General features: G+C 64.7%; 58 protein-coding genes and 2 tRNA genes (2 of these 60 cut by a window edge). 38 read left to right on the top strand and 22 right to left on the bottom strand.

The annotated features are described in order from the left end of the window. On the bottom strand, positions 1 to 756 hold the 5' end (the start) of the coding sequence (locus AB7535_RS21060) for a PAS domain S-box protein (RefSeq protein ID WP_085404326.1). Its footprint begins 2,097 nt before the window's first position; 756 of the gene's 2,853 nt are visible here — the first part of the coding sequence; its start codon is at positions 754 to 756; its stop codon lies off the left edge, out of view. 195 nt (positions 757 to 951) lie between these two features. Between AB7535_RS21060 and AB7535_RS21055 the strand changes: the two genes are divergently transcribed. Continuing rightward, positions 952 to 1,338, top strand: coding sequence for a response regulator (locus AB7535_RS21055; protein ID WP_071912455.1), 387 nt, complete (start codon positions 952 to 954; stop codon positions 1,336 to 1,338). A 74-nt stretch (positions 1,339 to 1,412) separates the two neighbouring features. On the opposite strand, the gene AB7535_RS21050 is transcribed toward AB7535_RS21055, so the two are convergent. The 5 genes from AB7535_RS21050 to AB7535_RS21030 form a co-directional block, all read right to left on the bottom strand. Further along, positions 1,413 to 2,531: a branched-chain amino acid ABC transporter substrate-binding protein gene (locus AB7535_RS21050; protein ID WP_028147453.1), complete on the bottom strand. Its 1,119-nt coding sequence runs from the start codon at positions 2,529 to 2,531 to the stop codon at positions 1,413 to 1,415. Positions 2,532 to 2,690: 159 nt separating this feature from the next. Next, the gene (locus tag AB7535_RS21045) at positions 2,691 to 3,431 is read right to left on the bottom strand and encodes an ABC transporter ATP-binding protein (protein WP_014494184.1); all 741 of its coding nucleotides are present in this window, start codon (positions 3,429 to 3,431) and stop codon (positions 2,691 to 2,693) included. Continuing rightward, positions 3,428 to 4,273: an ABC transporter ATP-binding protein gene (locus AB7535_RS21040; protein WP_085404327.1), complete on the bottom strand. Its 846-nt coding sequence runs from the start codon at positions 4,271 to 4,273 to the stop codon at positions 3,428 to 3,430. Before AB7535_RS21040 ends, AB7535_RS21045 begins: the two co-directional genes overlap by 4 nt. Beyond that, positions 4,270 to 5,589 (bottom strand): high-affinity branched-chain amino acid ABC transporter permease LivM, encoded by a 1,320-nt coding sequence (gene livM / locus AB7535_RS21035; RefSeq protein WP_085404375.1) that lies wholly within the window; start codon positions 5,587 to 5,589, stop codon positions 4,270 to 4,272. Before livM ends, AB7535_RS21040 begins: the two co-directional genes overlap by 4 nt. A gap of 10 nt (positions 5,590 to 5,599) precedes the next feature. Beyond that, a complete protein-coding gene (locus AB7535_RS21030) occupies positions 5,600 to 6,517 on the bottom strand; it encodes an ABC transporter permease subunit (protein WP_028147449.1) in 918 nt (305 codons plus the stop codon). Between the two features lie 289 nt (positions 6,518 to 6,806). On the opposite strand from AB7535_RS21030, the gene AB7535_RS21025 reads away from it, so the two are divergent. Together AB7535_RS21025 and AB7535_RS21020 are read left to right on the top strand one after the other, a co-directional pair. After that, positions 6,807 to 6,965: a hypothetical protein gene (locus AB7535_RS21025; RefSeq protein WP_166091448.1), complete on the top strand. Its 159-nt coding sequence runs from the start codon at positions 6,807 to 6,809 to the stop codon at positions 6,963 to 6,965. 182 nt (positions 6,966 to 7,147) lie between these two features. Continuing rightward, complete coding sequence (locus AB7535_RS21020; protein ID WP_085404328.1) at positions 7,148 to 7,684, top strand: hypothetical protein; 537 nt, start codon at positions 7,148 to 7,150, stop codon at positions 7,682 to 7,684. Here AB7535_RS21020 and AB7535_RS21015 read toward each other — a convergent pair. Genes AB7535_RS21015 through AB7535_RS21005 form a run of 3 tightly spaced genes read right to left on the bottom strand, consistent with a single transcriptional unit; the run spans position 7,646 to position 10,213 of the window. Next, the gene (locus AB7535_RS21015) at positions 7,646 to 8,038 is read right to left on the bottom strand and encodes a carboxymuconolactone decarboxylase family protein (RefSeq protein WP_014494190.1); all 393 of its coding nucleotides are present in this window, start codon (positions 8,036 to 8,038) and stop codon (positions 7,646 to 7,648) included. The two genes, AB7535_RS21020 and AB7535_RS21015, sit on opposite strands and share 39 nt — an antisense overlap. A gap of 20 nt (positions 8,039 to 8,058) precedes the next feature. Then, complete coding sequence (gene pcaD, locus AB7535_RS21010; RefSeq protein ID WP_085404329.1) at positions 8,059 to 8,841, bottom strand: 3-oxoadipate enol-lactonase; 783 nt, start codon at positions 8,839 to 8,841, stop codon at positions 8,059 to 8,061. A gap of 16 nt (positions 8,842 to 8,857) precedes the next feature. Next, the gene (locus AB7535_RS21005; protein ID WP_085404330.1) at positions 8,858 to 10,213 is read right to left on the bottom strand and encodes a 3-carboxy-cis,cis-muconate cycloisomerase; all 1,356 of its coding nucleotides are present in this window, start codon (positions 10,211 to 10,213) and stop codon (positions 8,858 to 8,860) included. A gap of 169 nt (positions 10,214 to 10,382) precedes the next feature. On the opposite strand from AB7535_RS21005, the gene AB7535_RS21000 reads away from it, so the two are divergent. The 8 genes from AB7535_RS21000 to AB7535_RS20965 all read left to right on the top strand — a co-directional run bounded on the left by AB7535_RS21000 (position 10,383) and on the right by AB7535_RS20965 (position 17,263). After that, positions 10,383 to 10,829, top strand: a complete 447-nt coding sequence (locus tag AB7535_RS21000) for an SRPBCC family protein (protein WP_063982407.1) — start codon at positions 10,383 to 10,385, stop codon at positions 10,827 to 10,829. A 149-nt stretch (positions 10,830 to 10,978) separates the two neighbouring features. Continuing rightward, positions 10,979 to 11,464, top strand: coding sequence for a (2Fe-2S)-binding protein (locus AB7535_RS20995; RefSeq protein WP_014494194.1), 486 nt, complete (start codon positions 10,979 to 10,981; stop codon positions 11,462 to 11,464). 32 nt (positions 11,465 to 11,496) lie between these two features. Beyond that, positions 11,497 to 12,303 carry an FAD binding domain-containing protein gene (locus AB7535_RS20990; protein WP_014494195.1) on the top strand — a complete coding sequence of 269 codons (807 nt, stop codon included), beginning with the start codon at positions 11,497 to 11,499 and terminating at the stop codon, positions 12,301 to 12,303. A 62-nt stretch (positions 12,304 to 12,365) separates the two neighbouring features. Beyond that, on the top strand, positions 12,366 to 13,274 hold the full coding sequence (locus tag AB7535_RS20985; protein WP_014494196.1) for an AAA family ATPase: 909 nt from the start codon (positions 12,366 to 12,368) through the stop codon (positions 13,272 to 13,274). A gap of 146 nt (positions 13,275 to 13,420) precedes the next feature. Next, positions 13,421 to 14,623, top strand: a complete 1,203-nt coding sequence (locus AB7535_RS20980) for a vWA domain-containing protein (protein WP_071912469.1) — start codon at positions 13,421 to 13,423, stop codon at positions 14,621 to 14,623. A gap of 11 nt (positions 14,624 to 14,634) precedes the next feature. Further along, complete coding sequence (locus AB7535_RS20975) at positions 14,635 to 14,958, top strand: XdhC family protein (protein ID WP_007602422.1); 324 nt, start codon at positions 14,635 to 14,637, stop codon at positions 14,956 to 14,958. A gap of 2 nt (positions 14,959 to 14,960) precedes the next feature. Continuing rightward, on the top strand, positions 14,961 to 15,662 hold the full coding sequence (locus tag AB7535_RS20970; protein WP_085404331.1) for an XdhC family protein: 702 nt from the start codon (positions 14,961 to 14,963) through the stop codon (positions 15,660 to 15,662). Further along, positions 15,659 to 17,263, top strand: coding sequence for an NTP transferase domain-containing protein (locus tag AB7535_RS20965; RefSeq protein WP_085404332.1), 1,605 nt, complete (start codon positions 15,659 to 15,661; stop codon positions 17,261 to 17,263). The genes AB7535_RS20970 and AB7535_RS20965 overlap by 4 nt, the downstream gene beginning before the upstream one ends. Before the next feature lie 31 nt (positions 17,264 to 17,294). Here the strand turns inward: AB7535_RS20965 and AB7535_RS20960 are convergent, their stop codons facing one another. Beyond that, entirely contained in the window at positions 17,295 to 19,844 is a 2,550-nt protein-coding gene (locus tag AB7535_RS20960) for a patatin-like phospholipase family protein (protein WP_161495919.1), read from the bottom strand. A 326-nt stretch (positions 19,845 to 20,170) separates the two neighbouring features. Between AB7535_RS20960 and AB7535_RS20955 the strand changes: the two genes are divergently transcribed. Further along, entirely contained in the window at positions 20,171 to 20,560 is a 390-nt protein-coding gene (locus tag AB7535_RS20955) for a DUF4189 domain-containing protein (RefSeq protein ID WP_028158473.1), read from the top strand. A 130-nt stretch (positions 20,561 to 20,690) separates the two neighbouring features. Here AB7535_RS20955 and AB7535_RS20950 read toward each other — a convergent pair whose 3' ends face one another. From AB7535_RS20950 to AB7535_RS20940, 3 genes are read right to left on the bottom strand one after another with little or no spacing between them, the layout of a single operon-like run. After that, a complete protein-coding gene (locus AB7535_RS20950) occupies positions 20,691 to 21,104 on the bottom strand; it encodes a GFA family protein (RefSeq protein WP_085404334.1) in 414 nt (137 codons plus the stop codon). Between the two features lie 15 nt (positions 21,105 to 21,119). Then, positions 21,120 to 21,593, bottom strand: coding sequence for an SRPBCC family protein (locus AB7535_RS20945; protein ID WP_085404335.1), 474 nt, complete (start codon positions 21,591 to 21,593; stop codon positions 21,120 to 21,122). Then, positions 21,590 to 21,925 carry an ArsR/SmtB family transcription factor gene (locus AB7535_RS20940; protein ID WP_011088398.1) on the bottom strand — a complete coding sequence of 112 codons (336 nt, stop codon included), beginning with the start codon at positions 21,923 to 21,925 and terminating at the stop codon, positions 21,590 to 21,592. Before AB7535_RS20940 ends, AB7535_RS20945 begins: the two co-directional genes overlap by 4 nt. Before the next feature lie 109 nt (positions 21,926 to 22,034). Between AB7535_RS20940 and AB7535_RS20935 the strand changes: the two genes are divergently transcribed. The 10 genes from AB7535_RS20935 to AB7535_RS20890 all read left to right on the top strand — a co-directional run bounded on the left by AB7535_RS20935 (position 22,035) and on the right by AB7535_RS20890 (position 31,375). Then, entirely contained in the window at positions 22,035 to 22,724 is a 690-nt protein-coding gene (locus AB7535_RS20935) for a TetR/AcrR family transcriptional regulator (RefSeq protein ID WP_094184412.1), read from the top strand. Then, positions 22,721 to 23,509: an HlyD family secretion protein gene (locus AB7535_RS20930; RefSeq protein ID WP_085404336.1), complete on the top strand. Its 789-nt coding sequence runs from the start codon at positions 22,721 to 22,723 to the stop codon at positions 23,507 to 23,509. Before AB7535_RS20935 ends, AB7535_RS20930 begins: the two co-directional genes overlap by 4 nt. After that, on the top strand, positions 23,506 to 24,444 hold the full coding sequence (locus AB7535_RS20925) for an ABC transporter ATP-binding protein (protein ID WP_085404337.1): 939 nt from the start codon (positions 23,506 to 23,508) through the stop codon (positions 24,442 to 24,444). The genes AB7535_RS20930 and AB7535_RS20925 overlap by 4 nt, the downstream gene beginning before the upstream one ends. After that, positions 24,441 to 25,604, top strand: a complete 1,164-nt coding sequence (locus AB7535_RS20920) for an ABC transporter permease (protein WP_085404338.1) — start codon at positions 24,441 to 24,443, stop codon at positions 25,602 to 25,604. The genes AB7535_RS20925 and AB7535_RS20920 overlap by 4 nt, the downstream gene beginning before the upstream one ends. Positions 25,605 to 25,633: 29 nt before the next feature. Continuing rightward, positions 25,634 to 26,941 carry an adenylate/guanylate cyclase domain-containing protein gene (locus AB7535_RS20915; RefSeq protein ID WP_085404339.1) on the top strand — a complete coding sequence of 436 codons (1,308 nt, stop codon included), beginning with the start codon at positions 25,634 to 25,636 and terminating at the stop codon, positions 26,939 to 26,941. A gap of 112 nt (positions 26,942 to 27,053) precedes the next feature. Next, positions 27,054 to 27,251, top strand: a complete 198-nt coding sequence (locus AB7535_RS20910) for a hypothetical protein (RefSeq protein ID WP_085404340.1) — start codon at positions 27,054 to 27,056, stop codon at positions 27,249 to 27,251. Between the two features lie 132 nt (positions 27,252 to 27,383). Beyond that, positions 27,384 to 28,115, top strand: coding sequence for a GntR family transcriptional regulator (locus tag AB7535_RS20905; protein ID WP_085404341.1), 732 nt, complete (start codon positions 27,384 to 27,386; stop codon positions 28,113 to 28,115). A gap of 49 nt (positions 28,116 to 28,164) precedes the next feature. Beyond that, complete coding sequence (locus AB7535_RS20900) at positions 28,165 to 29,406, top strand: MFS transporter (protein WP_085404342.1); 1,242 nt, start codon at positions 28,165 to 28,167, stop codon at positions 29,404 to 29,406. 22 nt (positions 29,407 to 29,428) lie between these two features. Continuing rightward, a complete protein-coding gene (locus tag AB7535_RS20895; RefSeq protein ID WP_085404343.1) occupies positions 29,429 to 30,328 on the top strand; it encodes an amidohydrolase family protein in 900 nt (299 codons plus the stop codon). A gap of 132 nt (positions 30,329 to 30,460) precedes the next feature. After that, a complete protein-coding gene (locus AB7535_RS20890; RefSeq protein ID WP_439036808.1) occupies positions 30,461 to 31,375 on the top strand; it encodes a PhzF family phenazine biosynthesis protein in 915 nt (304 codons plus the stop codon). Between the two features lie 25 nt (positions 31,376 to 31,400). Here AB7535_RS20890 and AB7535_RS20885 read toward each other — a convergent pair whose 3' ends face one another. Next, entirely contained in the window at positions 31,401 to 31,862 is a 462-nt protein-coding gene (locus AB7535_RS20885) for a DUF488 domain-containing protein (RefSeq protein WP_085404344.1), read from the bottom strand. A 9-nt stretch (positions 31,863 to 31,871) separates the two neighbouring features. Continuing rightward, positions 31,872 to 32,708 carry a DUF72 domain-containing protein gene (locus tag AB7535_RS20880; protein WP_094184413.1) on the bottom strand — a complete coding sequence of 279 codons (837 nt, stop codon included), beginning with the start codon at positions 32,706 to 32,708 and terminating at the stop codon, positions 31,872 to 31,874. A 100-nt stretch (positions 32,709 to 32,808) separates the two neighbouring features. Here AB7535_RS20880 and AB7535_RS20875 point away from each other — a divergent pair, with 100 nt between their 5' ends. The 4 genes from AB7535_RS20875 (at position 32,809) to AB7535_RS20860 (ending at position 36,455) form a co-directional block, all read left to right on the top strand. After that, positions 32,809 to 33,192, top strand: coding sequence for a hypothetical protein (locus AB7535_RS20875; protein ID WP_085404346.1), 384 nt, complete (start codon positions 32,809 to 32,811; stop codon positions 33,190 to 33,192). Between the two features lie 148 nt (positions 33,193 to 33,340). Continuing rightward, positions 33,341 to 33,541: a hypothetical protein gene (locus tag AB7535_RS20870; protein ID WP_071912499.1), complete on the top strand. Its 201-nt coding sequence runs from the start codon at positions 33,341 to 33,343 to the stop codon at positions 33,539 to 33,541. A 271-nt stretch (positions 33,542 to 33,812) separates the two neighbouring features. After that, the gene (locus tag AB7535_RS20865; protein WP_085404347.1) at positions 33,813 to 34,946 is read left to right on the top strand and encodes a glycosyltransferase family 2 protein; all 1,134 of its coding nucleotides are present in this window, start codon (positions 33,813 to 33,815) and stop codon (positions 34,944 to 34,946) included. Positions 34,947 to 34,952: 6 nt separating this feature from the next. Next, on the top strand, positions 34,953 to 36,455 hold the full coding sequence (locus AB7535_RS20860; protein ID WP_085404348.1) for a glycosyltransferase family 39 protein: 1,503 nt from the start codon (positions 34,953 to 34,955) through the stop codon (positions 36,453 to 36,455). A gap of 13 nt (positions 36,456 to 36,468) precedes the next feature. Here AB7535_RS20860 and AB7535_RS20855 read toward each other — a convergent pair whose 3' ends face one another. After that, entirely contained in the window at positions 36,469 to 38,355 is a 1,887-nt protein-coding gene (locus AB7535_RS20855) for a CHASE2 domain-containing protein (RefSeq protein ID WP_085404349.1), read from the bottom strand. A 61-nt stretch (positions 38,356 to 38,416) separates the two neighbouring features. After that, positions 38,417 to 38,941, bottom strand: a complete 525-nt coding sequence (locus tag AB7535_RS20850; RefSeq protein WP_439036807.1) for a FecR domain-containing protein — start codon at positions 38,939 to 38,941, stop codon at positions 38,417 to 38,419. Positions 38,942 to 39,598: 657 nt separating this feature from the next. On the opposite strand from AB7535_RS20850, the gene AB7535_RS20845 reads away from it, so the two are divergent. Then, a complete protein-coding gene (locus AB7535_RS20845; RefSeq protein ID WP_085404350.1) occupies positions 39,599 to 40,690 on the top strand; it encodes a DUF2778 domain-containing protein in 1,092 nt (363 codons plus the stop codon). Positions 40,691 to 40,770: 80 nt separating this feature from the next. Here the strand turns inward: AB7535_RS20845 and AB7535_RS20840 are convergent, their stop codons facing one another. Both AB7535_RS20840 and AB7535_RS20835 read right to left on the bottom strand, forming a co-directional pair. After that, a complete protein-coding gene (locus tag AB7535_RS20840) occupies positions 40,771 to 41,592 on the bottom strand; it encodes an SDR family NAD(P)-dependent oxidoreductase (protein ID WP_085404351.1) in 822 nt (273 codons plus the stop codon). A gap of 22 nt (positions 41,593 to 41,614) precedes the next feature. Next, positions 41,615 to 42,448, bottom strand: coding sequence for a MurR/RpiR family transcriptional regulator (locus AB7535_RS20835; protein ID WP_085404352.1), 834 nt, complete (start codon positions 42,446 to 42,448; stop codon positions 41,615 to 41,617). 136 nt (positions 42,449 to 42,584) lie between these two features. Between AB7535_RS20835 and AB7535_RS20830 the strand changes: the two genes are divergently transcribed. The 7 genes from AB7535_RS20830 to AB7535_RS20800 all read left to right on the top strand — a co-directional run bounded on the left by AB7535_RS20830 (position 42,585) and on the right by AB7535_RS20800 (position 49,483). After that, on the top strand, positions 42,585 to 43,877 hold the full coding sequence (locus AB7535_RS20830) for an ABC transporter substrate-binding protein (protein ID WP_245344239.1): 1,293 nt from the start codon (positions 42,585 to 42,587) through the stop codon (positions 43,875 to 43,877). A 103-nt stretch (positions 43,878 to 43,980) separates the two neighbouring features. After that, the gene (locus tag AB7535_RS20825; protein ID WP_085404354.1) at positions 43,981 to 44,901 is read left to right on the top strand and encodes a branched-chain amino acid ABC transporter permease; all 921 of its coding nucleotides are present in this window, start codon (positions 43,981 to 43,983) and stop codon (positions 44,899 to 44,901) included. A gap of 3 nt (positions 44,902 to 44,904) precedes the next feature. Then, the gene (locus AB7535_RS20820; protein WP_439036806.1) at positions 44,905 to 45,948 is read left to right on the top strand and encodes a branched-chain amino acid ABC transporter permease; all 1,044 of its coding nucleotides are present in this window, start codon (positions 44,905 to 44,907) and stop codon (positions 45,946 to 45,948) included. After that, positions 45,945 to 46,688: an ABC transporter ATP-binding protein gene (locus tag AB7535_RS20815; protein WP_085404356.1), complete on the top strand. Its 744-nt coding sequence runs from the start codon at positions 45,945 to 45,947 to the stop codon at positions 46,686 to 46,688. The genes AB7535_RS20820 and AB7535_RS20815 overlap by 4 nt, the downstream gene beginning before the upstream one ends. Next, positions 46,685 to 47,386 (top strand): ABC transporter ATP-binding protein, encoded by a 702-nt coding sequence (locus AB7535_RS20810; protein ID WP_085404357.1) that lies wholly within the window; start codon positions 46,685 to 46,687, stop codon positions 47,384 to 47,386. Before AB7535_RS20815 ends, AB7535_RS20810 begins: the two co-directional genes overlap by 4 nt. Further along, positions 47,387 to 48,034 carry an ATP-binding cassette domain-containing protein gene (locus tag AB7535_RS20805; protein WP_085404358.1) on the top strand — a complete coding sequence of 216 codons (648 nt, stop codon included), beginning with the start codon at positions 47,387 to 47,389 and terminating at the stop codon, positions 48,032 to 48,034. It abuts the gene before it with no gap. A 12-nt stretch (positions 48,035 to 48,046) separates the two neighbouring features. Next, positions 48,047 to 49,483, top strand: a complete 1,437-nt coding sequence (locus AB7535_RS20800; protein ID WP_085404359.1) for an NAD-dependent succinate-semialdehyde dehydrogenase — start codon at positions 48,047 to 48,049, stop codon at positions 49,481 to 49,483. A 39-nt stretch (positions 49,484 to 49,522) separates the two neighbouring features. Here the strand turns inward: AB7535_RS20800 and AB7535_RS20795 are convergent, their stop codons facing one another. The 3 genes from AB7535_RS20795 to AB7535_RS20785 all read right to left on the bottom strand — a co-directional run bounded on the left by AB7535_RS20795 (position 49,523) and on the right by AB7535_RS20785 (position 52,242). Then, positions 49,523 to 50,887 carry a caspase family protein gene (locus tag AB7535_RS20795; RefSeq protein WP_085404360.1) on the bottom strand — a complete coding sequence of 455 codons (1,365 nt, stop codon included), beginning with the start codon at positions 50,885 to 50,887 and terminating at the stop codon, positions 49,523 to 49,525. Between the two features lie 110 nt (positions 50,888 to 50,997). After that, positions 50,998 to 51,636 (bottom strand): glutathione binding-like protein, encoded by a 639-nt coding sequence (locus AB7535_RS20790; RefSeq protein ID WP_085404361.1) that lies wholly within the window; start codon positions 51,634 to 51,636, stop codon positions 50,998 to 51,000. 12 nt (positions 51,637 to 51,648) lie between these two features. Continuing rightward, positions 51,649 to 52,242, bottom strand: a complete 594-nt coding sequence (locus tag AB7535_RS20785; protein ID WP_439036805.1) for a cysteine hydrolase family protein — start codon at positions 52,240 to 52,242, stop codon at positions 51,649 to 51,651. Between the two features lie 127 nt (positions 52,243 to 52,369). On the opposite strand from AB7535_RS20785, the gene AB7535_RS20780 reads away from it, so the two are divergent. The 4 genes from AB7535_RS20780 to AB7535_RS20765 all read left to right on the top strand — a co-directional run. Further along, positions 52,370 to 53,203, top strand: a complete 834-nt coding sequence (locus tag AB7535_RS20780) for a LysR family transcriptional regulator (protein WP_085404363.1) — start codon at positions 52,370 to 52,372, stop codon at positions 53,201 to 53,203. A 193-nt stretch (positions 53,204 to 53,396) separates the two neighbouring features. Further along, positions 53,397 to 53,466, top strand: a tRNA-Phe gene (locus AB7535_RS20775). Positions 53,467 to 53,470: 4 nt separating this feature from the next. After that, positions 53,471 to 53,536, top strand: a tRNA-Asn gene (locus AB7535_RS20770). A 335-nt stretch (positions 53,537 to 53,871) separates the two neighbouring features. Continuing rightward, positions 53,872 to 54,345 carry the 5' portion of a slipin family protein gene (locus AB7535_RS20765; protein ID WP_085404364.1) on the top strand. It continues 678 nt past the right edge of the window, so the window shows 474 of its 1,152 coding nt (coding positions 1-474); its start codon is at positions 53,872 to 53,874; the stop codon falls past the right edge of the window.

Below are 54,345 nucleotides of genomic sequence, written 5' to 3'. Positions count from 1 at the left end.
GAGCCAGACGTCGATCACCGTGTGCGGCTTGCGAAACCACAGCGTGACCAGCGCCGCGAAGCTCAGGGACCACACGAACGACACCACGCCGATCATGGTGGGGGTGTAGTGGCCGTCCTTGAGCAGGACCGGCAGCAGGCCGTGCTGCGCAGTCACCAGCCAGGCGAAGACGGTCATCGCGACGACCACGCCGGCGACGGAGAGAGCGATCGCGGGAGCCGCCGAGCTCGCAATCCTGTTGCCGCCGTTGCCGTCCTTGAGCCAGGCATAGGCCAGCACGAACAGCGGGAAACCGGCGTGCCAGATCATGTAGAGCCAGACGGTGGTCTGCGGGCCTGCACCGAACAATCCGGCCGGGGCGAACAGCCCGGGGAAGGTGAGGGCGTGGGTCACCGCGGCGGCCGCCGTGAACAGATAGCCGGTCGACAGCAGCAGCAGCGCGCGGCTGCGCAGGACGGCGAACTGCGACAGCAGCAAGACGGCGGTGATGATGTCGCTGACCGCGAGCGCCGACTGGTAGCTCGCCACGAAGGCCGGCACCTGTGCGAGCGGCAAGCCCGCAAACGGTACCGCCAGCGCGAACAGGATTGCGGAGATGCCGACGATCGCCAACGCAGCCCTGCGATCGCTTCGCGTAGCCGGCAAGGTCGACAGGAATGTGCTTCGGTCGTTAGGCGCTAGCACGTCGATCTCTCGTAAGCCGGCATGATGACCTCCTACGTCAATCTCTTCCGGCCGAGAAGCCGCTACCCGCATGGTAGCCCGCTCCGGGCGCGCATCCTGACAGAAAGCGCATGCGACTCAACCGAAGGTTACAGCTTATTTAACTTGGGGTGGGACTTGGAACAGGTAGCTGGTAAGAGGTGATTTACCGGGACAGACCCATACTGCCTTGCCGGGCAGTTGCGGTGAATTGAACCAAATAATGATACGTATCCGGGAGTTGTTCCCATGCGCCGTGTTCTCGTTGTCGACGACCAGAAGGAGGTCCGCGCCATGGTCGCGATCGTGCTTCGGGTCAACCGCTTTGACGTCGTCGAAGCCGAGAGCGGCGCAGCGGGCCTGAAAGCCTTCAGCGAGGGCGCTTTCGATGCCGCGATCGTCGATATTTTCCTGGCCGACACCAGCGGCGTTGACGTCATGGCGGCCATTCGCGAGCGAGTTCCCGGGTTCCCGATCGTCGCGGTCTCCGGCATGACCGCGCTGGATTTCATGGGCGAGGCGCCTGGTCTGGCCGACGTGGTATGCCTGCAAAAGCCATTTCGGCCGAACGATCTCCTGCAAGCGCTCCACAAGGCCCAGGCTGCGGCGGGCGGCGAACTCTCCGCAGCCGTGTGACCGCACGGCGAAAGAAAACGCCCCGGCGAACCGGGGCGTTGGATTGATCTGATTAAAAGGTCAGGCATCCTGTCTTAGGTGCCGTTGCCCTTGATCTCGGCGTAGCCGCCCTTGGCGTCCCATTTGTAGACGACATAGTCGAGCTGCTTGATGTCGCCCTTGGCGTCGTACTCGATCGGGCCGATCACGGTGTCCCACTTGCCGGCCTTGATCGCCGCCATGACCTTCTTGGCGTCCGTGGTGCCGGCCTTCTTTGCCGCCTGCGACCAGACCTGCATCGCCGCGTAGGTGTAGAGCGTATAGCCCTCGGGGTCGATGTTCTTGGCCTTGAAGGCGTCGACGATCTTCTTCGCGGTCGGCTTGTTGCGCGGATCGGGGCCGAAGGTGAACAGCGTGCCTTCGCCGGCCGGACCGGTGATGGAGGCGTACTCCTTGTCGGCGAGCGCGTCGCCGGCCATCAGGATCGTCTTGAGGCCCTGGTCACGCATCTGGCGCAGGATCAGGCCGCTCTCCTGATGATAGCCGCCGACATAGACGAGGTCGATGTTGTCGCGCTTCAGGCGCGAGACGATCGCGTTGAAGTCCTTGTCGCCCTTGTTGTAGGACTCGTACATCTTCTCGGTGATGCCGGCCTTGTTGAGCGCCTTCTTGGTCTCATCGGCGAGACCCTTGCCGTAGGTGGTCTTGTCGTTGAGGATCGCGATGTTCTTGCCCTTGTAGTTCTTGGCGATGTACTGCGCCGCGACCAGGCCCTGCTGGTCGTCACGGCCGCAGACGCGCGCCACGTTCCAGAGTCCGCTATCGGTGAACTTCGGATTGGTCGAGGCCGGCGTGATCTGGAGCACGTTGCCGTCGGCATAGGCTTCGGAGGCGGGGATCGACGACGACGAGCAATAGTGCCCGGCCACGAACGGAATTTTCGCGCCGGCGATCTTTTCGGCGATCGAGCGCGCCTGCTTCGGGTCGCAGGCGTCGTCCTCGACGTTGAGCGCGAGCTTCTTGCCGTTGACGCCGCCGGCGGCGTTGATGTCAGCCACGGCCATCTCGGCGCCGTTCTTCATCTGGCGGCCGAAGGCGGACTCTCCGCCGGTCATCGGGCCTGCGACTGCGACGGTGACATCCTGCGCGAAAGCCGCGCTCGATAGCGCGATCGACGCGCCGAATGCCAGACCGATGAGCTTCAGTGATTTCATGAGATACCTCGCGGGTGGTCGACTGTGGAAGTTGCCGGGTACGCCCGGTCTAAACCGGCGCCATTCTTGAATGAATCTCGGGAGAAGTCACCGGCAAAATACGGGCATTGGCGGAGATATCTCGCCACATTCGGCCGCACGCGCTCCCCGTCGGCAACCTCAGCCGTGCCGGCCGCCCTCCAGGTAGGCGGCGCGAATCTCGGGGCGCTGCAACAACTCGGCGCCGGTCCCGGCCAGCGTGATCAGGCCGTTGACCATGACGTAACCGCGATGGGCGAGCTTCAGCGCATGGTTGGCGTTCTGCTCGACGATCAGGACCGTCAGGCCGTCCTGGCGGTTCAGGGTGCGGATCGCATCGAAAATCTGGCGCGCGATCAGCGGCGCCAGCCCGAGCGAGGGCTCGTCGAGCAGGAGCAGGCGGGGGCGGCTCATCAGAGCGCGGCCGATTGCCAGCATCTGCTGCTCGCCGCCGGACAGCGTTCCGCCGCGCTGGGCGTAGCGCTCCTTCAGGCGCGGGAACAGCGTGAACACGCGTTGCAGCGTGGCCTCGCGTTCGGCGTCGGTGCATCCGGTGGCATCCGCCCCCATCTGGAGGTTTTCCGCGACGCTCATGCGCGGGAAGATGCGGCGGCCTTCCGGCGATTGCGCGATGCGCAAATGGGCGATCTCATGGGTGGGAACGTCGGTGATGTCACGGCCTTCGTACAGGATCTGGCCGGCGCGGGCGCGCGGCTTGCCGAAGATCGTCATCATCAGCGTCGACTTGCCGGCGCCGTTGGCGCCGATCAGCGCGACGATCTCGCCGGCGCTGATCTCGACATCGACGCCCTTTAGCGCCTCGATCTTGCCGTAGGCGGCGCGCAGGCCCCGGATCGACAGCAGGGGAGCGGACGACGTCACGACCCGCTCTCCATCACGGCCACGGCCTCTTCCTCGTCGGTGCCGAGATAGGCGGCGATCACCTTGGGATCGTCGCGGATCTCGCGCGGGGTGCCTTCCGCGATCTTGACGCCGTGGTCCATCACCACGATGTGGTCGGAGATCTCCATCACGACCGACATGTCGTGCTCGATCAGCAGGATCGAGGTACCGAGCTCGTTGCGGATCGATAGCAGGAGCTCGCTCAAGGCTGCGCTCTCGCGCGCGTTGAGACCCGCGGCGGGTTCGTCCAGGCACAAAAGCGCAGGCTCGGTGCACATCGCGCGCGCAATCTCGAGCCTGCGCTGGTCGCCATAGGCGAAATTGCCGGCGGCATCGTCGGCGCGGTCGAGCAAATTGACCCGCTTCAGCCAGTCGGTGGCGAGGTCGATCGCGCGCTTTTCGGCGTCGCGGTAGCCGGGCGCGCCGATGAGGCCGAGAAAAGTGAAGCCGGAGGCGCGCATCAACGCGTTGTGCTGTGCCACCATCAGGTTTTCCAGCGCGGTCATGCCGGGAAACAGGCGGATGTTCTGGAAGGTGCGCGCCACCTTGGCCTGCTTGGCGATGCGGAAATCGTTGAGCCGCTCCAGCGCAATCAGCTTGCCGTCGTCATGGGTGAGGCGAATGGCGCCGCCGCTCGGCTTGTAGAAGCCGGTGATGCAGTTGAACACGGTGGTCTTGCCGGCGCCGTTCGGTCCGATCAGCGCGGTGATCTTCTTCCGTTCGGCCGCAAACGACAGGTCCTGCACGGCGACGATGCCACCGAAGCGCATGGTCAGCCGATCGACGCCAAGAATCTTGTCGCTAATCTTGTCGGCGCTCATCCGTGCCCTTCCTTGACGAGGTCGGAAGAGATCGCCTGCGCCTTGGTCAGATACACGGTCGGCGCGCGATGGCCGATCAGGCCGCGCGGCCGCCAGATCATGATCAGCACCATGGCCATGCCGAACACCAGCATGCGGTAGGTCTCGAGGCTGCGGAACAGCTCGAAGCCGCCGATCATGGCGAGCGCGGCGAGCGCGACGCCGAGCTGCGAGCCCATGCCGCCGAGCACGACGATGGCGAGCACCAGCGCCGATTCCTGGAAGGTGAAGGATTCCGGACTGATGAAGCCCTGGCGCGTCGCGAAGAACGCACCGGCAAAGCCGCCGAACATAGCGCCGGTCGCGAACGCCGTGAGCTTGGTGGTCGTGGTGTTGATGCCGAGCGCGCGGCAGGCGACCTCGTCCTCGCGCAAGGCCTCCCAGGCGCGGCCGATCGGCAGGCGGCGCAGCCGGATCGTCACCCAGTTGGTGAGCAGCGCAAGCGCCAGGATCAGGTAGAACAGGAAGACGATGCGCTGGGTCGGCGAATATTCGATGCCGAGCCTGGCGGCGAGCCCGTTGTCGCTGTTGTCCAGCGGGATGCCGAAGAACGAGGGGCGGGGAATGCTGGAGACGCCGTTGGGGCCGCCGGTGAGGCTCTGCCAGTTGATGATGACGAGGCGGATGATCTCGCCGAAGGCGAGCGTCACGATGGCGAGATAGTCGCCGCGCAGGCGCAGTACGGGGAAGCCGAGCAGCACGCCCCAGAACGCGGCGAGGATGCCGGCAAGCGGCAGGCAGACCCAGAACGACCAGCCGAAATTGGTGGCGAGCAGCGCGTAGGAATAGGCGCCGACCGCATAGAAGGCGACGTAGCCGAGGTCGAGCAGGCCGGCGAGCCCGACCACGACATTCAGCCCCCAGCCCAGCATCACATAGGTGAGCACGAGGATCGCGAGATCGAGGATATAGCGCTGGTCATAGAAGATCACCGGCACAAGCACCGTGAAGATCAGAAGTGCGGGCGCCAGGTAGCGGCCCAGAAACGACATGCCGCTGCGTACAGCCGGCGGCACCAGCTTGTCGGTGCCGCTGGACCCGATCCACTGTCGCAACAGCCCGAGCACGATCGAGCCGCCGAACACGGCGGCAACGAGGGAGGCGACCTCGCCGAAGCGGGTCCAATAGGTGAGCTGGCCGTCGGAACCCGCTTCGGTGCGGACGCCGACCATCAGCGAGAACAGCACCAGCGCGATCAGGGCGTTGACGAAGGCCGTCTTCAGCAGAGCGGGGATGTCCGTTGCAGGTTTGGCCGTATTGCTCGAGAGAATTGTCACGCGGCGACCGTCAGACTTTTTCGACTTCGGGACGGCCAAGCAGGCCGGTCGGCATGAAGATCAGCACGACGATCAGGATCGAGAACGCCGCGACGTCCTTGTACTCGACCGAGAAATAGGCCGACCAGAACGTCTCGATCAGGCCGATCGCGAGACCGCCCAGCATGGCGCCAGGCAGCGAGCCGATGCCGCCGAGCACCGCCGCGGTGAACGCCTTGATGCCGGCCACGAAGCCCATGAAGAAATCCACCAGGCCGTAATAGAGCAGGTACATCAGGCCCGCGACCGCGGCGAGTGCGGCGCCGATCACGAAGGTCATGGAGATGGTGCGGTCGACGTTGACGCCGAGCAGCGCCGCCATGGTCTGGTCCTGCTCGCAGGCGCGCATGTCGCGGCCGAGCCGGGTGCGCGACACCAGCCAGGTGAAGATTCCAAGCAGCACGATGGTGGTGAGAACCACCATGATCTGGATGTTGGAGAGCTGGATCACAAAACCGTCCGCGCTTTCGTGCAGCGTATAGCCGCCGGTGATGAAGGGCGGGATCGGCTTGACGCGGGCGCCCTGCGCCACCTGCGAGTAATTGGTCAGCACGAAGGACATGCCGATCGCCGACAGCATCGGGGCGAGGCGGAAGGAATGACGCAGGGGCCGGTAGGCGATGCGTTCGATGGTCCAGCCATAGAGCGCGGTGATCGCCATCGACACCAGCAGCACCACCAGCAGGATCACCGGGATCGCGGTCAAGCCGAGTGAGATCAGGATCAGGAAGGTGATCAGGGCGATGAAGCCGCCGATCATGAAGACATCGCCATGGGCGAAATTGATCATGCCGACGATGCCGTAGACCATCGTATAGCCGATGGCGATCAGGCCGTAGATCGAGCCCAGAACGAGACCGTTGATGAGCTGCTGGGCGAAATAATCCATGGGCTGCCGTTACCAAACCTGACGCGGCTCAAAGGGAGCTCTTCGAGAGAAAGTGTGATTGAGTTTCTTCTCGGGCCCCGGCAGCCCCTAAGCATTCTTCTCGTTTTGTAACAGGAGGGAACTGGTGGCTGCAACTGGCCATGCCTCGACACAAAGGCTTGTACAGAGGTCATTTCGCTACGGATGTCATTTCGGTTCCGCAGGTGCGAGGAACCGGGTTCCGCAAAGCAACCAAACTGAATCCCGGCCGTTGTCTCTCCTCTGAGGTCCAACTAGGGAGTTCCCCCAAATGTCGAAGCAGCAAGATCAGAATCCGGGCCAGCAGACTCAGAAACCCGGGCAGCAGCAGGGTGGCGGGCAGAAACCCGGACAGCAGCAGCAGGATCCGCAGCGCCAGGGCGAGAAGCCCGGCCAGCAACAGGGCGGCCAGCACGGTCAGGACAAGTAGTTTCGGAGCCTAGACGTGAAGAGGGCCCCGCCGGGAGGCGGGGCCTTTTTCCTTGGGCGCGCCGCCCGGCGGGCCGGTTAAGGTAAACAAAGGGTTTAAATTGCCGCCATGGTCTGATGCGAGTTAGCTCCCCGGCAAAGCCTTTCCATGGAAGGCGCGCAGCGAGCGAAGCGGGAAGCGGCATGTTCAGGAATTGGCGGATCGGTTCGGTCAACGGCGCCCTGCTGGCGGCCTATTTCATCCCGGCCTGGACGCTCGTGGCCTTCAACATCATGGTGGCACCGGTGCACGGCCTCTACGAGCGGCCGAGTGTCGCGGTGGCGCTGTTCCTCAGCGATCATCTTCAGATGGCGGGGATGAGCACGGTGCGTGCCGCCTGGCTGCTGGCGCTGGGCCGGCTGACGGTGGTGGCGTTCTTTGCCATCTATCTCGCGCTTCTGTGTATTCCCCGCGTCCGCAAGAATGGCGGCAGCGACGAGGCGCTCGGCATTGCGCTTGCGATCGGCAGCCTCATCTCGTTTACGAGCATGTTGATGGCCTCGAAGGTCGGCGAGATGGCCGCGCTCCGGCTGCATGCCACCGAACTCCTGCTGCTGCTCGGCGCTGCCATCGTGGTGGTGATCGAGCGGCCCGCGCCGGCGCCCAAGAACGTTCGGGAGGCCGTCGAAACCGCCGCGCCGCTAGCTCTTGAGCAGGCCGAGCTCCTGCACAATCGCTGAGGCTTCCTTGACGGCGTGGTTCGCCGCCGGCACGCCGCAATAGATTGCCTGCTGAAGCAGGATTTCCTTGATGTCGTCGGGGGTGAAGCCGCCCTCGGCGAGCGCCGCGCGCACATGCAGGCGGAATTCGTCCCATTGCCCCAGCGCGACCATGGTGCCGATCACGAGCACGCGCCGCGTACGCTCGTCGAAATGCGGCCGCGTCCAGATCTCGCCCCAGGCGTAGCGCGTGATCATGTCCTGGAAGTCGGTGTTGAAGGCATTGCGGTTCGCGATCGACTTGTCGACCCAGGCATTGCCCAGCACCTTCCGGCGCACGTTCATGCCGGCATCGCGGCGCTTCTGGTCGTCCATGTTTTTTCTCCGGATAGCGGCTAGCGCTGCGTCAGGAAACCCACCACCGCGTCGGTGAACGCGTGCGGCTGCTCGACATTTGAAATGTGCGCGGCGTCGATGATGGTCATGCTTGCGCCGGGAATGTTGGAGCGGATCAATTCACCCGCCGAGATCGGCGTCGCCATGTCGTGGCGGCCGGCGATCACCAGTGTCGGGCTCTTGATCTTGGCGAGCAGCTCGCGCTGGTCGAGCGTCGACAGCGCCTCGCAGCAGGCGAGATAGCCCTCGACGGGGGAGGCGAGCAGCATCGACTTCATCTTCGCCGTGATCTGCGGCTCGCGCTCGCGGAAATCCTGGGTCAGCCAGCCCGCGATGACGGCATCGGCCACCGCCGCGATGCCGCCCTTCTTCACGGCGTCGATGCGCTCCAGCCATTTGGTCGGCTCGGCGTAGTAGCAGGAGGTGTTGGCGAGGATGAGCTTGCCGAAGCGCTCCGGCGCATTGGCCCCTAACCATTGCCCGACCATGCCGCCCATCGACAGGCCGCACCAATGCACCTTCTCGATGTTGAGGTCGTCGAGGATTGCCAGCACGTCGCGGCCGAAGCGCTCCATCGTATAGGGGGCAGGCGGAACGTTGGACTTGCCGTGGCCGCGGCGGTCGTAGCGGATGACGCGGAACACCTGCGTCAACGCCTTCATCTGCGGCTCCCACATCTGCAACGTGCAGCCCAGCGAGTTGGACAGCATCAGCGTCGGCCCGCCGTCGCGGCCCTCGACGGAGACGTTGATCAGGCAACCGTCGGCATCGATCATGGGCATGCTGGGCGTCTCCGTTTCAGTCGCGCTCGAGGCTGTCGAGCAGCCGGTCGATCAGGGCTTGGGAAGCCCCTTGATAGGCCATCGGCTCGAACAATGCCGCAATTTTTTCCGGCGAAAGATGCGCCGTGACCTGCGAATCGGCCGCGAGAACCTCGCGCAGATGCTTCTTCTCGGCGACCGCGCGCTTGCTGGCGGCCTCGATCAGATGATGCGCATCGCTCTTGCCGATCTTGTCGGCCAGCGCAAACGTAACGGCTTCCGCCATGATGAGCCCATGCGTCGCATCGAGATTGCTGCGCATGCGCGCGGCATCGACGTCGAGGCCCTCCGCGATATCGACGATGGCGGCGAGCGCGCCCGAGGCGACCAGCATCAATTGCGGCAGCGTCGGCCATTCCGCGTGCCAGGGGCCGGCGCTGCGCTCGTGGTCCTGCACTTGAGCTGCGAAGATCGTCGCGGCGAGCTGTGGCGCCATGGTTGCGCAGCCCAGCGCGCTCGCGGCCGCGACCGGGTTGCGCTTGTGCGGCATGGTCGAGGAGCCACCGCGGCCTTCGCCGGCGGGCTCGAACGCTTCGCCAACATCGGTCTGCATCATCAGCGAGACGTCGCGCGCGATCTTGCCGCAGCTTCCGGCGAGAATCGCAAAGCATGATGCGGCTTCCGCGATCCGGTCGCGATGGGTGTGCCAGGGCGCTTCCGGCAGCGGCAGGTTGAGCTCCTGCGCCAATCGCTCTGCAACGACGAGCCCCTTGTCGCCGAGGGCCGCGAGCGTGCCGGCGGCACCGCCGAATTGCAGCGCAAGGCCCTCGCGGGAGAGCCGCCGCAGGCGGCAGCGGGCGCGGGCGAGGCTTGATGCGTATTCCGCGGCCTTGAGCCCGAACGGCATCGGCAGCGCGTGCTGGAGCCAGGTCCGCGCCACCATGGCGGTGTTGCGATGGCTCCGCGCCAGGGCGGCAAAGCCCTTGATGGCGCGGCTGAGATCGGCATCGAGCGCATCGATGCCGGCGCGAAGCGTGAGCATGGTCGCGGTGTCGATGACGTCCTGGCTCGTCGCGCCCCAATGGACGTAGCGGGCGGCCTCCGCATCGGCCTTGCCGACATTGGCGGTCAGCGCCTTGACCAGGGGAATCGCGAGATTGCCGGATCGCGTCGCGGCCTCGCCCAGAGCGGCCATGTCAAAGGTATCGGCCCTGCACGCAGCTTCGATCGGGCCCACCGCGGATGCGGGAATCACATCCGTGGCGGCCTCGGCGCGTGCCAGGGCTGCCTCGAAATCGAGCATGTTCTGGAGGGTCGACCGGTCGTCGCAGACCGCGCGCATGGCTGGGCTCGACAGCATCGGCGCGAGCAGGGGGGAGAGGGCTGTGCTCATGTTGCGCGGGACCTAATCACCATGCCCCGGCTCTGCCAATCCCAAACCATCGGCGCAAAGCTTTTTGCAGTTGCGAATATGCATTGCACGTGGCCGGGGGCTGCCCTTTCCTTTGCGGCCTCCGTGCGTTACTTGAGCACATTATAGAGAAGCATCCGGGAGGTACCCCATGGCCATGACGATGAACGGCGAAGTCCAGCTTGCGGCGCCGCGCGAGGCCGTGTGGGAGAAGCTCAATAATCCCGAGGTGCTGAAGGCCTGCATCCCCGGCTGCGAGGAGCTGGAGAAGACCGACGACGGCGGCTTTCGCGCGACGGCGAAAATGAAGGTCGGGCCGGTGTCGGCGCGCTTCAAGGGCAAGGTCACACTCTCCGATCTCGACCCGCCGAACGGCTACAAGATCTCCGGCGAAGGCGAGGGCGGGGTGGCCGGCTTCGCCAAGGGCGGCGCTGTGGTCAAGCTCGCGGAGAAGGACGGCGGTACGCTGCTCTCCTACGAGGTCGAGGCGCAGATCGGCGGCAAGTTGGCGCAGCTCGGCCAGCGCCTCATCAACGGCGCCGCCAAGAAACTGGCCGACGAATTTTTCGCGAACTTCGCCAAAGCGGTACAGGGCTAGCGGTACAGGGCTGAAGGCTATCGCCTTTCGGCATGGCGCCTTGCATCCGGGGCGATGTTGCCCCCGGGCATAATGGCCCATATGATGGGTTGGAATAATTATAAGAACCGCTTCGACGGGACCCGTCGGGGCGCTGATAGAGAGTGCTTATGGCAAAAATCTCCCTCATCGTGAACGGCAATCCTGTCACGGCCAACGTCGATCCCCGCACCCTTCTGGTGCAGTTCCTGCGCGAGAATCTGCGCCTGACCGGCACCCATGTCGGCTGCGATACCTCGCAGTGCGGCGCCTGTGTCGTGCATCTCGACGGCAAGGCCGTGAAGTCCTGCACCACGCTGGCCGTGATGGCCGATGGCCACGAGGTCAAGACGATCGAGGGACTGGCCGCCGACGGCGCTCCGCTGCATCCGATGCAGGAGGCCTTCCGCGAGCACCATGGCCTGCAGTGCGGCTTCTGCACGCCGGGCATGATCATGACCGCGATCGACATCGTCCATCGCAAGGGCCACGAGCTCGACGACCACACCATCCGCGAGGAGCTGGAAGGCAATCTCTGCCGTTGCACCGGCTACCAGAACATCGTCGCTTCGATCTCCGCCGGCGCCAAGGCGATGGCGAAATCCGATCTCGCCTAACCGCGCGCGCATTCTGCGATCAGGACATTCAGATGTACGAATTCAAATACCATCGCCCTGGGACCGTTCGCCAGGCGGCCAACCTCCTGGTGAAGAACGAAGACGCCAAGGTGATCGCCGGCGGCCACACGCTGATTCCCGTCATGAAGCAGCGTCTCGCCAGCCCCCCGCATCTGGTCGACCTCTCCCACATCGAGGGGCTCAACACGATCGAGATGAAGGGCCGCGCGCTCGTGATCGGCGCCACCGCCAGGCATGCCGAGGTCGCAAGCTCCGCGATCGTCGGTGAGGCGATCCCGGCGCTGGCCAATCTTGCCAGCCAGATCGGCGACCCGGCCGTGCGCCACAAGGGCACGATCGGCGGCTCGCTCGCCAACAACGATCCGACCGCGGACTATCCGGCCGCGGTGCTCGCGCTCGGCGCCACCATCGTCACCAACAAGCGCCGCCTCAAGGCGGAAGAGTATTTCCAGGGCCTGTTCACGACGGCGCTCGAAGCCGACGAGATCATCACCAAGGTGATGTTCCCGCTGCCGAAGAAGGCGGCCTACATCAAGTTCCGCAACCAGGCTTCGCGCTATGCGCTGGTCGGCGTGTTCGTGGCGCGGCGTCCTTCGGACGTGCGCGTCGCCGTCACCGGCGCCGGCTCCGAAGGCGTGTTCCGCGTCACCGCGTTCGAGGAAGCCCTGAAGAAGCGCTTCGCCGCGAAGGCGCTCGACGGCATCGAGGTGCCGGCGGAAGGCCTCAACAGCGACATCCACGGCAGCGCCGAATACCGTGCGCATCTCATCGGGGTGCTGACGCGGCGTGCCCTCGATGCCGCCAACGCCAAGGAGTGAGTGAACCTCACGCCTCGGCCCAAACTTGTCCCCGGTGAGGGCGTAGCGAGACTGGCATTTTCATGACTCTCACGGCCCTGCCGGCATCGGTCGATGCGATGCTCGAACTTTTGACTTCGCGCGGTTATCTCGCGGAGCGATCGCTGGCGACGGTGACCTATCTGTCGCTGCGCATGGGCCGGCCGCTGTTCCTCGAGGGCGAAGCCGGCGTCGGCAAGACCGAGATCGCAAAGGTGCTGTCGGCGGCGCTGGGGCGGAAGCTGATCCGCCTGCAGTGCTACGAGGGCCTCGACGTCTCCTCTGCCGTCTACGAGTGGAACAGCGCCGCACAGATGATCGCGATCCGGATGGCGGAAGCCGCCGGCGACACCGACCGCGATCAGCTCTCGTCCGACATCTTCGCCGACCGCTACATGATCAAGCGGCCGTTGCTTCAGGCGCTGGAGCCCGACGTCGCGGGACCGCCGGTGCTGCTGATCGACGAGCTCGACCGCGCCGACGAGGCGTTCGAGGCATACCTGCTCGAAATCCTCAGCGACTTCCAGGTGACCATTCCCGAATTCGGCACCGTGAAGGCGCCGCATCCGCCGATCGTCATCATCACCTCCAACCGTACCCGCGAGATCCATGACGCGCTGAAGCGGCGCTGCCTCTATCACTGGGTCGACTATCCCGAAGCCGAGCGCGAGCTCGCGATCGTCAAGACGCGCGTGCCCGGCATCTCCGCCAAGCTGTCGCAGCAGGTCGTGCGTTTCGTCCAGGCGTTGCGCAACCAGGATTTCTACAAGTCGCCTGGCGTCGCCGAGACCATCGACTGGGCCACAGCGCTGTCGGAGCTCGATGCCCGGTCGCTGACCCCGCAAGTGGTCGGCGACACGCTGGGGGCGCTGCTCAAGTACCAGGACGATATCACCCGGATGCAGGGCGATACCTTGCAAAAGGTGCTGAAGGAAGCGACGAGCGAGAATTGATCTCGCGTCAAATTGCGCTCGTCATTCCGGGGCGCGCGTAGCGCGAACCCGGAATCCATCGGGCCGCACGTACTGCGGATAAATGGATTCCGGGCTCGCGCCCAAGCGGGCGCGCCCCGGAATGACGAGGGGATGGATACGAGACCATGGCCATCAACCACCTTGCGCCCGACCAGACCGAGCAGTTCGCCGACAACATCGTCGGCTTTGCCCGCGCGTTGCGTGCAGCCAGCATGCCGGTCGGGCCGGGCGCCGTCATCGATGCCATGAGCGCGCTCCAGGTGATCGACATCGGCAACCGCGCCGACGTCTTCACCACGCTGGAGGCGATCTTCGTCAAGCGCCACGAGCATGCGCTGATCTTCAGGCAGGCCTTCAACTTGTTCTTCCGCGCCTCGGAAGAGTGGAAGCACATGCTGGATTCGGTGCCGTTGCCGGAGCAGGCCAAGAAGAAGCCGCAGGCCGGCTCCCGCCGCGTGCAGGAGGCGATGTCGCAGCCGCGGATGACGGAGACGCCGCAGCACCAGGAGCAGGATTTGCGCCTGTCGGTCTCCGACAAGGAGATCCTTCAGAAGAAGGATTTTGCCCAGATGAGCGCGGCTGAGATCACCGAAGCGCTCCGCGCCGTCGAGCGGATGCGGTTGCCGCAGGCCGAGCTTCTGACGCGCCGGCACCGGCCCGATCCCCGCGGGCTTCGTCTCGATTTGCGCCGCACGCTGCGCGCGTCCTTGCGTACCGGCGGCGACATCATCGACATCCATCGCCTCGGGCGCATCGAGAAGCCGGCGCCGATCGTAGCCCTGCTCGATATCTCGGGCTCGATGAGCGAGTACACCCGCCTGTTCCTGCATTTCCTGCATGCCATCGGGGACGCGCGAAAGCGCGTCTCGGTGTTCCTGTTCGGCACCCGGCTGACCAACGTCACCCGGGCACTGCGCCAGCGCGACCCTGATGAGGCGCTGGCGAGCTGCTCGGCCTCGGTCGAGGACTGGGCCGGCGGCACCCGGATTTCGGCCTCGCTGCACAACTTCAACAAATTGTGGGCGCGGCGGGTGCTGAGCCAGGGCGCCATCGTGCTGCTGATCTCCGACGGGCTGGAGCGGGAGGCCGATTCCAGGCTCGCCTTCGAGATGGACCGGCTGCACCGGTCCTGCCGGCGACTGATCTGGCTCAACCCGCTTCTGCGGTTCGGCGGCTTCGAGGCCAAGGCCCAGGGCATCAAAATGATGCTCCCGCACGTTGACGAATTCCGCCCGGTACATAATTTGAGTTCGATCCAGGAGCTGATCACGACGCTCTCCCGGCCGCTGCCGCCGCATCACCGCAGCCTGATCCGTTCCGCAGCTTGAGAGGTTAAGCCATGCTCGATCGCGACGAGGATATTCTGAAGGCGGCGGAGGATTGGCAGAAGGCCGGCCGGGGCGTCGCGCTGGCCACCGTTGTCGAGACCTGGGGCTCGGCGCCGCGCCCGGCGGGCTCGAGCCTCGTCATCAACGATGAGGGCACGTTTCTGGGGTCGGTGTCCGGCGGCTGCGTCGAAGGCGCCGTGGTCACCGAGGCCATGGACGTGATCCAGAGCGGCAAGCCCAGGATGCTGGAGTTCGGCGTTGCCGATGAGACGGCCTGGAATGTCGGGCTGTCCTGCGGCGGCACCATCCGCGTCTTCGTCGAGAAGGTCGGCTAGCCGTGAAGCTCGCAATCCTGCACGAACTCAATGCCGAGCGCGCCGCGCGCCGGCCGGCGATTTTGGTGACCGACACCGAGACCGGCGATCAGCGCCTAGTGAAGGCTGCGGATTTTGCAAAAGACCCGCTGCGTGCCGAACTGGACAAGCAGCTTCGCATGGGCAAGAGCGCCAGTGTAGAAGCCGGCGGCAAAAAGCTGTTCCTCAACGTCTACGCGCCGACCGCAAAGCTCGTCATCGTCGGCGCGGTCCATATCAGCCAGGCCTTGGCGCCGCTGGCGCGCTCGCTCGGCTACGACGTCACCGTGGTCGATCCCCGCACGGCGTTTGCGAGCGCGGAGCGCTTCCCTGACATTCCCCTGGTCGCCGAATGGCCCGACACGGCGCTGCCGCCGCTCAATGTCGATGTCTACACGGCTTTCGTCGCGGTGACGCACGATCCGAAGATCGACGATCCCGCGCTGCTGCACGCCTTCGAGCGCAACTGCTTCTATATCGGCGCGCTCGGCTCGCGAAAAACGCATGCCAAGCGCGGCGACCGGCTGCGCGCGCAGGGCGCGAAGGACAGCGACATCGCGCGCATCCACGCACCCATCGGGCTGGCGATCGGCGCTGTCTCGCCGTCCGAGATCGCGGTGTCGATCATGGCCGAGATCACGGCGGTGCTGCGCCTGCCTCCCAAAGAAAAAGAAGAAGCGGCATGAAATTCGGACCGGCGAGCCCCAAGGATGCGATCGGCGGGGTGACAGTCCACACCCTGCGCCAGGGTCCGCTGGTGCTGAAGAAGGGTACGACGATCGGCCCGGCCGAGGTCGAGGCGCTGACGCGCGCCGGCATCAAGGACGTCGTGGTGGTGCGCATGGAGGAGGGCGACGTCTCCGAGGATGTCGCCGCCGCCAGCATCGCGCTGGCCGTCGGCGGCGACGGCATTCATGTCGAGCGCGCCTTCACCGGCCGCGCCAATCTGTTCGCCGCGCGCCCGGGCGTGCTGGTGATCGACCGCGCCGCGGTCGACCGCATCAACAATATTGACGAGGCCATCACCTTTGCGACGCTCTCCGCCTACAAGCCGGTGGTCGAGGGCGAGATGGTCGGCACCGTCAAGATCATCCCGTTCGGCGTCGAAGGCAATTTGCGCGATGCCGCGGTGAAGGCGGCGGGCAGGGACGTGCTGAAGATCGCGCCCTACGTCATCAAGCGCGTCGGCGTGGTCTCGACGCTGCTGCCGGGCCTCTCGTCGAAGGTGATCGACAAGACGCTGCGCGTCACCGCCGAGCGGCTCGCGCCGGCCGGCGCCAGCATCATTGCCGAGCGGCGCGTGCAGCATGAGGAGCGGGCGCTGTCGGCCGCGATCAAGGAATTGCTCGGGCTTGGTGCGGAGCTCGTCATCGTGTTCGGGGCGTCCGCGATCGCCGACCGCCGCGACGTGATTCCGGCGGCCGTCACCGGGATCGGCGGCGAGATCGAGCATTTCGGCATGCCGGTCGACCCCGGCAATTTGCTGCTGATCGCGCGGGCCGGCGGGGTGCCGGTGCTGGGCGCGCCGGGCTGCGCACGCTCGCCGGTCGAGAACGGTTTTGACTGGGTGCTGATGCGGCTGCTCGCCGGCATCAAGGTGACGCGTTCCGAGTTGATGGGCATGGGCGTCGGCGGCCTCCTGATGGAGATCGTCACGCGGCCGCAGCCGCGCGCAGAACCCGCGATCGAGGGCAACAGCCAGGTCGCGGCCATCGTGCTCGCGGCGGGCCGCTCGACCCGGATGGGCGGACCGAACAAGCTGCTCGCCGAGCTCGACGGCAAGAAGCTGGTGCGGATCGCGACCGAGCAGGCGCTGGCCTCCAAGGCGTCCGAGGTGATCGTCGTCACCGGCCATCAGACCGAGCTGGTCGAGCAGGCGCTGCAAGGCTTGAAGGTGAAGTTCGTCCGCAATCCGGATTTCGCCGGCGGCATCGCGAGCTCGGTCAAGGCCGGCATCGCGGCCGTGCCTGAGGCTTGCGACGGCGCCGTGGTCTGTTTGGGCGACATGCCGTTGATCGATGCCGGCCTGATCGACCGTCTCATCGACGGCTTTGCGCCGGATCGCGGCAACCTCATCGTCGTGCCCGTCAGTGACGGGCGCCGCGGCAATCCCGTGCTGTGGTCGCGCCGCTTCTTTAGGGAATTGATGACGCTCGACGGCGACGTCGGCGCGCGCCATCTGATCGCCAAGCACACCGAAGCGGTGGCCGAAGTCCCCGTGGATGGCGAGAGCGCGTTCCTCGACATCGACACGCCGCAGGCGCTGGAAGCGGCACGGCGGGGATAGTGGTGCCCGTAGGAGGTCGCTGCTATTCTCTTCACCGCGCCGGAGAAATGGCTCCCGTTCCAAGATGTGCAGCATCGTTGGTGGGCGGAGAAGATTCGGACATTCGATCGGTTTTCAATTCCTTTCCGATCTGGAGCGCGATCCTCTTGTTGTTCTCGCGCATGCTAGCCGTGTTCTTGCCAATTGGCGCTGCAGGACAATGAGCTTCCAAGCCGAAACTGCATTCGATCGCTCTACGGGATCGATCCGACAGCACCCATCCGAGTGGGACGCGCACATCGTCCGTCGCGAGGATCACCTTGCGCACTCTCCCCTCGGTGCACGATGCACTATGGTTTTCTTGATCGGCGTCGGCGCAAGTCTTTTGGTCCATAAATAGTTGAGCCTGCGCAACGGCGCGCCGGCCGCGTTCGGAGCGAATGCTATCCAGGGCTCGCAGTGGGGTCGCCAATTCACCAAAGGAGTAGGTAGAGTTGTCAAATCCGTCGTCGGCGGGAGGGCTAACCAGGGCTAGAAGAATGAATCGCGCTTTAGGCTTGCAGTCGACCGGACGAGTGGCGGGGCATGCTTGAAGTCGCGCGATGATATCGAGCGCCGTAGCAATTCCCGAATTGTCGGAATAACCACCATCAACAAGCCGACGCTTCTCAGTACGTATTCTCTCTCCCGTTGGAGCTGTCGCTGCATACCAACCAGCTGGGCTTACGAATGGAAAACTCGCGCTCAATCCAACACCGGTACTGAGCGGGATATCGAGCGTCGGATTCCTGTCAGATAGGCTATAGAGACCCGGCGTTTGACTGCTCTGCAAGCTCATCGGCGCAACGACCACCCGTTCGCCAGTCTCGACTTCGGTCGAATTTAAGAGCAGGGCCGGAGCCACACTTTTGGGATCCCAAGAGCCGAGAATGCCGGACTTGAACGGATTTGGATACTTCCGATCCTGTGCCGCTGCCGGCCAAGCATTTTCGATGGAGCGCTCGAGCGCGCGCGCTCGATTCAAACTTGCTCCGGGGCATAAGAGATTCCAGCAAGGCAGAATCCGCGCAGGCGCGTCCAAGAAGAGAGTTGCGCTTATAAGATCGGAGAGGAAGTCTTTCTGGAGAAAGCTCTGTGCATTGTCCCAATACCAATTCTGAGGCGCTCTGGCCGCATCGACTCGTGTTCTTGCCTTGACGAGGGATGAAAATATCGAGGCGCCCAAAGCGCCTCCCGAGACTGCACTGATCGCAAATGTGTGCTGCGCGAATTCTGGATACTGATCCTGTATTGCGGCGAGGAACATGCCGGCATGGTATGCGGCGTAGATGCCACCTCCTTCAGCTGCCACCACGTAGACGGGGTAGGTGCCGTCCTCGAAACGGTCGAGATCAGAGCGCGATGCTATCCAGGTTTGAAACCCGTCCTCGAGAGTTAATGGCTTCACGTAGGTTCCAGCTATCGATTGGCCGGCAAGCCTGCGAATAGCGTGGTTGTCGTCAAGGTCGAAATACGCGAACGCGAGCATCGCGCCGATGATGACGTGAAGTCCGTGCCATCGCTTCTTTTCACGGGCCAGACCGAACAGCGTCGCCGAAAACGACAAGCTGGCGGCCAAGAATACATTTACCGTGAAAATCTCATTTTGCACCACGCTCATAATGTTGAGCCCGGAGGCCAAGTAGACGATCGGTACGATGCAGAACAGAACAAACGCAAAGATAGCCAGGACAAACAGCGAGAAAAGAGCCGCTTCGAACAGTTGGCGGTTCAGTTTGATACTGAGAAAGCTTTCCGATAGCCGAGGGAAATTCTTGAATAGCGTAACGAACGGGATCAAAGGCAAGTAGGGAAAAGCTCTGACGACGAAATCGATGCGCCATCGGTCTCGCGATGTCAGGTACACCAGCAGAGTGTAGAGGAAGACGAGGCCAAATATGGAGGCCAGCAACAGCCCATAGAAGAGTATTTCCCACCCCACGTAAAACAGCTCACCCTTCAGCGGAAAGGTTGGCACAAGTGCGTTGTAGAAAATAACAACCGGAAGCAGTGGCGCCAGCAGCCAAGCAAAGCCGAAACGGTTTGCTTGCGACATGACTTCGAGCAGGCGATCCGCTATTCGGTGCGCGTGGGGATACAGCCGAAATGCTGAGACAACGTCGGAATATGGGTAGAAGTGGGCTGGTCCCCATACGCCGAGGGCGATGACTAACAGCAGCATCGAACTCGTTGCCCACAGATCAGTTCCGAAGACGCCAGCCATGAGACTGAAGGGCGCGAGCGGGTCGTTCGGATCGATGCCCGGTGCAAACTTGATCCACAGAACCTCGCGCATTTGCGCCGTCGAATAGATAACGCTTGCCAGAATCAGCACGAAGATCGGAGCGGCGAGATCGGAAAAGACCTCGAATAACCCATGGATGCGGGCCCACAAGCTCGGCAGCAGCAACAGCACGATCCCAGCACAAATTACGGCGCTGACGAAATCCCAGACGACAACTATGCCTTCGAAGGACTCGTGATAGACCGGGAGGAAAAGAAAGAGCCAAAGAATGAGAACAATTAAGGTGCCCAATACAATTCGATCGTTGGTAGAAAGCATATCTGCCTCCCGCAACATCCTATGGTTGAATTCTGGCACAAGTTCTGATCCTTCGGCAAGAGCGCCAAGCGGAGTTGTTCTCTTCCTGTACGTGGCTGGGCAGGCCGAGAAAACGTAGCTGCAATTGAAAAGGCGCGGTCTTGAACCGTGAGGGCTCGGATCGCGCTCGCGGCCATCCTTCGAGACGACCGCTACGCGGTCTCCTCAGGATGAGGTCTGAGCCTGCGGCCGTGCCTCATTCGTCCGTTTTCAACCCCTCGTTCACCATCTGGAAACGACCACCGCTTAGAGTCCTCTCCACCTGCCTTGGGGGGAGGGGTTTTTCCATGGCTTCGAATGTCGTCGCGCGCCGTTGCGCGATGTTTTTCTTTGCGCTGTCGGTTTGTGTCGCCGGCGCTCGCTACATCACGGATGCGCATGCTGCCGGCGCGTTTGCGGTCGGCAAGTGCGGGGCCTATGGCCAGGCTTTTGATTACGGCGCCGAGCGCGAGGCCCGTGCCGCGGCGCAGAAGCAGTGCAAGGGCGACTGCACGACCGTGACCATGAAGCGCGCCTGCGCCGCGATGTCGGTCGATATGGCCAACCCGTGCGGCGCCTATGGCTATGCCGTGAAACCGAAGATCTCGGCCTCGCTCAATGCCGCCACGCGCGAATGCTACAAATACGGCGGCAAGGAATGCGTGATCCGCGCCTGGGCCTGCGACGCCAAGGGATAATCCTTTTGCTGTCATTGGCGATGCAACGGGTACCGCGCGATGCGCGGACCGGAGCATTGCGTCGGGAATGACATGCGGAACAGTCCGGCCATGACGATGCCGAGACTTCGACACTCCAAATACAGCCGCCTCACCCTGGCGGCATGCCTGCGAATTTCGGCAGGTCGGGATCGAGACGATCCCAATCGTACCCGCGCGCCGCGTAGGTCACCACCTGCGGCTTGTAGCGGGCGGGCTCGTCGAGGCTTGCGGCGCGGATGGTGAAGATGTCGGGCATTGCGGCGAAGGTCATGTAGACCGGCAAGCCGCACTGCGTGCAGAAACCGCGCGTCTTCACGTTGCCGCTGTCGCCGACCATGTCCCAATGCTTCGCCTCGCCCGTCACCGTGACGCCGGCGCGTGCGAAGGTCATGTACGAGCCGTGGCCGCTACCGCTTTCGCGCTGGCAATCCCGGCACTGGCAGTGATTGCTGAACAGCGGCTCACCGAGAATCGAATAGCGGATCGCGCCGCAGGCGCAGCCGCCGGTAAAAGGCTTGGTCATCGAAAGATCTCCCACTCACTTCTCGCCACTGATCTCGTCGAGCTGGCGGACGACCTTCTTCCAGCCGCCGCTCATAACCGTGTAGGCCGACTCGTTCCTCGGCATGACGAAGCCCGCATGCACCAGGCGGATCCGCGTGCCGGCTTCGACCGGGGTGAGGGACCACGTCACGACGGTATCGAGCGGCGCGCCGTAGCCGGTGTTGCGTTCGTCGCCGCCCTTCCAGGCATAGACGAGGCGCCGGTTCGGTACGACTTCCAGAACCCGGCAATGGATAACGCCATCCCAGTTGCCGCCCGGCGTGGTCTGGAACGTGAAGGCCTTGCCTTCGGCGGCTTCGAAGCCGGTCGGCTGCATCAGCCAGCGCGCGATCAACTGGGCGCTGGTCAGCGTCCTCCAGATCGTCTCGGGCGCGTGAGGGAAGACCTCCTCTAAAACAATGTCTTGGACGATGTCTTTTGTCCCGGCTCTGAACTCGGCTGCACTCACGGATCGATCTCCTTCAAGAGGTCACGCAGATTCTGGAAACGCTCGCGCCAGAACACGCCGTAATGGTCCATCCAGGTGACCAGCGGCTCGAGTCCTTGCGGCGCGGCGCGGTAATAGACGTTGCGGCCCTCGGCGCGCTCGGCGACGAGGCCGGCCTGCTTCAGCGACTTCAGATGCTGTGAGATCGCGCCCTGCGTCACGCCGCTGCCGCGGGTGAGCTCGGCGACGCTGATCTCCTTGCTCTCGAACACGCGCTCGAACACGGCACGGCGGGTCGGATCGGCGAGGGCGCGCATCACGGTGGTGACGGGATTTGGGGCGGCTTCGATCATGGGTATTCGATTAGCATGTGCTAATGCATTAGTAAATACTAATTCGTTGGCTTGCATAAGGCTGGATCGCTGTCTTGATTATGACTGACTGGTCAGTCATAAATAGGAGATGACAAAGAAGCCAACCAAAGCAGCCACGCCAACCGCAGCTCGCGCCGATGCGAAGGGCCGTGCGCCCGCCGACGCTGCGCCCGCTTCGAACCGTGCCACGCGTGCGGCCGAGCGTCGGTCGGCCATCGTGGAAGCGGCGATGGAGGAGTTCATCGCGCGCGGCTTTGCCGCGACGCGGCTCGATGACATCGCCAAGCGCGCCGGTGTCGCAAAGGGCACGATCTACCTGCACTTCAAGGACAAGGAATCGATGTTCGAGGAGCTGGTGCGCACTGTGATCGTGCCGGTGGTAGCGAAGCTGAATGCGCTGCCGCCGCCGACGGGTTCGGTGCGCGATCTCGTCGAGGCCTTTGCCGGTAACTTTTTGAAAGAGGTCATCGGCACGAGGCGCGGCGATCTCGTGCGATTGATCGTGGCGGAAGGGCCGCGCTTTCCGTCTGTCGCCGATTTCTACTATCGCGAGGTCGTCTCGCGCGGGATCGCCGGCATGCGCGCGCTGATCGAGCTCGGCATTGCCCGCGGCGAGATCCGCGAGAAGAACCTCGCGCGCTATCCGCAGATCCTGGTCGCACCCGCGATGATCGCGGTGATCTGGCAGAGCCTGTTTGCACGGCACGCGCCGCTCGACGCCCAGGACATGCTGCGCGTCCATCTCGATTTGATTTTTGGCGAACGGAGGACGACATGAGGTCGTCACGAGCATTTTCTGTGTTTGCAGTGGCCCTCGTCCTTGCAACCGGCCTTGCCGGCTGCAAGGACAAGCGCGATCCCGGATTTCAGGGGTGGGTCGAGGCCGACATGATCTTCGTCAGCCCGGACGAAGCGGGCCGGGTGACGAAGCTCAATGTGCGCGAGGGCGACGAGGTGAAGGTCGGCGATGCCCTCTATTCCGTCGACGACGATCTTCAGCTTGCCGACCTCAACCAGAACAAGGCGACACTGGCCAATGCGCAGCAGACCTATGATCGCGCGGCCTCGCTGAACAAGACCGGCTCCGGTACTCAGGCCAATCTCGATTCCGCCGTGTCGTCCTTGCGTGTCGCCGAAGCGCGGGTCGCGACGTCGGAGACGCGAATGGCGCGGCGCAGGGGCTTTGCGCCCGTTGCCGGCACCATCCAGCAGATCTATTTCCGCGAGGGCGAGATGGTGGCGGCGCAGCGGCCGGTGCTCTCGATCATGCCGCCCGGCAACATGAAGCTGCGCTTCTTCGTGCCCGAGACCGAGTTGCCGAAGCTTGCGATCGGCGACACGGTGCGCATCTCTTGCGACAATTGCGCGGCGGATCTCACCGCAAAGATCTATTTCATCGCGACCTCGGCCGAGTACACTCCGCCTGTCATCTACAGCCTCGATGAGCGCAACAAGCTGGTCTATTTGATCCAGGCGCGACCCTCGCGGCCCGATGCCTTGCGGGTCGGACAGCCGATTGACGTCTATCTCCATCCAAAAACGCCGGTGGCGGACAAGCGATGAGCGGCGGCAACGGCAACGGCATCGCGATCGACGTCAAGGGCCTGACCAAGTCGTTTGGCGGCCGCGAGGTCGTGCACGATCTGTCGATGCAGGTGAAGCGCGGCTCGATCTACGGCTTCCTCGGGCCGAACGGCTCGGGCAAGACCACCACCATCCGCATCCTCTGCGGCCTGCTCACGCCCGACAGCGGCGAGGGCACATGCCTCGGCTACGATATCCGGCGCGATGCCGAAAAGATCAAGCGCCAGGTCGGCTACATGACCCAGCGCTTCAGCCTGTACCAGGACCTCTCGGTGCGCGAGAACCTCGAATTCGTCGCCCGGCTCTATGGCATCGCCGATGCACGCGGCGCCGCGCGCGACATGATCAAGCGGCTCGGGCTGTCGGGGCGCGAGGAGCAGCTCGCGGGCGAGCTCTCCGGCGGCTGGAAGCAGCGGCTCGCGCTCGGGGCCTGCACGCTGCCCAGTCCGAAACTGTTGCTGCTGGACGAGCCGACCGCCGGCGTCGATCCCAAGGCGCGGCGCGATTTCTGGAACGAGATCCATGCGCTCGCGGCCGACGGCCTCACCGTCCTGGTCTCGACCCACTACATGGACGAGGCCGAGCGCTGCCACGAGATCGCCTATATCGCCTACGGCCATCTGCTGGCGCACGGCACGGTGGAGGAGGTGATCGCGAAGTCCGCCCTGACGACCTACACCGTGACGGGCGAGGAGCTCAACGGGCTCACGGCCGCGCTCACCGGCAAGCCCGGCGTGGACATGGTGGCACCGTTCGGCACTTCGCTGCACGTTTCCGGGCGCGACGTCGCCGCGCTCGAGGCCAACATCGCGCCGTGGCGCGAGAAGAGCGGCCTGCACTGGCACAAATCATCGCCCTCGCTCGAAGACGTGTTCATCGAATTGATGAGCCGTTCCAGGGACAATTTCCAATGAGCGCCGCCGATCATCCCGCACCCGCGCACGCGATCCGCGAGCGCTTCGGCTTCTGGAAGCGCTCCTATGCGATGCTGGTCAAGGAGTTCATCCAGCTCAAGCGCGACCGCGTCTCGTTCGCGATGATCGTGATGCTGCCGGTGATGCAGCTTCTGCTGTTCGGCTATGCCATCAACACCACGCCGCACAATCTGCCGAGCGCGGTGCTGCTCCAGGAGGATTCGGATCTTGCCCGCTCGGTGTTGAAGGCGCTGGAGAACACCGCCTATTTCCGCTTCATCTACGAGGTGCACGACGTCGACGATTTCGACAACCTGCTGAAATCGGGCAAGGTGCTGTTCGGCGTCGAGATTCCGCGGGGCTTCGAGCGGGCGGTGCGGCGCGGCGACAGGCCGGCGCTGCTGGTTGCGGCCGACGCCACCGATCCCGTTGCGGCCAGCGCCGCGCTCGGCTCGCTCGGCATGGTCGTGCAGACCGCGCTTGCGCACGATCTCTATATCGGCAATCCGCCCGAGATGCCGTTCGAGATCCGCGCGCATGCGCGCTACAATCCGGCCGCGTCGTCCAGCCTCAATATCGTGCCGGGCCTCGTCGGCACTATCCTCACCATGACGATGCTGATCTTCACCGCGCTCTCGGTCACCCGCGAGGTCGAGCGCGGCACCATGGAGAGCCTGCTGTCGATGCCGATCAAGCCGGTCGAGGTGATGTTCGGCAAGATCGTTCCTTATGTGCTGGTTGGCTTCCTTCAGGCCTTCCTCATCATCGGCATCGGTGTCGGCCTGTTCGGCGTGCCCTTGCTCGGCAATCTGTTCCTGCTCGCGCTGCTGTCGACCTTGTTCATCGCTACAAATCTGTCGATTGGCTACACCATCTCGACCGTGGTGCAGAACCAGCTCCAGGCCATGCAGATGGCCATGATGTTCTTCCTGCCGAGCATTCTGCTCTCCGGATTCATGTTCCCGTTCGCCGGCATGCCGGTCTGGGCGCAATATCTCGGCGAATGCCTGCCGCTGACCCACTACTTGCGGATCGTCCGCGCCATCATGCTGAAGGGCGCGACCATGCAGAATTTGCGCTTCGATGCGCTGGCGCTGGCGATCCTGATGCTGGTCGCCATGACCATCGCGGTGACGCGCTTCCGCCGCACGCTGGATTGAGGCACAATGCCCCTGAATCGAGGGGAGAAATGGTCAGGTTTGCCAGCAGGAAGACCCGGCAGCATGCCGTGATGTCGGAGGAGTTCGAGCGCGAGCTGACGCGAGAAGTGCTGCGCACCGAGCTGTTGCGGGTGAGGGCGCTGATCACGACGGGCTGCGTCATGATCCTGTTCCTCACCGCAACCTACCTGATCGACCCTGCCATCGTGAACCGGGTCTGGCGCGGGACGGAGGGCTTGGTCCGCGAATACATGCTCTTGGGGGGCTTCATCCTCTTCGAGGTCTGGGTCCATAGCCAGATCAGGCGAAACCTCAAGCTCGATCGCGACCTGCCGGTGATCAGGCGCTATATCGGCGCTCTCATCGAAACGTCGCTGCCGACGATCATCCTGATTCTGCAGATTCGCAGCATGGGCGCTGGGCCCGCGCTCGGTTTCGTGCTGCCACTGGCCTATTTCATCTTCATCATTCTTTCGACGCTGCGGCTCGATTTCTGGCTGTCCACCTTCACGGGATTTGTGGCCGCGGCCGAACTCCTGGCCGTCGCGCTGTACTACAATTCGGCCAGCGACGCTGGCGAACCGCTGATCTACTTTCACGCTGTGCGCAGCACCATCATCCTGATCTGCGGCGTGCTCGCCGGCTCCGTCGGCGCGCGGCTGCGGCGGCAATTTGCCGCGAGCATCGCGGCCGCCACCGCGCGTGATCGCGTCACCAACCTGTTCGGCCAGCACGTCTCGCCGCAGGTGGTGGAACGGCTGATGGCGGCGGGGCCCAGCGCGGGCGGCGACCTTCGCCGCGTCGCGGTGATGTTCGTCGATTTCCGCGGCTTCACCGCCAGCGCGCGGTTGCGCACCCCGCAGGAGGTGGTTGACCGGCTCGACGGTGCGTTCGCCGTGCTGGTCGACATCCTCGATCGTCAGGGCGGCATCGTGAACAAGTTTTTGGGCGATGGCTTCCTCGCCCTGTTCGGCGCGCCGCTGGAGGCCTCCGACGCCGCGCACCGCGCGGTTGCCGCGGGCCGCGAGATGCTGGCCGCGATGGACCGCATCAACGCGCAAACGAGCTGGCCGCTGCGGATCGGCATCGGCATCCATTTCGGCGAGGTCGTTGCCGGCAATATCGGCTCGCCCCGGCGCAAGGAGTACACGGTGATCGGCGACACCGTGAACTTCGCCTCGCGGCTGGAGGCACTCAACAAGGAGTTCGGCTCGCACCTGCTGATCTCCGCGTCCGTCCGCGAGGCGCTCGGCGACGACGGTGAGGACGCCGTCGCACTCGGCGAGGTCGCGATTCGCGGCTACGAGCACAAGGTGGCGGTGTTTCAACTGGGGTGAGGGTGCTCGCGTTTCGTTGAAGGCGCGTGATGAAATATCTCACGGCGATTTCCGCTCATATTGTCAGGACGCCGAAACCTCTCGGCTTCCGTTTGCCACGCGGAGAGAACCCATGACCCGATTGACCCTTGTCTCGGCCGCCCTGATCGCCGCCGCCGTCTATCAAACCCAGGCCGCAGCCGCTCGCGACGTCGCCCCGCGGCGCGCCTCGCCTCAGGCGGCTGCGGATTGCGTGAGGGCTCCGGCACAGGGCGCGTTTGCCTCAGCGCCCTACAAGCAGCCGCCCTGCACGCCGAGGGCAGCGAATTAACGCGCAAGGCGAGGTCGGGTTGGCAACGTCCGCCGGCCCGACCTCGCGTCCCCCGCGGGCATCGCCGGTTTCTCGATTGCGGTACCTTGGTAGTGCTTGACTCCTATCTCATATAGTCATCTATATGACTATATGAATGCAGCCCCGCACGACGACCGCCTGCCACGCTACCAGCGCCTGCGCGACGACCTCGCCGCGCGGATCAACCGCAATGAATGGCGGCCGGGCGAGCCGATCCCGTCGGAGGCCGAGCTCGCGGCGCATTACGGCGTCGCCATCGGCACCGTGCGCAAAGCGATCGATCAGCTCGTTGCCGATACCGTGCTGGAGCGCCAGCAGGGCCGCGGCACCTTCGTGCGCCGGGCGCGCTTCAACTCCTCGCTATTCCGCTTCTTCCGCTTCCAGTCCGAGAGCGGCGAGCGGCGCGTGCCGAAGAGCCGCATCATCCGGCGCAAGAGCGTTCCGGCGAATTCGGCCGTTGCGTCGGCGCTGCGCATCCCTGTCGGCGAGCCCGTGATCAGCCTGTCGCGTCTGCGCCTGATCGACGATGTACCGCTGCTCGCCGAAGAAATCTGGCTCCAGCAATCGCGCTTCGCACCGATCCTGGAGATCGACACCGCCGAATTCGGCGACCTGCTTTATCCGCTCTACGAGGAGCGCTGCGGGGAGGTGGTGGTGTCGGCCGAGGAAATTCTGACGGTCGAAATGGCCAACGAGATGCAGGCCCGGCTGCTGCGCCTCGAAGCGCACGCACCATTGATCGTGATCGAGCGCCTCGCGCTCGATCTGGAGCGGCGGCCGATCGAATGGCGCAGGTCGAGGGGGCCGGCCGACCGGTTCCGCTACCACGCCGAGATCAGGTGAGAGCGACCTTTCAACGACATCAAGCAATAACGAATTCAAGGGAGAAACAATGTCAAACTGGTACAGCGAAAGCTCGCCGCTGGAGCGGCGCACGTTCTGGGCAAGCTTTGGCGGCTGGGCGCTGGATGCGCTCGACGTCCAGATGTTCGGCCTTGCCATTCCCGCGCTGATCGCCGCCTTCGGCATCAGCAAGGCCGATGCGGGCCTGCTCGGCTCGGTCACGCTGTTCTTCGGCGCGTTCGGCGGCTGGCTCGGCGGCGCGCTCGGCGACCGTTTTGGCCGCGTCAAGGCGCTTCAGATTACCGTTGCGACCTTTGCGCTCGCGACCTTCGCCTGCGCGTTCGCGATGACTTACAACCAGCTCCTGATCCTGAAGGCGATTCAGGGCCTCGGCTTCGGCGCCGAATGGGCTTGCGGCGCGGTGCTGATGGCCGAGATCATTCGCCCCGAGCATCGCGGCAAGGCGCTGGGCTCGGTGCAGAGCGCCTGGGCCGTGGGGTGGGGCGCAGCTGTGCTGCTCTCGGCCCTCGTGTTCACTTATGCACCCGCCGACATCGCCTGGCGGCTGCTGTTTGCGCTGGGGCTGTTGCCCGCGCTCCTCATCATCTTCATACGCCGCGGCTTGAAGGAGCCGCCGCGCGCGGTCGCAGCCGACAAGACGCCATTCTTCGCCACGCTCTCGGGCATCTTCCATCGTGACGTGCTGCGCTCGACGCTGATCGGAGGCCTGTTTGGAATCGGCGCCCACGGCGGTTACGCGGCCCTGACCACGTTCCTGCCGACATACTTGCGCGAAGTGCGGCATCTGTCGGTGCTGGGCTCCAGCGGCTATCTCGCAGTCATCATCGTTGCCTTCTTCTGCGGCTGCATCGCGAGCGGCATCATCAGCGACCGCATCGGCCGCAGGGCCAATGTCACCTTCTTCGCCAGCGCCTGCATCGTCACCGTGCTGATCTACATCTTCGCGCCGCTGACCAACGGCGAGATGCTGGTGCTCGGCTTTCCGCTCGGCTTCTTCTCCGCCGGCATTCCGGCCAGCATGGCGGCGCTGTTCAGCGAACTCTATCCGGCCGGCGTGCGCGGCACCGGTGTCGGCTTCTGCTACAATTTCGGCCGCATCGTCTCCGCCGCGTTCCCCTTCCTCGTGGGTTATCTCAGCGACCATATCGGGCTCGGACCGGCGATCGGCATCGATGCGGCCTTCGCCTATTCGCTGGTGCTGATCGCGGTGGTGTTGTTGCCCGAAACCCGCGGCAAGGTTTTCGAACAAGCCGCGGCGACGCGCGCCTGACGCCGGATGGGGAGCGGTCACCATGATATCCCGCGAGCGTGGCCTGACGCGCCGCCAATTCGGCACAGGCCTTGTATCCCTCGTGTCGGCCACGGCCGTCGCGAGCCGAGCGAAGAGTGAGACGAGCTTGCCGACAATCGATACCCATGCCCATGTCTTCCACCGCGGCCTCAAGCTCGCGCCCGGCCGGCGCTATGCCCCAGATTACGATGCGCCGCTGGCGCTCTATCTGGAGCAGCTCGACCGCAATGGCATGAGCAATGGCGTGCTGGTGCAGCCGAGCTTTCTCGGCACCGACAATTCCTATCTGGTCGAGAGCCTGAAAACTTCCGGCGGATGCCTGCGTGGTATCGCGGTGGTCGATCCTTCCGTGACCGCGGACGAACTGCGCGCGCTTGATCGCGCCGGCGTCGTCGGTATCCGCCTCAATCTCGTCGGCCAGTCCTTGCCCGATCTCGCTGCCGGCGAATGGAAGGCGCTGCTCGGAAACGTGAAATCGATGGGCTGGCAAGTCGAGCTCCAGCGCAACGCGTCCGATCTCGCACTGCTGGCGCCGCAGCTGCTCGACCATGGCGTCCCCGTCGTGCTCGATCACTATGCGCTGCCGGATCCGAAACTCGGTGTCGCCGATCCCGGCTTCCAGTCGGTGCTGAAGCTCGGCGCGACGCGAAATGTCTGGGTCAAGACCTCGGCGCCGTATCGCAACGGCGCGAGCGGCGAGAGTTTTGCGAAGGAGGCCTATCCGCTGCTGCGTAAGGCCTACGGCCTGGATCGATTGCTGTGGGGCAGCGACTGGCCGCACACGCAGTTCGAGGCGTCGCAGACTTACGCGAAAAACAGGCAGTTTCTCGATGCGCTGATCGTCGATGACGGCGAGCGCGCGCGGGTGCTCGCATCGCCGCATCAGCTGTTCCGCTTCTGATTCTCCCTTTTGATCTCCTCGCGCGATTGCTCCGAATGCTCCGAATTTTGGGGCATGACGAGCGATGTCGCCGGCCTGTAGACTGCCGGCGATGCGGCCGGTTGAGGCCGCGACTTTCATGAGGAAGTGAAGATGCAGCGCCGCTACATCACCGTCGACGTGTTCACCGACCGCGCCTTCGGCGGCAACCAGCTTGCCGTGGTGCTCGACGCCAGTGGGCTCACGACGCAGCAGATGCAGGCGATCGCGACCGAGTTCAACTATTCCGAGACGACCTTCGTGCTGCCGCCGCACAACCCCGGCCACGACGCGGAGGTCCGCATCTTCACGCCGGTGAGGGAGCTTCCCTTCGCGGGTCATCCCAATGTCGGCACCGCTTTCGTGCTGGCCCGGCGCAGCAATGAGCCCTGGCCGCGATTGTTGTTCGAAGAGAAAGCCGGAATCGTGCCGGTCGAGATCTGGCGGGAGCAGGGCAAGGTCGTCGGCGCCGAGCTGACTGCGCCGCAGCCGCTGGCGCGTCTTGCAAAGATGTCCGCCGCCGAGGTCGCCGCGTGCCTGTCATTGAGCGCGGACGACGTCAGGACCGATCGCCATGTGCCGGAAGTCGTCGGCGTCGGCACGCCGTTCGTCGTCGCGGAATTGCATTCGCGCGACGCGCTGCGGCGGGCGACGCCCGATGCTGCGGCGTTCGGCCGGACACTGCCGCGCGACGGCGCGTTCTCGATCTATTTCTACACGCGCGATATCCCGGCGGCGCAGGCGCCTTGCGACCTCCAGGCGCGGATGTTCATGCGCGGTGCCAGCGGTTTCGCCGAGGATCCGGCCACCGGCAGCGCAACGGTCGCCGCCGCCGCGCTGCTCGCCACGCTCGATCCACTCCGCGACGGCGAGCTGAAGCTCACCATCGGCCAGGGTTTTGACATGGGCCGGCCGAGCATCCTGCGGACGACAGTGGAAAAGGAGGGCGGCGCCCTTCTTGATGCCTATGTCGGCGGCCATTGCGTGCAGATTATGGAGGGGACGTTCGAGCTGGCGGGAGAGGGGTAGGGTCTCTCCGTCATGCCCGGGACGATCACACCTGCCGCCCCGCCAAATTTCTCACCGCCACGCCATCGCGCTCCTCGATGATCTCCGCGATCATCTGGCGGTGGCAATGGGTGTGATCGCGTTCGTAGCAGAGCAGGCAGACCGGTCCGGCCTTCATCACCAGCGCCGAGAGCTCGTCCATCTCTTCCCTGGCCTGCGGCGTCTTCAGGTGCTTTGAATAGATCCTTTCCAGCACATCGTATTGGCCGCTGCGCGCGGCGAGGCGGCCTTCCTTCGGCGTGCCGAGCGCGGCGAGATGGACATAGGCGATCCCGCGCTCATCGAGGCCCGCGGACAGCTGCTTCTTCGAAAAGCCGGGCCGGCGCGAAGAGGTCACCGCGCGCACGTCGACCACGAGCTTGACGCCGGCCTCTTCCAGCTCGTCGAGCACCGCCTTGGGCGGCGTCTGTTCATAACCGATGGTGAAGAGCTTTTTCGCCTTTGCCATGAACCATCCTCAGCTCACCCGCGCGATCAGTTCCATGGCGCCGGCCGGTGCGCGCACCTTGCCCTCGTGGATGACATAGGCGAACACGTCGCGCGGCTCTTTCTTCGGCTTGGCCTCGTCGACCTTCGGCAGATCGTCGGGTTCACTCCCCTCGGCCCAGTCCTGAAAGCGCTTGGCCCAGGCATCGAGCTGCTTCGGCGGATAGCAGGTCTTGATCTCGTCATTGCCCTTCTGGAGCCGTGCATAGACGAAGTCGCCGGCGACGTCGGCGATCGCCGGATATTTGCCGTGCTCGGCGAACACGACAGGCGTCTCGAACTCGCGGATCAGCGCGACGAAGTCCGGCGCGCAAAAACTGTCGTGGCGGACCTCGACGACATGGCGCAGCGCGCGCCCATCGAGCTTGCGCGGCAGCAGTTCCAGGAACTTGCCGAAATCGGCGCCGTCGAACTTTTTCGTCGGCGCGAACTGCCACAGCACCGGTCCGAGATGGTCGCCGAGTTCCAGCACGCCGGAATCATAGAACCGCTTGATGGAATCGCCGGCCTCGGCGAGCACGCGGCGGTTGGTGGCGAAGCGGGGTCCCTTCACCGAGAACACGAAACCATCGGGCACTTCGCTGGCCCATTTGCGAAAGCTCTCTGGCTTCTGCGAGCCGTAATAGGTGCCGTTGATCTCGATCGAGGTCAGCTTCGAGGCGGCATAGGACAGCTCCTTGGCCTGCGTGAGCTTCTCCGGGTAGAACACGCCGCGCCAGGGCTCGAAGGTCCAGCCGCCCACGCCGATGAAAATGTTGCCGGATTTTTTGGACGCGGTTTTTGCTTTGGCCACGGGAGGGTCTCGCATCGACGGGGAGGGACCTCATCCTAATCAAACCAGATGTGATTGGCCAGTTGCGCCGTCCCGTCTAAGGTCGCAACGGGACCCGCGCAAAAGGAGAACAAGAATGCGGATGCTGATGGTGGGAGCGGCGATCGTCATGATGACGTCTGCTGCCATGACGTTTGGTGCCATGGCCGACGATGATGACGATGCCAAGGGTGCGCAGAAGCTCGCCATGCAGGGCCGCGACGATTACTGGCATTGCCTGGCGCGGGAATATTCGCGCGACTCCAATCAGGGAATGTCGGAACAGGATTTCGGCCGCTCGGTCGCGGGCGCCTGTCCGTCGGAGCGGCAATATTACCGGGTGGCGTTGCTCGACTATCTCACCACGCAATATCCGAACATCGATGCCGGCGCCCATCTCGCCACCGCGAACAGAGCGGTCGAGTCGGCGCAGAAGGACATCGTGACGGCCTTCGTCAAGCACAGGCCGCCGACGAAGTAGGGGAGTGGCGAATGGCCAATAGCGAATAGGGCACGAAAGCCAGCGCTCTTCATTCGCTACTCGCCATTCGCTCCTCCGCGGAGGGCTCTTCCAGCTCCGCGCGCATCCATGGTATTGCTGGACGCATCTGGAACAGGGATGGGCTTCCATGTCGTCTGAGTCGGTGGGTGGCATTCTGGGCGCGATCGTCGCGGCGGTCGTGCTTGCGGTCGCCGTCGTATTGGGGCCGATCGGCCAGTACGGCAAGCCGCCCAGGCCGGCAAAGGCCGAGCCGGCTCCGGCCGCAGCGCCCGCTGTCCCGGCCGCCCCCGTGCCGCGTGGGCCGGTGATCAAGGAAGTCCCGAACTAGCGAGGGTCTGAAAAAGAGCCGCTATGCCCCCTTGCGAAGCGGTTTTGCCGTACCTATCTAGCTTCTAACGGCGACGTTGAGTGAAACCTCCGGCGCTGGAACGACCTTGGAATAGCTTGGGCTTGCGCCGGATGTACGCGCGGTCCGCCGTTCCGGGGTCGTTGGCATTTTTGGGCCCTTTTTGGGCCTTTCCCCAAAGACCCCCGGCTCGGTAGATCTTGGCAGCGCAACGTCTTGGCAGCGCAGGACGTGGCGGATATACGCTGCCGTCATGAATGAAGCGATCAGACCGGGCTCCGGCACTCCCCCGCAGGCTCAAGAGGCGCCGGAACTGTCGGTCATCGTCCCGACGTTCAACGAGCGCGACAACGTCACGGTGCTCTACCGGCGGCTGGAGGCGACGCTCGCCAACGTCGCCTGGGAAGTCGTGTTCGTCGACGATAATTCGCCCGACGGCACCTGGGACGTCGTGCGGGCGCTGGCGCAGCGCGACAACCGCGTGCGCTGTGTCCGCCGCATCGGCCGCCGCGGCCTGTCGGGCGCCTGCATCGAGGGCATCCTGGCCTCCAGCGCGCCCTATGTGGCCGTGATCGATGCCGACCTCCAGCACGACGAGACGCAACTGCCGAAGATGCTGTTGCTGCTCGCAAGCGACCAGGCCGATCTCGTCGTCGGCAGCCGCTACATCGAGGGCTACAAGAGCGAAGGCTTCAACAAGCAGCGCGCCGGCGCCAGCGCGCTTGCGACCGAACTCGCCAGGAAGGCGTTGCGGGTCGAGATCGCCGATCCCATGAGCGGCTTCTTCATGGTTCGGCGCGACCGTTTCGAGGAGTTGGCGCCGAAGCTGTCGGTGCACGGCTTCAAGATCCTGCTCGACCTCGTCGCGAGCGCGAACGGTAGCTTGCGAGCCGTTGAAATTCCCTACACATTCGGCGAGCGCCAGCACGGCGAGAGCAAGCTCGATTCCATGGTCGCGCTGGATTTTCTCGGCCTGGTGCTGGCCAAGTTCACCAACGATGCGGTCTCGCTTCGCTTCATCCTGTTCGCGATGGTCGGGGGCGTCGGCCTCGTGGTGCATCTGACCACGCTGTTCATCGCCCTTCAGCTGTTCAAGGCGCCGTTCGCGGAGGCGCAGGCCGCGGGCGCCGTCGTCGCCATGACCAGCAACTTCGTCCTCAACAACTTCCTCACCTATCGCGACCAGCGGCTGAAGGGCTTTGCGCTGCTGCGCGGCCTGATCGCCTTCTACATCGTGTGCAGCGTCGGCCTGCTCGCCAATGTCGGCGTCGCCTTCTCGGTCTACGACCAGGAGCCGATCTGGTGGCTGGCCGGCATGGCCGGCGCGCTGATGGGCGTGGTGTGGAACTACGCGATGTCCGGACTGTTCGTCTGGCGCAAGAAATAGCTCGACATGGGCGGGGCTGACGCGCGGATCGTCCGCAATACCGCGCTGGTGATCGTTGCGCTGGTCGGCTTGCGGCTGGTCGCGGCCGCGTTCACGCCGATCACCTTCGACGAAGCCTATTACTGGATGTGGTCGAAGAACCTCGCCGGAGGATATTACGACCACCCGCCGATGGTCGCCTATGTGATCCGCGCCGGCACCATGATCGCCGGCGACACCGAGCTCGGCGTCCGCGTGTTCTCGATCCTGCTCGCGCTGCCGATGAGCTACGCGATCTACCGCTCCGCCGCCATCCTGTTCGGCGGCGCGCGGGTGGCTGCGACCAGCGCCATCCTGCTCAACGTGACCATGATGGCCTCGGTGGGCACGCTGATCGTCACGCCGGATGCGCCGCTGCTGGTTGCCTCCAGCTTCGTGCTGTTCTTCCTCGCCAAGGTGCTGGAGACCGGCCGCGGCGTCTGGTGGCTCGCCGTCGGCGCGGCGGTCGGCGCGGCGCTGCTGTCGAAATACACCGCGCTGTTCTTTGGCGCCGCGATCCTGATCTGGCTTGCGGCCGTGCCGAAACTGCGGCGCTGGTTCCTCTCGCCCTGGCCCTATCTCGGCGGTCTCGTTGCGTTCGCGCTGTTCTCGCCGGTGATCCTTTGGAATGCGGATCATCAATGGGTCTCGTTCGTAAAGCAGCTCGGGCGCGCCAAGATCGAGGACTTCCGTCCCGTCTTCATCGCCGAGCTGATCCCGACCCAGATCGCCTTCGCAACGCCGCTCGTCTTCATCCTCGGCGCGATGGGCCTGCACGCGCTGACCTGGCGCCGGGACGGCGCGCTGGCCTCGCGTGTGCTGATCGAGACGCTGTTCTGGACCATCGTCGTCTATTTCGTCTGGCATTCGCTGCATGCCCGCGTCGAGGCCAACTGGTTCGCGCCGGTCTATCCGCCCTTCATCGTTGCCGCGGCCGCCGCCGCCAATCTCGTGCAGTGGCAACCACGCGCGCAGCGCCTCGCGGATTTCTGCCTGCGCTGGGCCGCGCCCGTGGGCATCGTGATGTTTGCCGCGCTGATCGTGCAGGCCAACACCGGCTGGCTGTCGGGCTATCGCCGCGACGCGACGGTGCGCAGTGTCGGCGTCGGCTGGCGCGAGCTCGCCGCCGAGATCGAAGCGGCGCGCGTGCGCAGTGGCGCGACCTGCGTGCTCGCGCAGGACTACGGCACCACGGGCTGGCTCGCCTTCTATCTGCCGCGCGGCACCTGCGTGCTGCAGCAGAACCAGCGCATCCGCTGGGTCAACATGCCCGAGCCCGATCCAAAGCTGCTTGCCGGCAAGGTGATCTCTGTCGACGAGCTGCGCCCGGACGGCCATACCGCCCTCGACGAGCTCTTCGCGAAGGTGACGCAAATTGCGCAATTGCAGCGCAAGCGCGGGCCGCTCGTGATCGAGACCTACGGCATTGATCTGCTCGAAGGCGCCAAGGGCGACGTGCTCGACCGCTCGCCGCCGCCGGAAGCGCGGTAGGCGGCCCCAAAAATCAGTCGATCATCTCGGCCCTGGCGGTGGCCTGGCTCGGCCCGTTCTGGTCGCGCCAGAACCAGACGGTCACGACGCCGGAGCGGCCGCGGACCTGCGTGAGCAGGGGACCTGACAGAATGCCGTCGGGAGCGCCGTGGAAGTCGGCCGCATCCAGCAGCGTATCGGTCAGCGCGAGCCGCGCACAGTTCTGGGCGGCAACCTCCATCAAGCGGTTCGCGACGTTGACCGTGTCGCCCGTCGCCGTGATGTGCTGGTGGCTTTCGCCGAGGCGGGAGGCGACGATCGGGCCGAAATGCGCGCCGATCTTGAAACCAAGCTGGCCGCGAAGGGCAGGCGGCAGCGAAGCGATCCAGCGATCGACGCTGCGATACAGGTCGATCGAGCATTGCAGCGCGCGCGCCGCGTCGTCGGGCATCGCGTGTGGCAGTCCGAACAGGATCATGGCGCCGTCGCCGAGAAAGCCGGTGATCAGGCCGCCGCAATCGACCGCGGCCTTGTCGATCAGCGCGTGAAATGCCCTCAGCAGATGCTGCAGCTCGTCCGGATCGATCCGTTCGCTGAGCGTCGTGAAACCGGAGAGATCGATGAAGACGACGGCCGCATCCTGCCGGACCGGCCTGGACAGGAAATTCGGATCGCGCGTCAGCCATTCCTGCACGGCGGGCGCCTGGAATTGCGCCAGCGACCTGCTCTTGGCGGCAAAATATTGCGTGCGGCGGCCGCCGGCCCACAGCTGCACGCCGGCAAAGACCGCGACCGGCGGCACCGCGGCGGCAAGTGTCGTCGCGGCGTTCAGCCAAACGCCGTGCGTGAAGGCGAACAGATTGAGCCCGGCCCAGGCGATCATCACCGCGGCTGCCGCGATGATGCCGGGCGCGCTGCGCCGCCAGGCGAGCAGGCCGACCAGCAGCATCGGCAAAAGGATCGCGGTGAGCGCGTCGGCGATGTGGACCTTGCGGTCGCGCACGATGCCGTCACCGGAGACGAGATGGGTGATCGCGGTCGAGATCACCTCGACGCCGGGCATCAGGGAATCGAACGGTGTCGGATAGAAGTCGCCGCCGCCGGCGACCGCGGCGCCGATCACGACGATGCGGTTCTCGATCGCCGCGCGATTGAGCGTGCCGTCGAAGATGCTCTGCGCGCTGACGGTGCGGATGGTGCGGCGCGGGCCGTAATAGGTGATCGGCAGCGCGAAATCGCTGTCGGTCGAGACCGCGCGATCGCCGAGCATGAGATGATCCGGCGCGATCGTCAGCGGCTTGTCGAGCGCGCGCGCCGCGACGCGCAAGGGAAATGACAGCTCGACCTTGTCGCGGGTCCGGAACAGCATCGGCACCGAAAGTGGCGAGCCCGACTGCCCCGTCGCGACGTTGACGACTCCGACCTCGGCGTGATCGGCGAAGGCGGGCAGCGGCAGCAGGAAGCGCTCGGCCTGTGGCAGCGCGGCGAGGGGACCTTGGGTGCCCGGCTCCACGGTCTCGCTGGCGGTCGGGAAGATCGCCGCGGCGGCGAGCACCATGGGACCGGTGGCGAGCGTGTTGGCCAGCGTCGCGTCGCCGATCGCAGCGCTGCGGTCGACCAGCAGCAGGTCGATCGCGACGACCTTCGGCTTGAACTGCACGATGGTGTCGACGACGCGCGCGAGATCGGCGCGCGGCAGCGGATAGCTGCCGCCGCGTTTCACGACGGTGTCGTCGATTGCGACGATGGTGACGAGATCGGGCGGAGCCTGCACGCCGCGGACCTGGGTCCGCCAATCCGTCAGCGTCGCCTCGAGCCGATCGAGAAAGCGCAGATGACCGTTGGCGTGGCCGGCATAGATGCCGGCACCCCACAGCGCGGTGAGGACGAGTGCCACCAGGATCTGAACGCGTCTAGTCATTACGTACTGCAATCTTCTTTGTCGCCCGGGCGTTGCTGCGCGGGCCTTAATTGTCCAGGCCTTATTGACCCAGTCTTGCCATCAGCGCGTCGACGCGCGGCTGGCCCCAGGTCTTGGCGGTCAACGGGCCCGTTGCCTCGACATCGACGCCTTGGCCCGGTCCGAGCACGACGCCGCGTCCACGAGCCCTGCGGCTCACACCGACACGGCCGTCAGCATCGAAGACCGCGGTCTTGGCCTCAGCCACATCGACGGCCCATTTGGTCCCGCGCACTGCGGCGATCGCCTGCGGCGTCAGCACCTTGAAGGGATTGCCGCCGGGCTTCTTGGGCACCTCGATCAGCAGCGCCTTGCTGCTCAACTCCACGGAGTCAATATGTCCGTCGCGGTTGGCGTCCTTAAGTTCAAATCTGGCGCCGTTTTCCGCAACGATGGTGATGCCGTTGTCGCAGCGCCAGACTTGCGTGCCCGCAGCCGATGGCGATGCCGTGCAGCCGACATTGACAGCCGGCTGTGCATTCGCAGACCCGATCAACTGAAACAACCACGCCAGAGCGAAAATACCGGCGCCCGCGATCCCTCTCATGCCAGCCTCCGTTTGCGTGCTTGGCACAGTTCAAAGCGATGTTGATACGGTACCGTATCACACGCAGAGGCTGCTGAAAAGTGCCGCTCTCGGAGCTATTTCCTCGGTGCGGTCTTTTCCAGTCCGGCGCGATCAACTTTCGGTCAGGGCGCCGTGCTGCGTGAGCACTCTGTGCGCGATGTGTGATGTGGGACGGGCTCTGCCGCCACCCTGCTGACACCCGCTGGAGAGGGCAGCGCGCACCAGCCTCGCGCAACGCTTCCCCGCTATTGTCCGGGTATTGAAGACCACGAAAACGACTTGGTTGGATGGCCTTAGAGGGGCGGCCTGTGACGTCCGTCCAACGTGCCGAACCGGCCGAGAATTATAGTTAACAGACGCTCCTAAGTCCGTAGTTCTGCGGACATTTTTCTCGAAATGGGACAGCGTTAACGCGGTGCCTCACATCTGCCCGAACTTAATCTGCATTTAACTAAAAGTCGCCTTAATGACGCTCCGACCTCCTGCGAGATGCTGTTCCCGGATCGTGACCAGCGGCACTTCGAAGGGGGACTGAGTGACACCGTCCTGGACGCAAGGCGAATGAGTACGAGTATCGCTGCGCAGAGTAACGCGGCACGGAAGTCCAAGAATTCTCTTCGGAAGCCTTCCCGGAAAATGACCACCACCAATTGGCTGGGCGCCGCGGCGATCGGCTGCGTCGTGATGGGCGCCGGCTGGACCATCTACAGCAACGTCCTCGGCGCCAGCGTCTATCCGACCGTCGGCAGCATTGGCTACGACGAGCCCGTGATCAAGCGCGCGCCCAGGGTGGCGCTGCGTGAGGCCGGCGAGGCCATCAGGGACACCTTTGCGCTGCTGCCCGACCGGCTCCAGGTCGCAGCCCCGATCTCGCGCGAGATGTTCAACGAGCGCTTTGCCGCGGCCGCGACCCAGGGCGTGGCGTCGAATGCGAGCGCCGCCCCCGCAACCCAGGTCGCCGTCGCCAAGGAAGCGTCGAAGGACGCCCCCAAGCAGAGCGTGATCGCGAAGGTCGCGGACGCGCTGAAGCCGGCGGCACCAGCCAAGATTGCCGACAAGTCTGCGGACAAGGCCAAGCGCGCGCCGGATGCGCAGATACAACTGGCTTCGGCCGATCCGGCCGAGATCGTGCCGGCGCCTGAGGCGAAGCCGAAATCGTTTGCCGATCGCGCCAAGGCCGCGGTGATGTCGATCACCGGTCCGCGCCAGTCGATGGTCGAGAAGCTCTGGGGCAAGCGCGAGCCGTCCGGCGGGCTGCTGGCCTATGCCTCGGCCGATGCCAGCGTGACCGCGTCCATCGCGCCGAGGGAGCAGAACCCCATGCTCGGCGGTTCGGCGCCCTATGAGCGCGACACGGCGGTCTACGACATCACCGCCAAGATGGTTTACCTGCCCGACGGCACCAAGCTCGAGGCGCATTCCGGCCTCGGCTCCAATCTCGACGATCCGCGCTCCTCGCGTGTCCGCATGCGCGGCGTGACGCCGCCGCACATCTACACGCTGAAGCCGCGCGAAGCGCTGTTCCATGGCGTGCCGGCGCTGCGCCTGACCCCGATCGGCGGCGAGAGCGCGATCTACGGCCGCGACGGCTTGCTCGCCCACACCTTCATGCTCGGGCCTAACGGCGATTCCAACGGCTGCGTGTCGTTCAAGGACTATTACGCGTTCCTCGACGCCTACCGTAACAAGGGCATCCGCAAGCTCGCGGTGCTGTCGCGGGTCGAGTGAGCTCAGTCAATTCGCGATGATCTCAAAGGGCCGCTTGCAGGGGCCCTTTTCTTTTCTTCTCTTCTCTTCTCTTCTCTGCTTCAACCCGGCCAGCACTGTCCGCCGCCGTCGATCCTCAGCACCTGGCCCGAGACGAAGGCGCCCATGGGACCGGCGAAGAACTCGACGACGCGCGCGACCTCGTCGACGGTTGCGATGCGGTCGAGCGTGCCGGTCTCGACCATCCTGTCGGGGTCCACCGCGCGCGTGCCGAGGAAGCGGCCGGTGCGGGTATCGCCGGGCGCGATGCAATTGACGGCGATGTCGTAGGGGCGGAGCTGGTCGGCGAGGCATCGCGTGTAGTGGGTTACGCCGGCCTTCGACACCGCGTAGATCGAGCCCTGGGTGCGGCCCTTGAACGCGGCGACCGAACCGAGCGTGACGATGCGGCCGCGGCGCCGCTCCATCATTCCCTTCGCGACCGCCTGGCAGGTCAGGATGGTCGAGAGCAGATTGCGCTCCAGCACCGCGCGCACATCGGCCTCCTTGATGTTCACCGCGTCGTTCGGGTCCGGCTTGCCGCCGGCGGCTGCGATGTCGCCGCCGGCATTGTGCACGAGAATGTCGATCGGGCCGAGGGCTGCTTCCGTCTCGGCGATCACGCGCGCGATGTCCTCGCCCCTGGTGAGATCGCCGAGCACGCGCTGGCTGCGGACGCCGAATTGCTCGCCGATCTCTGCGGCGACCGCGGTGAGGGTGGTGCCCTCGCCATATTCCGCCGGCCCGTTCTCGCGCATGCCGTGGATGGCGACGTCGGCGCCGAGCGCGGCGAGCTTCTCTGCAAAGGCGCGTCCGAGCCCGCGTCCCGCGCCGGTCACCAGCGCCACCTGTCCTGACAATACTTTCCCGTCATGTGCAGCCATGATCTTCTCCTGTTATGAAACGTCAGTCCGCCGCGAGATCGAGCCCGATCGCCATCGCCTGCACGAGGCACATCGGTGCGACCAGCGTGCGCAGCGCCGGCTCGGGCATGTCCTGGATCTCGAACACGACGCTCGCGCCTTCGACGATCGGGCTCAGGAGGCTGTCGGTGATGGAGATCGTGGGCACGCCTCGCGCAACGAGTTCGGGAAACAGCCGCGCCGTATCCGGATAGTAGTTCCGGAAGCTGATCGCGACCAGCGCGTCCTCCGTGGTTGCGGCATGCGACTGCTCGTGGATGCTGCCGCCCGTGCCGTCGAGCAGGACGACGCGGCGTCCGAGCTTGCGCAGGACGTAGGCGAGGTGGGTCGCAACCGGAAACGAGCCGCCGAGGCCGAGCAGATAGATGTCGCGCGCCTTGGCGAGGATCGCGGTGGCGGCGTCGAGCTCGCGCGCATGCACGGATTGACTGAGCGTCACCAGCGACGATTGCGCTTCCGAGACGAAGCGCGACAGCACCGCGGCGGGCTGGCGGCCGAGCACCGATTTCTCCTCGCTCTTCATGCGCGCGAGCCGCGCCTTGTAGCTCGGCGCGACGCCGGCGACGAGGCGGGAGCGGAACACCTGCTGCATCTCGGTGAAGCCACCAAAGCCGAGCGCATGGGCGAAGCGAACGATCGCCGAGGGCGGCACGCCCGAGCGCTGCGCCACCTCGGCCACGGTGCCGAGCGCGACATCGGTCGGGTGATCGAGCACGAACTCCGCGATCTGCTGCAGCCGGCCGGATAGCGCCCGGTGCCGCTGCGCAATGGCGCCGCGCAGCTCGTCGTAGCTCATCGCGCCTTGTGCCTCGTTCATCGTCTCGGGTCTCCGGATCGGTCGCCTGTTTAACGGCATTTCACCGTTTGGATCAAATATTCCACTTTACATAATAAATGGAATGAATATTCTAATCGCAGAAAAAAGCAAAAGACTTCGAAAACGGGAGGAAACGATGAGAGGGCGTCAGATCTCACGGCGAAGCGTTCTGAAGGGCAGCTTGATGGCGAGCGTCATCGGCTGCACCGGCAGCTTCTTCGGGCCGTGGAAAGAGAATCACGCGTGGGCGCAAGGCGCGAAGCCGATCAAGCTCGGCCTGACCTGCGACGCCAGCGGCCAATACGGCAACAGCGGCCAGGATGATTTCCGCGGCATCAAGATGGCGATCGACGAGGTCAACGCCAAAGGCGGCGTGCTCGGCCGCCAGGTCTCGTTCATCACCGCGGATACCGAGACGACGCCGGCCACCGGCAGCCGCGTCGCCGAGCGGTTCATCACCCGCGAGGACTGCACCATCCTGATCGGTGCGCTGCATTCCGGCGTCGCCAACGCCATCACCCAGGTCGCCAGCAAATACGGCGTGATCTACATGAACACCAATTCCTCCGCGCCGAGCGAGGCCGGGGAGAATTGCTCGCGTGTGAAATTCGTCTGGGACGGTAACGGCACCAATTTCTCCAAGGCATCGGTCAAGAACGCAGTCGATTCCATCGGCAAGAACTGGATGCTGCTGACCAATGACTACGTCTGGGGTCACACCACGTCTGCCGCGACCAAGGCGCAGGTCGAGACTGCCGGCGGCAAGATCATCGATAATCTGCTGGTGCCGCAGAACACCCGCGACTTCACCGCCTACCTCCTGAAGATCCAACAAGCAAAACCCGACGTGGTCGCGACTGCGATCGGCGGCGACGACATCAAGGCACTGCGCGAGCAGGTGGCGCAGCTCAAGCTCGACGGCAAGCCGGCCTGGATCAACAACCAGCAGGACTGGCCCGATGTCTGGGGCGCGCCCGACAGCCTGTTCGGCGTGTTCGGCACCACCTGGTATCACAAGCTGCAACTGCCCGGCGTCGCCGACTTCGTCAAGAAATGGCAGGCCGCCAACAAGGACGGCCCGATCCCGGTGCCAGGCAACGTCTCCTACAACGGCTACATGAGCACGCGCGAACTGCTCCGTGCGATCGAGCGGGCAGGGTCGACCAACAACGTCAAGATCATCAAGGAGATCGAGAACCTCAAGGTCTCGGCAACCGATCGCATGCAGCATTTCGACGCTTACATGGATCCCGTGACGCATCAGATGCAGCAGACGATCTATCTGGCGCGGCGCAACGCCAAGCCGGCCGACAACACCGATCTGTTCGAGATCATCAGCTGGACCGAGCCGAAATCGGCAGCCGATGACGCTGCTCCCGGCAAGTGCAAGCTCACGCCCTACGAGCAGGTGCCGACCGTCGACTCCTAGCGACGGTGCGTCGCGTCGTGGAACGAGCGGCGCGCATGTCGCGCGCCGCAGCCCGGGCCTTTGAGGGCTTGGGGGAGCAATGCCAGTTGCGAGAGTCAAAACCTTGTTCGACCTTCTTCCGCATCTCCTGAATGGCCTGACGCTTGGCCTGTTGTTCGCGCTGATCGCGCTCGGCTTCATGCTCATTGTCGGGCTGATGGAGCAGATCAACCTTGCGCATGGGTCCCTGTTCGCGCTCGGGGCCTATGTCGCCATGCAGCTCACCGGACCGCGCCCGCCACTGCCAGCCGATCTTGCCAAAGCGTGGCTCACGCTGCCGCTGGGCTGGCGCTATGCCGCGACGCTGGTGATCGCGCCCGTGATCGTGAGTCTCGTCGGGATGCTGATCGAGCTCTGCATGCGGCGGACCTACGGCAAGGACCCGCTGTACGGGCTTCTCCTGACGTTTGGCGCAGCGATGGTGATCGAGGAGTTGATCCGCCTGGTCTGGGGGACGCGGGACTATGTGCTGCAAGTGCCGTCCGCCATCAATGGCGGCTTCCTGTTCGGCGATCTGATCTGGTCGACCTATCGCTTCTACGCCGCCGGCATTGCGGCGGGGATCATCGGCCTGGTCTGGCTGCTGATCGAAAAGACCTCATTCGGCGCAACCGTCAAGGCCGGCGCTCATGACAGCGAGATCGTCCGGGCGCTCGGCATCAACCTGTCGCGATTGCGGCTGCTGGTGTTCGTGTTCGGCACCATGCTGGCCGCGATCGCCGGCATCATCGTCGCGCCGATCTGGGGCATTCGCCCGCATATGGGCGTGGATGCTGTCATCCCCGCGTTCCTGGTGATCGTGCTCGGCGGCGTCGGCAGCTTTTGGGGCGCCGTCGTGGCGGGGCTGCTGGTTGGATTATGTGTCGGTCTTGCCGGCGCCTACGCGTCCGAATGGTCGCTGTTGTCGATGTACATCCTGCTCGTCGCCGTCGTGACGTTCCGTGCACGCGGCCTGTGGGGCAAGAAAAGCGTGCTCGAGGCCTAGGGAATGATTGTGGGATCAAGTTCTTCATCCGACGCCGCGCGCCTCGTCACGCCGACGATGCTGGTGCTCTGGCTCGTACTTGCAACGGTGCCGCTCTGGATCTCGCGGATCGGGCTCTATCCTTATCTCGGGATCGAGATCCTGATCTGGTCGCTCTATGCGCTCGCGTTCAATCTGGTGCTGGGCACGGCCGGACTGCCGTCGTTCGGACATGGCGCCTATTTCGGCATCGGCGCCTATGCGTTCGGGCTGTGCCAGCTCGACATTGTCGCCAATCTCTGGATCTGTCTCGCTGCCGCGGCCGTGGTCGCGGGGCTTGCCGGCGTGCTGGTGGCGCTGTTCATCTCGCATCGGCGCGGCATCTATTATGCCTTCATGACCATCGCCTTCGGCCAGATCTTCTGGACGCTGGCGATCAAGTCGCACCGGATCACCGGCGGTGAGGATGGGCTTCTCAAGATTAAACGGCTGCCGGCCGATTTCGGGCTGGTGTCGTTCGATCTCACCGACAATGTCGCGTTCTACTATTTCGTGCTCGCGGTCTTCGCGGTCGGTACCGCCGTCTTGTGGCGGCTGGTGCACTCGCCCTATGGCCGCGTTGTCGCTGCGATCAGGCAGAGCGAGGTTCGCGCCGCCCATCTCGGCTATAACGTGTGGCTCTACAAGGCGTCGGTGTTTGCGCTGTCGGCGGCCGTGTCCGGTTTTGCCGGCGGACTGTTCGCGATGGCGCAGCTCGCCGCATTCCCTGACGTCATGAGCCTGCATCAATCCGGCTACGTTGTGATGATGACGCTGGTCGGTGGCGGGCTCGTCAGCTTTTGGGGGCCGGTGATCGGCGTGTTTCTCTTCCTCACCGCGCGCGACGTGATCGGCGCGCTGACCAATGCCTGGATGCTCTATTTCGGTCTGCTGTTCATTGCGATCGTGCTGTTCCGCCCCGAGGGCATCGCCGGCGCGCTCTCGGCCGCCGCGCAGCAGCACTCACTCAACGCGCTGCGGCGGCGCGGCACCTCCGCGATGCGACTGCTGGTCGGGGGCGGGCGATGAGCATGATCGAGGCCGCGGGTGTGCACGTCCGCTTCGGCGATCGCGTCGTGCTGGAAAGCGTCGATCTCGCGGTTGCCGAGGGCGAGTTTCACGGCGTGATGGGTCCCAACGGCGCGGGCAAGACCACCTTCTTCAACGTCCTCACCGGCAGGGTGAAGCCGAGCCGCGGCCGAGTCCTGCTCGGCGGCGAGGATGTCACGGGATTGAGCCCGCACCGCATCGCCGCCAAGGGCATCGCCCGCTCGTTTCAGATCATGACCCTGTTCGACGAATTCTCCGCCCGCGACAACGTCATGATGGGCTTGCCCGCGTTTCGCGCCCGTGGCCTCGATATCGCGCGGGCGGCGGCTGGAGACCGCAGGTTTGCCGAGCAGGCGTCCGAAGCGCTTGCTGCGGTGGGGCTTGCCGACAAGGGCGATATCCGCGCCAAGGACCTGTCCTATGGGGACCGCCGAGCACTCGAGATCGCGGTCGCGCTGGCGCAGGCCCCGCGCGTGCTGTGCCTGGACGAGCCGACCTCCGGCCTCGGCTCCGACGGCATGCAGCGGCTGGCCGCTCTGGTGGCGCGCCTGAAGGGCCGGCTGACCATCGTCGCCATCGAGCACGACATGGAGTTCCTGTTCTCGCTCGCCGATCGCATCTCGGTCATCCATTGGGGCCAGGTGGTAGCGCGCGGCACGCCGCACGAGCTGCAGCAGAACGAATGGGTGCGTCGTTCCAATCTCGGGAAGTTCGCATGATCCTCGAACTGGATGGGGTCGATACCTTCTACGGCGAGACCCAGGCGCTGTTCGGCGCCTCGCTCGCTATCGAGCACGCCAAGGTGTTTGCACTGCTCGGGCCCAACGGCGCCGGCAAGACCACGATGCTCCGCTCGATTCTCGGATTGACGCGGCCGCGCCGCGGCGCCGTTCGTTTCGACGGGCATGACGTGACGCGCGATCCGACCCACGAGATCGCGCGCGCCGGCATCGGCTGGGTGCCCGACGACCGGCGGCTGTGCCCGACCTTGTCGGTGGCGCGTAACCTCACCATCGCGCAGAAGCGCACGCGCTTTCGCAACTGGAGCGTCAAGGAGGCCGCCGCGATCTTCTCGCCGCTCGAATATCTCATGGAGCGCGACTGCGAGAACCTGTCGGGCGGCGAGATGCAGATGGTCGCCATCGCGCGCGCGCTGGTCGGCTCGCCGGGACTGGTCCTGTTCGACGAGCCGAGCCAGGGTCTTGCGCCAAAGATCGTCGGCGACGTGCTCGCCACCATTTTGCGCATGAAGGAGGAGGGGATCGCCTCGCTGGTCGTGGAACAGAATGCGGAGATCGCGCTGTCGGTCGCAGACCACGCGGCGGTGATCGATCGCGGCCGGATCGTCTGGACTGGCGAGGCCGCGACCTTGCGCGATGATCGTGGCCTTCGTCAGCGCTTGCTGGGAGTACAATAAGTGGCCGCACCGCTGCTCGTTCTCGATGATGTCCGCAAGGTCTACAGCAGGGGCCGCGTCATCCGCCGTCCGACGTTCACGCTTCAGGCGAACCTGTCGCTGGAGGAGCCGGGCATCGTCGGCGTGGTCGGGCCGAACGGCGCCGGCAAGACGACGCTGTTCGAGATGATGACCGGCTCCAACGCGCCGACCTCGGGGCGCGTGCTGGTCGCGGGCACCGATATCCATGGCGTCAAATATCGCGAGCGCGACCGGCTCGCGATCCACTATCACCAGTCCTATCAGGTCAGGCGGTTCCGCAAGCGCATTCCGTCCGCCTTGCTGGCGCCGTCGCCGACAAAAACGCCGCTGGTTCATTTGTTCGACGAACCGCAGTTCAACCTGCAGGACGGCTATATCGGCTTCATGCTCGATTTCTTCCGCAAGCTGCGCGACGAGGGCAGGCTGGTCATCCTCTGCATGCATCCGACAGCTAGCTGGCACCTCGACATCCTCGCCGAGATCGCCGGGCAATTCCTGTTCGTCGCCGGCGGCGGGGTGACGCGGATGACGGACTTCCGCACGCTCGCCGCCGAGCCGCGCTTCCGCCTCTATCTCGGACCGGAGATGACGCGCGCCGCGGACGCCATCTGTCACAGCTCGACCTAAAAGGAGACTCTGTTGGCCTATTCGAACACGCAGCTTTTCATTGCCGGCAAATGGCGCCCGGCCCATTCTGGCAAAGTGATCGAGGTGCGCAATCCCGCGACCGAGGAGGTGATCGGCATCGTCGCGCATGCTGGCCAGTCCGATCTCGACGAGGCGCTCGCGGCCGCTTCCGCCGGCTTCAAGATCTGGCGCAATGTCGCGCCGTTCGAGCGCTGCCGGATCATGCGCAAGGCCGCCGCGATCATTCGCGAGCGCAATGACGAGATCGCGCCGCTGCTGACGATGGAGCAGGGCAAGACGCTGGGCGAGGCCAGGATGGAGGCGATGGCCGCGGCAGATGTCATCGAGTGGTTCGCGGAGGAGGCCAAGCGCGCCTATGGCCGATTGATCCCCGCGCGCGGCCCCGGCATCTACCAGATCGCGATGAAGGAGCCGGTCGGCCCGGTCGCCGCGTTCACGCCGTGGAATTTCCCGATCAACCAGGTCGTGCGCAAGCTTTCCGCAGCGCTCGCTGCCGGCTGCTCGATCATCGTCAAGGCGCCGGAGGAGACACCAGCTTCGCCCGCGCAGCTCATTCGCGCGTTTGCCGACGCGGGCGTGCCCGATGGCGTCATCAACCTCGTCTACGGCGTGCCGTCGGAAATCTCCGAATATCTGATCCCGCATCCGGTGATCCGGAAAATCTCCTTCACAGGCTCGACCCATGTCGGCAAGCAGCTCAACGCGCTCGCGGGCCTGCACATGAAGCGCGCCACCATGGAGCTCGGCGGCCATGCGCCGGCGATCGTCTTTGGGGATGCCGACGTCACGTCGGCCGCGAAGATCCTGGCGGCGGCGAAATATCGCAACGCTGGCCAGGTCTGCATCTCGCCGACGCGGATGCTGGTGCAGGACGATGTGTTCCGCGAATTCGTCGACAAATTCGTCGACAGCGCCAAGGCGTTCAAGGTCGGCAACGGCCTCGATCCCGAGTCCAAAATGGGCTCGCTCGCCAATCCACGCCGCGTCACCGCCATCGAAGGCATGGTGCAGGATGCCGTCGGCAAGGGCGCCAGGCTCGAGACCGGGGGCAAGCGTGTCGGCAACAAGGGGCACTTCTTCGAGCCGACCGTGGTGAGCGATGTGCCGAAGGATGCGCGCGCGATGAACGAGGAGCCGTTCGGCCCGCTCGCCCTGATCTCCCGCTTCTCGTCATTCGACGACGTGGTCGAGGAGGCCAACCGGCTGCCCTTTGGCCTTGCCTCTTACGCCTTCACCAGCTCGGCCAAGACGGCGGCTGCGATCGGCGCGGCAGTCGAGGCCGGCATGATGTCGATCAACAGCTTTGGTCTGGCGCTGCCCGAGGTGCCGTTCGGCGGCATCAAGGATTCGGGCTATGGCTCGGAAGGCGGCACCGAGGCGATGGAGGGCTACTTCAATACCAAGTTCATCAGCCAGACGGGCGTGTGAGAAGGCGTTGTACGCGAGGCCGCGCGATCATCGCGCGGCTTAGCGCTTGACGAAAACCAGGTTGCAGGCACGCGCCTCGTTGCGCTTTCCGCTGCCACGGGTGCGATCGAACTGCGCATCGACCGTAAAGGCGTAAGGCGAGCCGGGTGCGAGGTTGTTGAGTGTGTAGGTGCTTGCCCCCGTCGTGCCGCGTGCGCTCAAGGTCGTCTTGCCGTCCTGCGGGATCTGGCCGTCGATCTCCAGCCGATTGACACCGCCCGGACCCTGCACCTCGGCGTGAAACACGCCATTGGTCACGGTGGCGACCAGAGGCCTGGTGAAGCCCTGCGCCTTGCCGGAAGCCGGGCAGTTCAACGTCACGTCCCAGCTGCCGTCAAAATCCTTGCTGCCGGTGGTTCTGGCGTTACCGCTCGGCGCGACCGCCACTTTCTGCTTCAGGCCTTCAATGCGTGCCTTGGCGAGGGTGGCGAAGATGCAGTTCGGGAATCTCGCGAGATGATCCTCAAAGGCACCCAGCGTGCCGATGCCCTCAGCAGCCTTCCAGTGCGCCTCGGCGGCCGCGCAGGGATCGGCCTTCGGTGCAGCTTGGGGGGCCGCCGGTGCGACCGTGACCGTTACAGGCCCGTTCAGGTAGAACTTGCCGATGATCGACAGCGAGAGCTCCGGCAGCTGGGTCTTGCCGCTGGAGTCATAGACGTCGCTGCTGATGTCGCGAAAGACGTCGCCGATTTCCTGCGGCTCCTCGATGTGCTTGAGGAACGCGGTCGTGTAGGGGCTGTTGCGGCCGGTGCCGTCGGCGGCGACCTGGCCTGATTGCGTCGAGAACGACACGATCGTGCCGCGCGGCGCCTCGACTTTCGACAGGCCTCGTCCGATCGAGGCGGCGCGGGTCGAGCCGGCAGAGCGCTTCAAGGTTTCGGCCAGCGGATTGTCGCGGCAGGAATCGAGCACGAGGATGCGCAAATTCTTGGCCTGCTGCAAATCGTTCACGATGTCGTCGACCCGCACGAAGCGCTTGAGGTCTGCTTCATCCGTCAGCACGGCGTCGACAGGCATCAGATAGTTCACGCCGTTGTACTGCATGGCATGGCCGCTGTAATAGAACATCGCGACGTCAGCCCGGCTCGCGGCGCGCGCGAAGCGGATGGTCAGGTCCTGCATGTCGGCCTGGCGCAGGTCGATACCCTGGAACACCTCGAAACCGCTGCGCTTGAGCGAGGCTGCGACGTCTTCGGCGTCATGCGACGGGTTGGGAAGCTGCGCTGTAGAGACATAAGCGCCGTTGCCGATCACCAGCGCGACCCGCGTGTCCGCCGATGCGGGGGCAAGGCTCAGCCCAAGACTCAGCCAGAGGGCGAGGAGGGGCAGGAAAAAATGACGCAAAATTCCAGAAGGAGCACGCATGAATGCCTTCCAGGGGAAATATCGAAAAATATCCCCCAGATTAGCGCATGCCGCGTCGGTATCAATGCCCTCGCCGTGGGCCCGTCAGATTTGGCGACCGTGACATCCTGTCACGCCGGGTTTGCCGCCACCGTCTTGCGCAGCTCCATCTCGGTCGCAATCGCATCCCGCACGCTGGGCCGCGCCTGCATGCGCGCGAGATAGGCCGACAGGCTTGGCCATTGCGCGATGTCGACGCCCGCGGGACGGAGCAGCAGCAGGGCCCAGGTGAGGTGAGCATCCGCGACGGTGAAGCTGTCACCGACGAGGAATTCGCGGTCCGCGAGATGCGCCGATGGCACCGCCAATGTCTGCGGGATCCTTGCACGCGGTTTGGCGAGCGAGCCGTCGTCCTTGTACCAGAAGGTCGGAAACAGGAATGCCTTGTGGATCTCGGTGCCGATGAAGCTCAGCCATTCCTGCAGGCGGTAGCGGTCGGGATCGCCGAACCGGGGCGCGAGACCCGCCTCCGGCTTCGCATCGGCGATGTATTGCAGCACCGCCGCGCTTTCGGTCAGCCGTTCGCCGTTCTCCAGCACCAGGACCGGCACCGCGGCCTTCGGCGACACGCCGCGGAAATCGCCGTCGTCGTCGGCGACCGTCTTGGTCCGGAGATGCACCAGATGATAACGCGCATCGAGGCCGGCCTCCATCAGCGCGATGCGGCTCGCAAGCGAGCAGGCCATCGGCGAGAAATAGAGCTGCAGCATCGCGTTGCTCCGTTATTTCAGCGCATCGCCGCGCGCGATGATCGCGAAGCGGTCGGATAGCTCGGCGAGTGCAACCTCGTGGATGGTCCGGGCGTCCAGCGTGCCGCCGCGGCCGTCGGGCAGGTCGCGCGTGGCACAGGCATCGGCGTCAACAGTCGCGCGAAAGCCGAGGTCGAGCGCGGCACGGGCGGTGGAGCTGACGCACATATGCGTCATGAAGCCGGCCAGTACGATGTTCTTCCTGTCGGTTGCGGCAAGGCGCGCCTGCAAATCAGTGCCGGCAAATGCATTGGGCAACTCCTTCTCGATCACCAGCTCGCCGGCACGGGGGCTCAGCTCGGCGACGATGGCGCCACGGTCGGCGCCGCGATCGAACAGGCTGCCGGCCTTGCCGCGATGGGCGATATGGATGATCGCGGCTCCGCTCTCGCGCGCCCGTGCCAGGAGCGCAGCCGCTCGCGCGATCGCGGGCCGGGCGTCGGGCAAAGCGAGGGGACCAGCGAGATATTCGTTCTGGATATCGATCAGCACCAGCGCGGCGTCGCCAAGACGCGGCGGGTCGAGATCGGCACCGGCGAGCTGCAGCAGGGTCTTTGCGGTCGTCATGGTCTGGAAATCTCCGGGGCAAAAGGCTGCACAAACATAGCCCCGGGAATGCCTGCTGATATGCAGGGATATTGCAGCGGGTGGCTGCGATATTGCAGGCCGCTCCCGGCCGGTATAACCTGACGCAATGAACTGGGACGATCTGCGCATCATCGCTGCCGTCAGGGACGAGGGCACCTACGCGGGCGCCAGCGCGCGGCTGCGCATCGACGAAACCACGGTCGGGCGCAGGCTGTCGCGCATCGAGCGTGCGCTCGGTTTGCGTCTGTTCGAGGCGGCCGACGGCGTCCGCAGGCCGACGCGGAGTTGCGAGGCGGTGCTGGCGCATGTCGAGGCGATGGCCGCACATGCCGCCGAGATCGGTCGCGTCGGCGCGAGCCTGGCAGGTCCGGTGGGCCGCCTGCGCATCGCCTCCACCAACACGTTCGCCGAGGAGGTGCTGTCGCCGCGCGCGAGCGACTTCCTGCGCGCCAATCCCGGCCTGACGCTGCAATTCCTCACCTCGAGCGAGAACGTCAAGTTCTCGCGCTGGGAGGCCGATCTCGCCATCCGGCTGCGCAAACCCGACAAGGGTGACTTCGCGATCTCCAGGCTCGGCGAGATCCGCATTTATTATTTCGAGCCTGTTGCGACCGAGGGCGAACCAGTGCTGTGCGCCTATCCGGACGAACTCGGTGCCATTCCCGAGATGCAATTCCTGCGCATGAAGCAACCCCGCGCGCGCTGCGTCACCGACAACGTTCGCGTCATCCGTAACCTGATCCGCGCGCATCGGGCCGCCGGCGTGTTGCCGGAATATGTTTGCGCGGACTTGCTCGGCGATCGCCGCCTGCGCGCCACGCTGCTGCCGAAGCGGCGCGACGCCTGGCTGCTGGTGCAAAACCACCTCAAGCGCGATCCCGCGACGCGTGTGACGATCGACTGGGTGAGGGCGTGTTTTCAGGAAACGTCGCGCGGTTGACGTCACATCGCATTGTGATCATCGCGTCACAGTGCGGAGTGCGTGACGAAAAATCTTGGCTTTCCCCCTTGCAACCCGAACGTGCTTCGTCTATTAGCGCCCTCCTTCGCTAGGCCATGGGTTCGGGCTCTCTGAGATCCCGACTGGCGCGGGCCGCTCTGCGGTTTCGTGTTCCGCCGAATGAAGGGCAAACGCAGGACGTAGCTCATGGAGAGCGTCGGGCTGAACACCCGAAGGCATCGGTTCGATTCCGGTCTCTTGCACAAAGGATAGCTCAGTTTGGTAGAGCAGATGACTGTTACTCATCCTGTCGCGGGTTCGAATCCCGCTCCAGCGCTCCGTTTCAGCCTGAAAAGCTGATACCTCTGACGAGGACCGGACGCGCGCTTCAGTCGCAGTCCGGCCGTTTTGCCGAAAGGCTTTCCGTCCGAACCTAGACACTGTGAGACCGGCTTTGCGCCGCGGGTCGATACCGCTTGCGCTGATGCCGGGTGGCTCCGCATGACCGCTCGACACGCGTCGAGCGATCGCGCGCGTGCGCCCGTCATCATGCAAGCTCAAGCCCCGGCCCGCTGATTTCCCGGGAAGCGTCGTCCGCGTCCTCACGTCCTTTGCAAACGAAACCTGCTGTCCGGCATCCGGCCGGGCGCAAACGAAGGAGGCGTGCCATGACCTGGCACTTGCTGATGCTGAACGTGACGGTGAAGGATGGCGAGCGTGCGTTGCTCACGCGCAACGGACAGCTCGTGCGCGTGCTCGCGCCCGGCAAGCATCGCTTGTTCGATCCCCTGCACGAGCTGAAGGCCGAGGTGCTCGACGTGGTGCGCAGCGAATTCCCCGCGGATCGCTACGCGGTGCTGAAGGCCGCGCGGCCTGATCTGGCCGCTGAGCTGTTCGAGGCGATCGAGACCAAGGCGGACGAGATCGCCATCGTCAGCCTCGACGGCCGGCCCGTGCATCTGATGACGCCCTGGCAGGTGCGCGTCTACTGGAAGGTCGCGACCCGCATCGATGTCGAGCGCATCGATGTGTCCGCCGATCCCCGGGTTGGCGCGCGGCACCTGACCATGATCGAGCGCAACCGCTCGACCGTCGTGATGGAAGCGGTGGTCGAGAACCACGAGGCGGGCCTGCTCTATGTC

Source organism: Bradyrhizobium sp. 956_D2_N1_4 (assembly GCF_052076025.1).
GTDB lineage: Bacteria > Pseudomonadota > Alphaproteobacteria > Rhizobiales > Xanthobacteraceae > Bradyrhizobium > Bradyrhizobium barranii.
The sequence above is the reverse complement of the archived record's forward strand: the minus strand, read 5'-3'. Positions and strand labels throughout refer to the sequence as shown.

Coding starts and splice junctions, on each gene's coding strand:
- AB7535_RS21055 (WP_071912455.1), top strand. CDS start 952: ATGCGCCGTGTTCTCGTTGTCGACGACCAGAAGGAGGTCCGCGCCATG.
- AB7535_RS21050 (WP_028147453.1), bottom strand. CDS start 2,531: ATGAAATCACTGAAGCTCATCGGTCTGGCATTCGGCGCGTCGATCGCG.
- AB7535_RS21040 (WP_085404327.1), bottom strand. CDS start 4,273: ATGAGCGCCGACAAGATTAGCGACAAGATTCTTGGCGTCGATCGGCTG.
- AB7535_RS21030 (WP_028147449.1), bottom strand. CDS start 6,517: ATGGATTATTTCGCCCAGCAGCTCATCAACGGTCTCGTTCTGGGCTCG.
- AB7535_RS21025 (WP_166091448.1), top strand. CDS start 6,807: ATGTCGAAGCAGCAAGATCAGAATCCGGGCCAGCAGACTCAGAAACCC.
- AB7535_RS21020 (WP_085404328.1), top strand. CDS start 7,148: ATGTTCAGGAATTGGCGGATCGGTTCGGTCAACGGCGCCCTGCTGGCG.
- AB7535_RS21015 (WP_014494190.1), bottom strand. CDS start 8,038: ATGGACGACCAGAAGCGCCGCGATGCCGGCATGAACGTGCGCCGGAAG.
- pcaD (WP_085404329.1), bottom strand. CDS start 8,841: ATGCCCATGATCGATGCCGACGGTTGCCTGATCAACGTCTCCGTCGAG.
- AB7535_RS21005 (WP_085404330.1), bottom strand. CDS start 10,213: ATGAGCACAGCCCTCTCCCCCCTGCTCGCGCCGATGCTGTCGAGCCCA.
- AB7535_RS21000 (WP_063982407.1), top strand. CDS start 10,383: ATGGCCATGACGATGAACGGCGAAGTCCAGCTTGCGGCGCCGCGCGAG.
- AB7535_RS20995 (WP_014494194.1), top strand. CDS start 10,979: ATGGCAAAAATCTCCCTCATCGTGAACGGCAATCCTGTCACGGCCAAC.
- AB7535_RS20990 (WP_014494195.1), top strand. CDS start 11,497: ATGTACGAATTCAAATACCATCGCCCTGGGACCGTTCGCCAGGCGGCC.
- AB7535_RS20985 (WP_014494196.1), top strand. CDS start 12,366: ATGACTCTCACGGCCCTGCCGGCATCGGTCGATGCGATGCTCGAACTT.
- AB7535_RS20980 (WP_071912469.1), top strand. CDS start 13,421: ATGGCCATCAACCACCTTGCGCCCGACCAGACCGAGCAGTTCGCCGAC.
- AB7535_RS20975 (WP_007602422.1), top strand. CDS start 14,635: ATGCTCGATCGCGACGAGGATATTCTGAAGGCGGCGGAGGATTGGCAG.
- AB7535_RS20965 (WP_085404332.1), top strand. CDS start 15,659: ATGAAATTCGGACCGGCGAGCCCCAAGGATGCGATCGGCGGGGTGACA.
- AB7535_RS20960 (WP_161495919.1), bottom strand. CDS start 19,844: ATGCTTTCTACCAACGATCGAATTGTATTGGGCACCTTAATTGTTCTC.
- AB7535_RS20955 (WP_028158473.1), top strand. CDS start 20,171: ATGGCTTCGAATGTCGTCGCGCGCCGTTGCGCGATGTTTTTCTTTGCG.
- AB7535_RS20950 (WP_085404334.1), bottom strand. CDS start 21,104: ATGACCAAGCCTTTTACCGGCGGCTGCGCCTGCGGCGCGATCCGCTAT.
- AB7535_RS20940 (WP_011088398.1), bottom strand. CDS start 21,925: ATGATCGAAGCCGCCCCAAATCCCGTCACCACCGTGATGCGCGCCCTC.
- AB7535_RS20935 (WP_094184412.1), top strand. CDS start 22,035: ATGACAAAGAAGCCAACCAAAGCAGCCACGCCAACCGCAGCTCGCGCC.
- AB7535_RS20930 (WP_085404336.1), top strand. CDS start 22,721: ATGAGGTCGTCACGAGCATTTTCTGTGTTTGCAGTGGCCCTCGTCCTT.
- AB7535_RS20925 (WP_085404337.1), top strand. CDS start 23,506: ATGAGCGGCGGCAACGGCAACGGCATCGCGATCGACGTCAAGGGCCTG.
- AB7535_RS20920 (WP_085404338.1), top strand. CDS start 24,441: ATGAGCGCCGCCGATCATCCCGCACCCGCGCACGCGATCCGCGAGCGC.
- AB7535_RS20915 (WP_085404339.1), top strand. CDS start 25,634: ATGGTCAGGTTTGCCAGCAGGAAGACCCGGCAGCATGCCGTGATGTCG.
- AB7535_RS20910 (WP_085404340.1), top strand. CDS start 27,054: ATGACCCGATTGACCCTTGTCTCGGCCGCCCTGATCGCCGCCGCCGTC.
- AB7535_RS20905 (WP_085404341.1), top strand. CDS start 27,384: ATGAATGCAGCCCCGCACGACGACCGCCTGCCACGCTACCAGCGCCTG.
- AB7535_RS20900 (WP_085404342.1), top strand. CDS start 28,165: ATGTCAAACTGGTACAGCGAAAGCTCGCCGCTGGAGCGGCGCACGTTC.
- AB7535_RS20895 (WP_085404343.1), top strand. CDS start 29,429: ATGATATCCCGCGAGCGTGGCCTGACGCGCCGCCAATTCGGCACAGGC.
- AB7535_RS20890 (WP_439036808.1), top strand. CDS start 30,461: ATGCAGCGCCGCTACATCACCGTCGACGTGTTCACCGACCGCGCCTTC.
- AB7535_RS20885 (WP_085404344.1), bottom strand. CDS start 31,862: ATGGCAAAGGCGAAAAAGCTCTTCACCATCGGTTATGAACAGACGCCG.
- AB7535_RS20880 (WP_094184413.1), bottom strand. CDS start 32,708: ATGCGAGACCCTCCCGTGGCCAAAGCAAAAACCGCGTCCAAAAAATCC.
- AB7535_RS20875 (WP_085404346.1), top strand. CDS start 32,809: ATGCGGATGCTGATGGTGGGAGCGGCGATCGTCATGATGACGTCTGCT.
- AB7535_RS20870 (WP_071912499.1), top strand. CDS start 33,341: ATGTCGTCTGAGTCGGTGGGTGGCATTCTGGGCGCGATCGTCGCGGCG.
- AB7535_RS20865 (WP_085404347.1), top strand. CDS start 33,813: ATGAATGAAGCGATCAGACCGGGCTCCGGCACTCCCCCGCAGGCTCAA.
- AB7535_RS20860 (WP_085404348.1), top strand. CDS start 34,953: ATGGGCGGGGCTGACGCGCGGATCGTCCGCAATACCGCGCTGGTGATC.
- AB7535_RS20855 (WP_085404349.1), bottom strand. CDS start 38,355: ATGACTAGACGCGTTCAGATCCTGGTGGCACTCGTCCTCACCGCGCTG.
- AB7535_RS20850 (WP_439036807.1), bottom strand. CDS start 38,941: ATGAGAGGGATCGCGGGCGCCGGTATTTTCGCTCTGGCGTGGTTGTTT.
- AB7535_RS20845 (WP_085404350.1), top strand. CDS start 39,599: ATGACCACCACCAATTGGCTGGGCGCCGCGGCGATCGGCTGCGTCGTG.
- AB7535_RS20840 (WP_085404351.1), bottom strand. CDS start 41,592: ATGGCTGCACATGACGGGAAAGTATTGTCAGGACAGGTGGCGCTGGTG.
- AB7535_RS20835 (WP_085404352.1), bottom strand. CDS start 42,448: ATGAACGAGGCACAAGGCGCGATGAGCTACGACGAGCTGCGCGGCGCC.
- AB7535_RS20830 (WP_245344239.1), top strand. CDS start 42,585: ATGAGAGGGCGTCAGATCTCACGGCGAAGCGTTCTGAAGGGCAGCTTG.
- AB7535_RS20820 (WP_439036806.1), top strand. CDS start 44,905: ATGATTGTGGGATCAAGTTCTTCATCCGACGCCGCGCGCCTCGTCACG.
- AB7535_RS20815 (WP_085404356.1), top strand. CDS start 45,945: ATGAGCATGATCGAGGCCGCGGGTGTGCACGTCCGCTTCGGCGATCGC.
- AB7535_RS20810 (WP_085404357.1), top strand. CDS start 46,685: ATGATCCTCGAACTGGATGGGGTCGATACCTTCTACGGCGAGACCCAG.
- AB7535_RS20795 (WP_085404360.1), bottom strand. CDS start 50,887: ATGCGTGCTCCTTCTGGAATTTTGCGTCATTTTTTCCTGCCCCTCCTC.
- AB7535_RS20790 (WP_085404361.1), bottom strand. CDS start 51,636: ATGCTGCAGCTCTATTTCTCGCCGATGGCCTGCTCGCTTGCGAGCCGC.
- AB7535_RS20785 (WP_439036805.1), bottom strand. CDS start 52,242: ATGACGACCGCAAAGACCCTGCTGCAGCTCGCCGGTGCCGATCTCGAC.
- AB7535_RS20780 (WP_085404363.1), top strand. CDS start 52,370: ATGAACTGGGACGATCTGCGCATCATCGCTGCCGTCAGGGACGAGGGC.